This window comes from Bacteroides sp. AR20 (assembly GCF_964250605.1).
Classification (GTDB): Bacteria; Bacteroidota; Bacteroidia; order Bacteroidales; family Bacteroidaceae; genus Bacteroides; species Bacteroides uniformis.
In genome coordinates, this window is sequence record NZ_CAXUGK010000037.1 from 1 (window position 1) to 49,622 (window position 49,622).

At 46.2% G+C, this 49,622-nt stretch carries 46 protein-coding genes and 3 pseudogenes; 4 read left to right on the forward strand and 45 right to left on the reverse strand.

All coding sequences use genetic code 11. The features are described from left to right. Window positions 1-157: 157 nt before the first annotated feature. The gene (locus ACESTD_RS16050) at window positions 158-448 is read right to left on the reverse strand and encodes a helix-turn-helix domain-containing protein (protein WP_009039935.1); all 291 of its coding nucleotides are present in this window, start codon (window positions 446-448) and stop codon (window positions 158-160) included. Between the two features lie 232 nt (window positions 449-680). Next, window positions 681-926: pseudogene (locus ACESTD_RS16055) on the reverse strand (DDE transposase); the annotation flags it as partial. A gap of 454 nt (window positions 927-1,380) precedes the next feature. Between ACESTD_RS16055 and ACESTD_RS16060 the strand changes: the two are divergent. Together ACESTD_RS16060 and ACESTD_RS16065 are read left to right on the forward strand one after the other, a co-directional pair. Continuing rightward, complete coding sequence (locus tag ACESTD_RS16060) at window positions 1,381-1,872, forward strand: S24/S26 family peptidase (RefSeq protein WP_011107087.1); 492 nt, start codon at window positions 1,381-1,383, stop codon at window positions 1,870-1,872. Continuing rightward, window positions 1,863-3,530, forward strand: a complete 1,668-nt coding sequence (locus ACESTD_RS16065) for an ABC transporter ATP-binding protein (RefSeq protein WP_032851328.1) — start codon at window positions 1,863-1,865, stop codon at window positions 3,528-3,530. The genes ACESTD_RS16060 and ACESTD_RS16065 overlap by 10 nt, the downstream gene beginning before the upstream one ends. Before the next feature lie 499 nt (window positions 3,531-4,029). Here ACESTD_RS16065 and ACESTD_RS16070 read toward each other — a convergent pair whose 3' ends face one another. The 12 genes from ACESTD_RS16070 to ACESTD_RS16125 form a co-directional block, all read right to left on the reverse strand. Then, window positions 4,030-4,614 carry a RagB/SusD family nutrient uptake outer membrane protein gene (locus ACESTD_RS16070; RefSeq protein WP_055235376.1) on the reverse strand — a complete coding sequence of 195 codons (585 nt, stop codon included), beginning with the start codon at window positions 4,612-4,614 and terminating at the stop codon, window positions 4,030-4,032. A gap of 5 nt (window positions 4,615-4,619) precedes the next feature. Beyond that, window positions 4,620-4,880 carry a hypothetical protein gene (locus tag ACESTD_RS16075; protein ID WP_192912722.1) on the reverse strand — a complete coding sequence of 87 codons (261 nt, stop codon included), beginning with the start codon at window positions 4,878-4,880 and terminating at the stop codon, window positions 4,620-4,622. Further along, window positions 4,834-5,100, reverse strand: coding sequence for a hypothetical protein (locus ACESTD_RS16080; RefSeq protein ID WP_015532628.1), 267 nt, complete (start codon window positions 5,098-5,100; stop codon window positions 4,834-4,836). The genes ACESTD_RS16075 and ACESTD_RS16080 overlap by 47 nt, the downstream gene beginning before the upstream one ends. 27 nt (window positions 5,101-5,127) lie before the next feature. Beyond that, window positions 5,128-5,379, reverse strand: a complete 252-nt coding sequence (locus ACESTD_RS16085) for a hypothetical protein (RefSeq protein ID WP_373159008.1) — start codon at window positions 5,377-5,379, stop codon at window positions 5,128-5,130. A 430-nt stretch (window positions 5,380-5,809) separates the two neighbouring features. Then, window positions 5,810-7,012, reverse strand: a complete 1,203-nt coding sequence (locus ACESTD_RS16090; protein WP_015532630.1) for an OmpA family protein — start codon at window positions 7,010-7,012, stop codon at window positions 5,810-5,812. A gap of 117 nt (window positions 7,013-7,129) precedes the next feature. Next, on the reverse strand, window positions 7,130-9,664 hold the full coding sequence (locus ACESTD_RS16095) for a fimbrillin family protein (RefSeq protein WP_373159007.1): 2,535 nt from the start codon (window positions 9,662-9,664) through the stop codon (window positions 7,130-7,132). Window positions 9,665-9,733: 69 nt separating this feature from the next. Next, window positions 9,734-11,893, reverse strand: a complete 2,160-nt coding sequence (locus ACESTD_RS16100) for a hypothetical protein (RefSeq protein ID WP_373159006.1) — start codon at window positions 11,891-11,893, stop codon at window positions 9,734-9,736. Window positions 11,894-11,919: 26 nt separating this feature from the next. After that, the gene (locus ACESTD_RS16105) at window positions 11,920-12,120 is read right to left on the reverse strand and encodes a hypothetical protein (RefSeq protein WP_015532633.1); all 201 of its coding nucleotides are present in this window, start codon (window positions 12,118-12,120) and stop codon (window positions 11,920-11,922) included. Window positions 12,121-12,172: 52 nt separating this feature from the next. Further along, window positions 12,173-12,331, reverse strand: coding sequence for a hypothetical protein (locus ACESTD_RS16110; RefSeq protein WP_225011880.1), 159 nt, complete (start codon window positions 12,329-12,331; stop codon window positions 12,173-12,175). Window positions 12,332-12,381: 50 nt separating this feature from the next. After that, a complete protein-coding gene (locus ACESTD_RS16115; RefSeq protein WP_015532634.1) occupies window positions 12,382-14,727 on the reverse strand; it encodes a polysaccharide biosynthesis tyrosine autokinase in 2,346 nt (781 codons plus the stop codon). Window positions 14,728-14,742: 15 nt separating this feature from the next. After that, window positions 14,743-15,528, reverse strand: a complete 786-nt coding sequence (locus ACESTD_RS16120; protein ID WP_055235379.1) for a polysaccharide biosynthesis/export family protein — start codon at window positions 15,526-15,528, stop codon at window positions 14,743-14,745. A gap of 38 nt (window positions 15,529-15,566) precedes the next feature. After that, a complete protein-coding gene (locus ACESTD_RS16125) occupies window positions 15,567-15,944 on the reverse strand; it encodes a hypothetical protein (protein WP_259028219.1) in 378 nt (125 codons plus the stop codon). Between the two features lie 57 nt (window positions 15,945-16,001). Between ACESTD_RS16125 and ACESTD_RS16130 the strand changes: the two genes are divergently transcribed. Then, a complete protein-coding gene (locus tag ACESTD_RS16130; protein ID WP_373159005.1) occupies window positions 16,002-16,565 on the forward strand; it encodes a hypothetical protein in 564 nt (187 codons plus the stop codon). On the opposite strand, the gene ACESTD_RS16135 is transcribed toward ACESTD_RS16130, so the two are convergent. From ACESTD_RS16135 to ACESTD_RS16160, 6 genes are all read right to left on the reverse strand, one after another. Continuing rightward, window positions 16,505-17,635 (reverse strand): nucleotidyltransferase family protein, encoded by a 1,131-nt coding sequence (locus ACESTD_RS16135; RefSeq protein ID WP_149921993.1) that lies wholly within the window; start codon window positions 17,633-17,635, stop codon window positions 16,505-16,507. The genes ACESTD_RS16130 and ACESTD_RS16135 overlap by 61 nt on opposite strands. Window positions 17,636-17,706: 71 nt before the next feature. Next, window positions 17,707-18,012: a PqqD family protein gene (locus ACESTD_RS16140; RefSeq protein ID WP_149921994.1), complete on the reverse strand. Its 306-nt coding sequence runs from the start codon at window positions 18,010-18,012 to the stop codon at window positions 17,707-17,709. Between the two features lie 6 nt (window positions 18,013-18,018). After that, the gene (locus ACESTD_RS16145) at window positions 18,019-18,687 is read right to left on the reverse strand and encodes a sugar transferase (protein ID WP_151879351.1); all 669 of its coding nucleotides are present in this window, start codon (window positions 18,685-18,687) and stop codon (window positions 18,019-18,021) included. Next, window positions 18,684-19,799, reverse strand: coding sequence for a glycosyltransferase (locus ACESTD_RS16150; RefSeq protein WP_015532639.1), 1,116 nt, complete (start codon window positions 19,797-19,799; stop codon window positions 18,684-18,686). Before ACESTD_RS16150 ends, ACESTD_RS16145 begins: the two co-directional genes overlap by 4 nt. Before the next feature lie 20 nt (window positions 19,800-19,819). Further along, entirely contained in the window at window positions 19,820-20,818 is a 999-nt protein-coding gene (locus ACESTD_RS16155; protein WP_373170131.1) for an acyltransferase family protein, read from the reverse strand. A 56-nt stretch (window positions 20,819-20,874) separates the two neighbouring features. Beyond that, a complete protein-coding gene (locus ACESTD_RS16160; protein WP_373170135.1) occupies window positions 20,875-21,387 on the reverse strand; it encodes a glycosyltransferase family 4 protein in 513 nt (170 codons plus the stop codon). Between ACESTD_RS16160 and ACESTD_RS16165 the strand changes: the two genes are divergently transcribed. Then, a complete protein-coding gene (locus ACESTD_RS16165) occupies window positions 21,347-21,469 on the forward strand; it encodes a hypothetical protein (protein ID WP_373170137.1) in 123 nt (40 codons plus the stop codon). The genes ACESTD_RS16160 and ACESTD_RS16165 overlap by 41 nt on opposite strands. Before the next feature lie 44 nt (window positions 21,470-21,513). On the opposite strand, the pseudogene ACESTD_RS16170 reads toward ACESTD_RS16165, so the two are convergent. The 25 genes and pseudogenes from ACESTD_RS16170 to ACESTD_RS16290 form a co-directional block, all read right to left on the reverse strand. Further along, window positions 21,514-21,948, reverse strand: a pseudogene (locus tag ACESTD_RS16170) (glycosyltransferase); the annotation flags it as partial. A gap of 4 nt (window positions 21,949-21,952) precedes the next feature. Then, a complete protein-coding gene (locus ACESTD_RS16175) occupies window positions 21,953-22,726 on the reverse strand; it encodes a glycosyltransferase family 32 protein (RefSeq protein ID WP_015532642.1) in 774 nt (257 codons plus the stop codon). Further along, a complete protein-coding gene (locus ACESTD_RS16180) occupies window positions 22,716-23,993 on the reverse strand; it encodes a hypothetical protein (protein WP_015532643.1) in 1,278 nt (425 codons plus the stop codon). The genes ACESTD_RS16175 and ACESTD_RS16180 overlap by 11 nt, the downstream gene beginning before the upstream one ends. After that, window positions 23,990-24,976, reverse strand: a complete 987-nt coding sequence (locus ACESTD_RS16185) for a glycosyltransferase (protein ID WP_149921996.1) — start codon at window positions 24,974-24,976, stop codon at window positions 23,990-23,992. Before ACESTD_RS16185 ends, ACESTD_RS16180 begins: the two co-directional genes overlap by 4 nt. 3 nt (window positions 24,977-24,979) lie before the next feature. Further along, window positions 24,980-25,999 (reverse strand): glycosyltransferase family 2 protein, encoded by a 1,020-nt coding sequence (locus ACESTD_RS16190; protein WP_015532645.1) that lies wholly within the window; start codon window positions 25,997-25,999, stop codon window positions 24,980-24,982. 8 nt (window positions 26,000-26,007) lie between these two features. Continuing rightward, entirely contained in the window at window positions 26,008-27,078 is a 1,071-nt protein-coding gene (locus ACESTD_RS16195) for an acyltransferase (protein WP_015532646.1), read from the reverse strand. Then, window positions 27,078-28,211 carry a glycosyltransferase gene (locus ACESTD_RS16200; RefSeq protein WP_015532647.1) on the reverse strand — a complete coding sequence of 378 codons (1,134 nt, stop codon included), beginning with the start codon at window positions 28,209-28,211 and terminating at the stop codon, window positions 27,078-27,080. Before ACESTD_RS16200 ends, ACESTD_RS16195 begins: the two co-directional genes overlap by 1 nt. Further along, window positions 28,208-29,227, reverse strand: coding sequence for a glycosyltransferase family 2 protein (locus tag ACESTD_RS16205; RefSeq protein ID WP_015532648.1), 1,020 nt, complete (start codon window positions 29,225-29,227; stop codon window positions 28,208-28,210). The genes ACESTD_RS16200 and ACESTD_RS16205 overlap by 4 nt, the downstream gene beginning before the upstream one ends. Continuing rightward, window positions 29,190-30,176, reverse strand: coding sequence for a glycosyltransferase family 2 protein (locus ACESTD_RS16210; protein ID WP_149921997.1), 987 nt, complete (start codon window positions 30,174-30,176; stop codon window positions 29,190-29,192). Before ACESTD_RS16210 ends, ACESTD_RS16205 begins: the two co-directional genes overlap by 38 nt. Before the next feature lie 277 nt (window positions 30,177-30,453). Next, a complete protein-coding gene (locus tag ACESTD_RS16215; protein ID WP_205128045.1) occupies window positions 30,454-30,984 on the reverse strand; it encodes a beta-1,6-N-acetylglucosaminyltransferase in 531 nt (176 codons plus the stop codon). Then, window positions 30,941-31,324, reverse strand: a complete 384-nt coding sequence (locus ACESTD_RS16220) for a core-2/I-Branching enzyme (RefSeq protein ID WP_015532651.1) — start codon at window positions 31,322-31,324, stop codon at window positions 30,941-30,943. Before ACESTD_RS16220 ends, ACESTD_RS16215 begins: the two co-directional genes overlap by 44 nt. A 64-nt stretch (window positions 31,325-31,388) precedes the next feature. Further along, window positions 31,389-32,507 (reverse strand): polysaccharide pyruvyl transferase family protein, encoded by a 1,119-nt coding sequence (locus ACESTD_RS16225; protein ID WP_015532652.1) that lies wholly within the window; start codon window positions 32,505-32,507, stop codon window positions 31,389-31,391. 4 nt (window positions 32,508-32,511) lie between these two features. Beyond that, window positions 32,512-33,978, reverse strand: coding sequence for a lipopolysaccharide biosynthesis protein (locus ACESTD_RS16230; protein WP_015532653.1), 1,467 nt, complete (start codon window positions 33,976-33,978; stop codon window positions 32,512-32,514). Between the two features lie 52 nt (window positions 33,979-34,030). Continuing rightward, the gene (locus ACESTD_RS16235; protein WP_015532654.1) at window positions 34,031-35,107 is read right to left on the reverse strand and encodes a Coenzyme F420 hydrogenase/dehydrogenase, beta subunit C-terminal domain; all 1,077 of its coding nucleotides are present in this window, start codon (window positions 35,105-35,107) and stop codon (window positions 34,031-34,033) included. A gap of 169 nt (window positions 35,108-35,276) precedes the next feature. Next, on the reverse strand, window positions 35,277-35,921 hold the full coding sequence (locus ACESTD_RS16240) for a hypothetical protein (protein WP_015532655.1): 645 nt from the start codon (window positions 35,919-35,921) through the stop codon (window positions 35,277-35,279). Continuing rightward, window positions 35,908-36,369: a BT0820 family HAD-type phosphatase gene (locus ACESTD_RS16245; RefSeq protein WP_015532656.1), complete on the reverse strand. Its 462-nt coding sequence runs from the start codon at window positions 36,367-36,369 to the stop codon at window positions 35,908-35,910. The genes ACESTD_RS16240 and ACESTD_RS16245 overlap by 14 nt, the downstream gene beginning before the upstream one ends. 12 nt (window positions 36,370-36,381) lie before the next feature. Next, window positions 36,382-37,434 carry a transcriptional regulator gene (locus tag ACESTD_RS16250; RefSeq protein WP_149921999.1) on the reverse strand — a complete coding sequence of 351 codons (1,053 nt, stop codon included), beginning with the start codon at window positions 37,432-37,434 and terminating at the stop codon, window positions 36,382-36,384. Between the two features lie 560 nt (window positions 37,435-37,994). Further along, window positions 37,995-39,206 carry a site-specific integrase gene (locus tag ACESTD_RS16255; RefSeq protein WP_015532658.1) on the reverse strand — a complete coding sequence of 404 codons (1,212 nt, stop codon included), beginning with the start codon at window positions 39,204-39,206 and terminating at the stop codon, window positions 37,995-37,997. A gap of 822 nt (window positions 39,207-40,028) precedes the next feature. Further along, a pseudogene (locus tag ACESTD_RS16260) lies at window positions 40,029-41,385 on the reverse strand (transposase). A gap of 164 nt (window positions 41,386-41,549) precedes the next feature. Continuing rightward, entirely contained in the window at window positions 41,550-41,921 is a 372-nt protein-coding gene (locus ACESTD_RS16265) for a hypothetical protein (protein ID WP_235333238.1), read from the reverse strand. Between the two features lie 192 nt (window positions 41,922-42,113). Beyond that, the gene (locus ACESTD_RS16270; RefSeq protein WP_009039972.1) at window positions 42,114-42,311 is read right to left on the reverse strand and encodes a hypothetical protein; all 198 of its coding nucleotides are present in this window, start codon (window positions 42,309-42,311) and stop codon (window positions 42,114-42,116) included. A gap of 13 nt (window positions 42,312-42,324) precedes the next feature. After that, the gene (locus ACESTD_RS16275; RefSeq protein WP_009039973.1) at window positions 42,325-43,482 is read right to left on the reverse strand and encodes a PHP domain-containing protein; all 1,158 of its coding nucleotides are present in this window, start codon (window positions 43,480-43,482) and stop codon (window positions 42,325-42,327) included. A gap of 26 nt (window positions 43,483-43,508) precedes the next feature. Next, a complete protein-coding gene (locus ACESTD_RS16280; protein WP_015532659.1) occupies window positions 43,509-45,338 on the reverse strand; it encodes a RagB/SusD family nutrient uptake outer membrane protein in 1,830 nt (609 codons plus the stop codon). A 12-nt stretch (window positions 45,339-45,350) separates the two neighbouring features. Beyond that, window positions 45,351-48,614, reverse strand: a complete 3,264-nt coding sequence (locus ACESTD_RS16285; protein ID WP_015532660.1) for a TonB-dependent receptor — start codon at window positions 48,612-48,614, stop codon at window positions 45,351-45,353. Between the two features lie 75 nt (window positions 48,615-48,689). After that, on the reverse strand, window positions 48,690-48,968 hold the full coding sequence (locus ACESTD_RS16290; RefSeq protein WP_009039976.1) for an alkaline phosphatase: 279 nt from the start codon (window positions 48,966-48,968) through the stop codon (window positions 48,690-48,692). Window positions 48,969-49,622: the final 654 nt, after the last annotated feature.

Genomic DNA, 49,622 nt, shown 5'->3' on the forward strand with positions numbered 1-49,622 from the left:
CTTGGCGCGGGCCGTTCCCCGACCGATGAGTTTTCTAGAGATAAATAATGCGTGACACAGTTTATTTTACACTACCCTCACAAAGATAGTCGCGGTCTTGCTTTTCATAGAGGAAATATACGAAAAAAGCAGTATAAATACAAATTCATCACTTGATTTAACGAAGATAACTTCTATAATTTTTTTCCAATACCGATTGCAATTTGGAAAGAGGATAAAGGAACTTGCCACCTATAACAGTATAAGCTATCCCCTTTTCATCCTGCAACTTTTGCAAAGTCCTGCTTGATATATGTAACATACTACATACCTGCTCACCAGTCATATAAACCTCATTAGCTACAGGAACCTGCAAATTCTGAAATTCAAGAATTTCCTTTGAGCATTTTCTAAGCATCCTCATTATCATAATATATTCTTCTGATTGTTTTGTAATTACCCCATCCATACTCTAACTCTATTTATGGATATTCAGTAAATGTTCCTCTTTCTTCTAAATTAAGAAAAAAGTTTTACTTTACGTGAGCTTTTCTCTTGATTTTTTCGTTCAATTCTCCCAGTCTTCTATCTTTTTCATAGAACATTATTTACATATTCTTATTTTTTCTTCCCACCCATGCATTATGTACATATATTTTTTAGGGGAAGTTAAAACCTCTCCTCTTTTCCTCTTATTTTAGTCAGATTATGCTGCCTTTCTTTTTTTTCTTTTCGACCTTTTCTATCATACATACCGCATTGGCTGTATGTATCCCAAAGAAAACTCAAAGTACTTCCGTTTTCCTGTTTCTGGCTTTTATCCTGGCCAGTGAATAATGTTGTTTCTGCGTTTCAAAACTTCCTTCCAGGCGGGTAGCTCTTTCACGGCTGAATTCCGACCGTAAGATTCTCCGAAATCGCTCATCTTTGGCGGCTCTGCCCTTACGCTTGGACAATAGGGCATTAAAGGGCAGATTTCCCGTATATGCGCCTCCTTATTCTCGAATTATGGGCGTAAGTCACATGGTTATGAAGAGATATCTACCCTTTAATGGGGAGAACAGCCGGCTAATATCTGATGGAAATGCCCAACAAATCACAGGAAAATAGCCACGCAATAGTCTGATACACAATAATTATTGGAGATACGTGGTCCGCTCCTGCGGACAGCAAGTTGTCTTTTGGGTAAACGAAAACCAGACGGTTTAACAGCGCGTTACGCCGTTAAACCGTTACCCATTCCATGCTCCAGAGTCGCTTCATCATATAATTTGATAGCTTCACCTATATTATCACTTGGGACGTTTACCAACAGACTCCCTTTCCTTTTTTCTGTTCGATGCCCTACAAAAAGGCTGTTTGCGGCCGCTTATTTCCGTTTATTTTCACTATTTTTGCAGTATGAAAATGAAGACAGACGATACATTCAATCATGCCCATGCCGACAGGCTTCTGCTCCCCAACGCCTCATTGCTTGGGGAGGTGGAGAACATGCTGGCCGACGGACGGTCGGTCATGCTGAAGGCTACGGGAAACAGCATGCTCCCCTTCATTGTCGGAGGGCGTGACAGTGTGCTTGTACGGCGTCCCTCCGGGATACAGGCGTTACAGGTCTGGCAAATCGCCCTGGCACACCTGCCCGACAGCCGGTATGTGCTGCACCGTATCGTCCGCATCCATGGCGCGGAGATTGTCCTAATGGGCGACGGGAATCTAAAGGAAACGGAAAGTTGTCGGTTTCCCGATATAACGGGAGTTGTCACAAGAATTATCCGTAACGGCCGTTATGTGGACTGCGACGCAGGGGGTGAACGGTGCAAGGCGAAGATATGGGGCAGGCTGCTCCCTATCCGCCGGTATTTGCTGTACATATACAGACGGGTATGGATATGAAGGCGGGAATGAGTATGAAAGAAGGAGCGGAATGGCTGTGGAACGCCTCACGGGGATATCGCTCCCCCATTCTGGCGGGTATTCTTGCCGGGACAGTTCGCATCGGCGTGTCCCTCACGTTCGTCTGGTTCTGCAAGCACCTGATAGATACCGCCACCCATCAGGCGGACGGGAACATCATCCTGGGACTGGCGGCCATGGCGGGATGCATCGTCCTGCAACTGCTGCTGTCCGCACTTGTCAGCCGTCTCTATGCGCACACGGAGATCAGCCTGCGCAACAGACTGCGGCAGGATCTGCTCGAACATATCCTGAAAAGCCGGTGGAACGGTCGCGAGACATTCCATTCCGGCGATATGCTCAACCGCATGGAGGAGGATGTCCGTACCGTGACGGACCTGCTGGCGGGTTCCATCCCCTTGGTCGGAACCACGCTGTTCCAACTGGCCGGCGCCGCGCTGTTCCTGTTCTGTCTCGACCGGCGGATGGCTGTCGTCATCCTGCTTATCATGCCGTTGGCGTTGCTGTGCAGCAAGCTCTACATGAAGCGGATGCGGCGTCTGACACGTGAGATACGGGCGACGGACAGCCGTGTGCAAAGCCATCTGCAGGAGAACCTGCAGCACCGCACCCTGATTTCCGTCCTGGAATGCACCCCGGTGGCAGCGGACACGATGTCCTCACTCCAGTCGGGGCTGAAACGGCTGGTGATGCGGCGCAACTCATTTTCCATCTTTTCAAGTATCATGGTGCAGGCGGGGTTCGCCCTCGGCTATGTGACCGCTTTCGCATGGGGAATATACGGGCTGGACACCGGTACGGTAACATTCGGCACGCTGGCCGCCTTCCTGCAACTGGTGGCGCAGGTACAACGCCCTGTCGTGGAGCTGGCCCGGCAGGTTCCGGTGTTTATCGGCGCACTGACTTCCGTGGAGAGGATAGACGAGCTCAACTCCATGCCGCTGGAGGAACAGGGCGAGCCTGTCATCCTGGGTGGCAAGGCTGGTGTCCGTGTGGAGAATGTTACTTTTACCTATCCCGGCGGCAGACGTAAGGTGCTGGAACATTTCACATACGATTTCAAGCCGGGGAGCCTGACCGCCGTGCTCGGGGAGACCGGCAGCGGGAAGAGTACGCTGGTACGGCTGATACTGGCCTTGTTGCAGCCCGACGGGGGAAACATCACGCTGTATGACAAGACCCGGCCCGTGCCCGTTTCTCCACTCACACGGGGGAATTTCGTGTATGTCCCGCAGGGGAATACGCTCGTCAGCGGCACATTGCGCGACAACCTGCTGTTGGGCAATCCCGAAGCTACCGACGGGCAGATGCGGGAAGCGTTGCATACGGCGGCGGCCGATTTTGTACGGGAACTGCCGCAAGGACTGGACACCCCCTGCGGCGAGATGGGAACGGGCATAAGTGAGGGGCAGGCGCAACGCATAGCCATCGCGCGCGGACTGCTCCGCCCCGGTAACATCGTCCTGCTGGACGAGCCCACCTCCTCGCTGGATTCCGATACCGAACGGACGCTGCTGGAACGGCTTTCACATACCATTCAAGGCAAGACCCTCATCATTATCACCCACCAGGAACAGACGGCACGGCTCTGTAACGCCGTTATCAGGATGCATCCGGTGGGCTCCCCCGGCAAGTGACGCCTACGTGAGACTGCGGGATGGCCGGGAACGGGGCCGATCGCGCAGGTATAAAACAAAAGCAGGGAAGTCCGGGGCTTATCCCGGCTTCCCTGCCGACGGGGAGGCGGCATCATTGCTATGCGTGCAGTCCGACTGCCATATCAAACTGGTTGGATGTTGAGATGAAATTATGGCACGCATGCCCGCTTCCCTTCGTATATAATTCCTTATCCGGATGATACGCCGCCTCCCGATGACGGACAGCCGCGGTATGAATTCCGATAAATACGGTATTCCAAATATCCATATCCGAACCACGCCTGGCCCGGATATGGATAAGCAAACAAAACAAACAAATGATAGCGGATTTAATTCGTACAGCCGGAAATACCACATTCCACGGCTGTGGTATGAACCCGCCAGGGGTATATATTGTTCTGACAGTGTGTCGTATTCATGGTTCATACAGTTCCTACAGGGCGGAATTGTCCATGTCTTGTGCCGCACTTCCCTGTTGTCAATATCCCGGATTTTGCGTAAGCGCGGGCAAAAGGTTTATTTCGGATTGCGGAAAAGGCATGAGAAGCTCGTAGGCTTCGCATCCGGCCACGGCCTGTGCCTGCCCGGTCCGTTTCAACATGATCCAATAGCCCCAGTCTTGCTTCCGCGTTTTCCATTCGTCCGGCAGGGCCGACTTGTCCGCAGTGTCCTCCATACCGGCCTCTTTGAGCAGCAGGGCGGTTTTCGCGGGTGTATAGTTCGCAAGGCTTTCACCGAAAACGCGGTACATTTCGGGCTCGGACGATTCCTCGACCGCAATGCTGAAATCGGACTGACAGTCGCGAAGCAGGTATCCCGCCTCGTCATTGTAGCCCAGGCTCAAAGCGATTTCGGCACGGAGGGCCTTGACGGTCTCCATAGTGATGCGCCACCCGCCTTCGGGCAAACGGGTGATGTCTTGCAGTTCATTGAGCAGTCCCCAACAAAGGTCTTGCGGTGACCGTACGGGGGAATGCAGGATTTCATCGTAATTGTTGGAAGTGGCGGGCACCGTAATGTAAGGCACACTGCCCCACAGTTGTGACAGGTTGTAATAGACCATGCATCTCAAGGCTTTCGCCTCGTTGATGTAAGCGGTACGCTCATAGGAGCCGTCAAAGGCTTCAAGGCATTTATCACCATATTGGCGTTGCTGATGACAAGGTAGGCCGCACTCCACACATCGGCCACATGACTGTCATACGGAGTAATGACGGACGCAGGGTGTTCATCAAAGTCTTTCCCCGTAAGCCTTATCTTCTCCAGCAGCAACTGCCTGTACTCATAACTCCGTAAGTTGCTGTAAATGCCAAGGATTGCATTTTGCACAGCTTTCCTCTTCCCAGAAACTTTCTTCCTCGTTGGGATAGATCGGAGCCGGTTCTAATACATCACAATTGTTTTCCACCTCCTTTCTCAGCTCGTTGATTTTTTCCTCGCCTCCATCGTACCGGGTAAGCATGACGGCGGAATCACCATCGGTGAGCGACATGCTGTTGCCCGTAATGCCTGCCACCGCGACAAGCACTTCCCCTACTGCGAGTTTCATGGTAAGCAGATTCTCTACGAGCGTGTATTAGAACGACATGCCTTCCACCGTCCATCCCGTATGATATCCGGTCACATCTGGTATTGACGAGTAGGTGTAAGTCACCAACTCCCCTGTCCCTTCCTTGTGAAATTCAACGGTATAAATCGTTCCGTTCTCGGTGCTGTACCAGTTTCCGGTCAAACCGCCCTGCACGATAACATCCTCGTCGGAGTCGGAGCAGGCAGCGAGTACAAAGGCGAACGCCATGAAACATAAAAAAGTGCATATATTCATCATAATTGTATAACAGATGGTTTGTATTCAGATCATAATTCATAATACCATGTCAAGAAATCCTTCCGGAATGACAATTGACAGGTTAATAATTTTTTTTCTGACAAATAGAAATGTAAGGAAGACAGAGTCTTCCGCCTTCCTTACAATCCCCGCGCTTTTCACAAAGGACGGGGAAGGTCTCTTCTAACATTTTTAGGTCCATTCCGCCGGACTCCTCCGGAAAATGAACATGGGGTAACCCATGTGCTTTTCACAAAGGACATAGGCTTTAACATCTTTTTACTTCCCCGGCTATATTTGTTTTCCGGCCGGGAAACGGAAATATGCGGCCTGTCTGAAATCCGGTCTTGTGTATGGAAATCCGCGTCAGGGCTTTCGCCCTGCCTGACGGCTGACCGGAATCGGACAAGTTCCTATATGAACAAATGTTTTATTCCCCACGTGTGATAACCGCACGGCTCAAACGCGGGTCGTTGTAGAACATGTTGTCCACACCGCCCTTGTAGTCGATACGGAGCTGTTTCTCGCTGACGCCGAACTCTTTCACCAGGCAGTTGTAAACGTTCTCAGCGCGTTCCTTGCTCAGGCGTTCGTTGCCCTTGCTGCTGCCCGTTCCCGCATCGGCATAACCGGTGATGGTATATACGGTTTCCGGATCGCCCGACTTGATGATTTCGGCCAGCAGACCCAAGTCGGCGCGCGCCTCGTTGCTCAGCTTTGTCTTGTTGATCTTGAAGGTGACGAGGTTGGCGGCGGCAATCTTCTTCACGATGGTCTGTGCCTTCTGCCTGTCGCCATCGGCAAGGGCTTTCTTCAAGCGGTCGTTCTCCACGCTCATGTCGTTCAGTTTCCGGCGCATGCTTTCCAGGTCACCGTAATTGTAACGGTAAACGGTCTTGCTGCGGTCCCAGCCGCGTTGCTTGAACTTGTACGTCAGGCCGATGGTGGCGGAAAGGTTCCCCTCACCGAAACGGCCGCCGCCCTCACCGTCGAAACGGTCGTTGACGAACATGCCGCGCACATCAAGGTTCAGGGCCAGCGCATCGCAGAAGTGCCAGGAAGTCAGGATACCGAGGTTGGCGCTCACCTCCTTGGAAGATGGAGAGTCATAGACACGTGCCCAGCCGAGGCCGGCATAAGGACTGAGATCCCATTTGCGGTTCTCATTATATCCGCCAAAGAGGTTCAGGACATTGAAGAGCACATCGGCGTGGAGGTTGCCCATCTTGTATTTGGAATACTGGAGGTCGTCGCCCGGCACGCCGGCCCATCCGGGCACATGTTTGCCTGTCCCGTGGGTGATGTCGCATTCCCAGTCATCACGTGTGGCACCCTTGCTTTTCAGTCCGCTGTACATGAAGCGGACACCGATTCCCGGAGTGAACCACTTGCCGATGGCAATATCCAGTGCCGGGGCAATGCGGTCGCCGAAGTCTATTTGCTTGTCATGGTCGCCAAAATATACCTGCCCACCGGCACCCACGCTGATGAACCAGTTGTCCCAGAAACGGTTGGTTTCCACCTTGTACTTGTCCGTGCTGTACTCCACCTTTTCTTCCGTATCGGAAGTCTGTGCGAAGGCCGGACAAAGAGCCACTGCGCACAAGGCGGTCAAAAAGATTTTCTTAGTCATATTCAATCAACTGTTAATGATTTGTTTCTTTATATTACTCTTGGCACTGATAGCCTCTGAAAAGTATTGATGCCAAGAATAAGAAAGTTTTTTGCTTGAAAGCAAGAGACAGGCTTACTACTTTTTCAGCCTTACGACAAAGGTGCCGTGTGCCGCAAGTGAGCCGGTCAATGATGACGAAGCAGAAAGGGTTCCTGCGTCTTTCTGTCCGATAAGGTCTCTTACCGAATAGGATGTGCTTGGGTCAAGAGCATCGTAGTCGGTCATAGAAATGGTATAAGTCGCAGAGTTATCGCTGAGGTTGACAACGGCAATCGCTACATCGCCATTGGCAAGGTCCTTCTGATAGTAATCGATGCCATTGGCACTCTTGATATACTCAGCACCCTGTCCCAGGGCATCTTGGTTGATGGCGATAAGCTCTTCGTTCTTGACAAGCGCGAGGTCGTGCGCCAAGTCGGCCGAACTCATATCCTTGGTCATGTCGAAGCCCAGAAGGATAGGAGAACTCCACATGCACCACATGGCAAACGAGGTCTCGGCTTCGGTTGAAGTGAGTCCACCCGCCTGATTGTAAACGCAGTCGCTCGACGACTGGCCGCTACCGCGGATACCGACGCAAATCATGTCGGCATCGTTGTAACGGTTGATTCCGACATACGGCCAAAGGTGGCGCATCAGTACGATGGTGTTGTGCACACCCACGCCGTTAGCATTCTCATCGCCGTCATTCTTTTTACCAAATAGGCCGCTGCTGATTTTGCCCCACCAGCCGTCGCGGTGATCATAAGTCATGCGCCAGCAGGTCGCACCGGTCTCGGCACCCCACTTCCATGGGTCGTGGATACCCCATTCGCACATGTACAGCATCAGACCGCGGTCTTTGAGCGCCTTGCCCATCTTGGTGTAGAGTTCCTGCGCCTTACCGGACGTGTTCCAGTAACTGCCCAGGCCGTCATATCCATCAACAAAGCTCGATGAAGTTGCACCGGTAGGAGCCATGTCAAGGTCATAATACCAGTCTTCTTTCACGAAGTCATAGCCCCAGTCCTTATAGTCCTGTGCATGGAGTTCCTCGTAGCCGTACGATGCGAAGTACTTCTCGCAGGTCTTGGTTCCGCAATCGGTATAGATACCGGCTTTCAGACCGTAGTCGTGAATCAGGTTCGCCATGCGCGCCATGCCGTTTACGCCATTCGTCGTGGGAAACTTGCTTTCATCGGGAATCTGGTGGCCGTTGTCGTTCTCACTTTTCACCTGCCAGCAGTCATCTACGCCGAAGTATCTGTAACCGGCGTCAATAAGGCCTTTTTCCTTCATTCCTACAAGCTGGCTCGCGAGGATGTCGTAGCCAATCTTGTCTTTAAAGACATTCCAGGTCTGCCAGCCCATCATGGAGGTGGGCGACTGGAGATCGGCGGCCCGGGCGGCCACGTGGAACTTGATGCCTTCTTTATAGGTAGTGCCCCCTACGGTGAATTCCACCGAATAGACATAGTCGCCGGCGGTGGGAGCCTTACCTTCCACAAGGCAGCGGCCGGCGTTCCAGGTCAGTCCCTCCGGCAGGTTGTAGACACGCTTGACGCCATCCTTTACGGGCACAACCGCATGATATTGCTGCGAGGTGCTTTGCGGCACGCGGATTTTGTGCATGAAGGGTTGCCCCGCAATGGCAAAAACGGTGTTGGCGCATGCCAGACGGCTCTGCAGGCCGGTCACCCAAGCGGCGTTCTCCTCCTTGGCATCGGGATTCTCCTCCATCGTCCACTTGTCTTTGAAGCGCGACAGGGTGAGAGGTACCGTGTAATAGGTATTGGACTTGAACGCATCGGCTTTCATCGTCTCGGTGAAGGTGATGATGTGCAGGTTGGTCTTGATCTGAATGCTGATTTCCGTCCCCGCAATGCCCGTGACGGGAGCCACGTTCATGTAGCCGTGGAAGGTGGAGGCGGACAGTTCCGGCGTATCCGTCCATTCCATTGTCACGGTGGAGGCATCGGTGGCCGGCGTGAAGGTGACGGCACGGGTGGAAAGGTCACAAGTGAAGCCGCCGCCGAGCTGCTTGCCGGGGACGGTGAGCGACACGCTCAGCAGCCTTTCACCCGCCACGTCGGTGCCACCGGCGTTGATGTCGAACTTCAAGAAGGCGAAGATGTGCTCGAAAGTGAATCTTGAGGCGGAGCTGCCTTGGGGGGTGCCCACCTTCCAGTCGCCTTCCAGTTCGCGGGTGGCGGTGGAATAGTGCTGGGTCAGCGGCAGCATGCCCTTGAAAGCCGTGGGAGTGGTGCCCGCCGTCTCCGTATAGGGATAGTAGGCATACAGGGGAGTCTCACCGTTCTGGAGATTACCTGCGAAGGAGGTCTTGTCGGTCTCCTGCTCACTTTGGTTGGTGAAGCAGGCATTGGCAGTCGTGGCGCTGTACACGCCGATCCGGTCGGCTGGCAGCCAGTTGATGCCAATCTCTCCGGATGTATACGCTGTGGGATCGACAGCCGTACGTGTCGCTGGCTCTTCAAGTGTAGGAGCTGGGCAAACAGCCTCGATTATGGTGTTGCCTCCCGGTGATAAATCTTGGTCGTAGGCATTACAAGCTATCAGGAATGCCGATGCGGCCAGCACGGTTATTGCGTTTGCAATTGATATCTTTTTCATCTATTTTCTTTTCTATAGAATTAGTTTGCAAGGCTGCACGGCCCGTGTAGCCTTGCAGGTAAAAAGGAATCAGAATACAGTACCACCGTTGGCAATACCCTTCGTGTCACCCGAAGGCTTTGCCTTGGCAGCGGAACGGCGGGCGAGCTTGAACTCCGGATCCGCGTTGTGCTCAATCACGGCCTGGATGCCTTGAGTGGTAGTCGCCTCAGTGCCTACGCAGTTGAACATTACCCAACCCCATGGCTTCAGTGTCGGTTTGTTGATGTTAAGCCAAAGTGCGTTAAGGGTAGAAGCGACTGTTGAAGTAGTGTAAGGGCTTCTATCATTACCACCGCCGCAACCTCCCAAATAGGTCATCGAGAAGTTACGATGTTCGGTTGATTCGTAATTCTGCGCGTATGCGGTAAGAACGGCTGTCGCGTTTGCTTGAACGCCGTCTCGCCAATTATAAGAATAGAAAATTATACCAGTTCGTTCTATCGGATTGGCACAATCAGAGTAGATGAGATTCATGCCACTGCCGTCCAGAGCCCAAGCCGATATGCCACCGGCATTCTTATCAGGTTGAGCGCCATAAGGCATGGGCGAATAATACGGGGCGGTTTCAGCAGCTTGCTCATAGGTATTCATCCATACATTGGCTTTGGACAGTTGGTTCCACGCATCGGTGTATTCACCGTTAAGCTGCACCTTGATAATCACTTTCCCCTTGACGTCACCGATGGTGGTGTTGGGATTGATACCGGTTGCAATCAGTCCCATCTCTCCGGCTTTGTCAAGCACGACTTTCAGGCGGCTGTACAAAGTGGACAACTGTGCCGTAGTTATGCCGCTAATCCAGTCGGAGATGGCGAGCACGCAGAACTCATCCTTGTGGGTTCCGGACATCTCCTTTTGCAGTGCTATCAGTACGTCGCTGAGGGTCCAGAAACCACTGTTGTCAGATTTCAATACGCTATTACCATCAGAATCAGCGATACCCACCGACGTGGATCCGCCATCTATCGAAGAGGTCTGAACGATGGTATTGACATGGCACTGGAACACACGCACACCGGCATTGAACTGGTCTTTCAATTCCATTGTCTGGGTCTTCTTGTATGTGTCCGACATCAGATAGTTGAACGACAGCGCGGAACCCGGCAACGAAATCTCGGAAAGGTAGATGTTCGGATCGAGCTGCGACAGCCAAATCGTGTAATCGAACTTCAAATCTTTAACGTTAATCTTCGGAAGTTTCACGAAATGAATCTGCTTCGGCTTGAAGCTGTTCATATTCAAATTCTTGGTCATGGTCTTTGACTCTGCAGTCACGACCTTTACCTTAAGCGACGTGACATCCGGATTCGGAATCATGAAGGCGCGCACCTTGAGCAGGCTCCCATCGCCCATCATGACACCCACCTTGTCGCCACTGGCATCGGCAAACTTAGTGTCGACTGTTATGCTGTTCGAGGCATCGGCATCGAAGACAAATTTATCGTTTTTGTAATCATACATAAAGCTACCGGCAATAGGAGCGTTTGCCTCGATGATGACCGAGGTGATGCGCACCTTACTCTGTGTATTGCTCCCGGTGGTGCCGTTCACGGTGATGTCAACCATCGATGCGAAGGGTTCGAACTCCAGATTCACGGTCTTCTCGGTAGCGGGATTATAACCCGTTTTCTTCGCGATCATCAGCGCGCAGTCCATGTCAGCGGTAGTCTGGAACTCACCAACCGCTTCGTCCGTCATCACTTCCGTGGTGGAAGCCGTCTGTCTGTCGGGCATTGTGGCAGAAAGCGATGTGTCCTTGCCGCTACCCGACTTTACAGCCTTTGCCGGATACATGGCATAGAAATCGTAATTCGAAACGCCATTTGTCTGCACGCCAACATCGCCGTCTTTGGCAACCGGAGCCGGCTCTACCATGTCCTTCGTGGCCTGGACGGTGTACGAAGCCTGATTGGCGCTTGCCAACGCCTGGGGGGAATAGATGTAGATGTGGTCATACAAAGAAGACTCATAGTTCCAGAAAATCTTCCAGGAGGTAGCGTCCGGATTCGCCACATCCGCGGGATCGTAATAGGTGCGCGTCCGGTTAGACTCAACCGTGGTGCCGAAATCGAATTCCGTACCTTCCGGCAGGGGATCGCTACCCGACATATTGTCATCTGTACAACCGGCAAAGCTTAAAGCCAGCAAAGACCAAGCAAGAGCCGGAATCAAAAATCTCTTATTCATATTCATTCAGATTATGTTCTTATTCATTAGTTATTATCCCAAGAATCATTAGTAAAGTCATTCGCTGTTCCAAAAGATTGGTTGACTTCCTGAGCCGTAGTTGTTGTACCGGGCGACTGAGCCGTGTGATTAGTAGAGCCGCACAGGTTTCCTTCCAATTCCACCTGAGTTTTCTTCGTGGAAGGAGACTCGTAAGTTTTTAAGCCTTTGTTTTCATTTTCGTCCATATACTTTAATGTTTTAAAAAGTTAATGTATCCTTATTTAGTGATAAGCTGCCTTATACGGCTTCCGTATAGGGCAGCATACGCCCCCGTATCTGTAAGGGAGGTTCCGTCATCGCCTCCGGACTTGTCCCGGGACCTCTTGACGGGGCTGTGCCGGCATGGATTGTCTTTTCCGGCCACCCGTTAATCTGATACCTGATTTCTTGTGTCATAATGTAATTATATTTAAAAAGATTAAACGTAAATGCTTGAAGTATATCGGTCATTTCCTTCTCCCGTGTTTCCCGTATCCGTAACCATAGCCATACCCGTATCCATATCCATATCCGTAACCGTAGCCACGGCGGTGCGGGCCCACCCCGTTGAGGATAATTGCCATGTTGCGGAGCTTGTTATCGCGGTAAAGCTCCTCCATGTCGGGCAGCAGGCGGCGGTCCAGGCGGCCGGCGCGCACCACGAAGATGGTGAGGTCGCTGATGCGGTTGGTGATAGTGGCGTCCGCCACGATGCCCACGGGGACATTGTCCACGATGATGTAGTCGTAGCGTTGGCGCAGTTCCTCCACCATCGTGTCAAGCCGTTCGTCCATGAGCAGCTCCGCAGGGTTGGGTGCCACCGTACCAGATGAGATGATGTCAAGGTTGTCGAATTTCCCATCGGTGTGGATGATGTCGTCCAGGCGGATGGAGTCGTCGGCCAGATAGTTGGTCACGCCCACCGGGTGTTTATGGAAGTGGCGGCTCAGGGTGCCCTTGCGGATATCGAGGTCCACCAGCACCACACGTTTCCGGGTGAGCACGAGGCTCATGGCAAGGTTGCGGGAAATGAACGTCTTTCCCGCACCTTCATTAAACGAAGTGAAGGTGACGACTTGCATCGGTTTGTCTTTTTTCACCATGAATGTCATGTTGGTGCGCAGGATGCGGAAACTCTCGGCCAGCATGCCGTCTTCCTCGCCGACGGCAACACCCGCTTTCGCCGCCTCCTTGTCCTGCGGCACTTCGCCGAGGAAAGGAATGCTCACCGCGCCCTTCAGGTCCTTGCGGCTGTGTACCCGGGTGTCCATGAAGAGGATCATGAGGAACACCACGCCGGGGACGGCCAGGCCGACGAGCACCCCGAGCAGCAGGATGCGGTTGCGCACGGGTGAGATGGGTCCCGCGGGTCCGTCCACGCTGTCGATGGTGCGCGCGTTGTTGTCGGCCATCGCCTGCGAGAGGGCGTTCTCCTCCCGCCGGTTGAGAAGGAACATGTAGAGCGCCTCCTTGATTTTCTGCTGCCGCTCGATAGAGAGCATCTGCCGTTCCTTGGTGGGCACGGTGGTAAACCGCGCCTGTGCCTGCTCCTGGCGGCTGCGCGCGTCGTTGCGCTTCATGTTGATCCCCACAATCATGTTGTCCACCGCACGGATGATACTCTGCCTCAGGGCGTGTATGCTGTTGTTAAGCTCCTCCACCACGGGGTTGCTCTCGCTGCTGTCGGCTATCAGCTTGTCGCGCTTCAGCTTCAGGGCGTTGTACTGGTTTATCTGCCCCTCCACGGCGGCGTCGCTGATGCCCGTCCCCGAGGGGATGAGGTCACGGCTTTTCGTGGGGTCGGTGAGGTACTCCTTGATGAACCGCGCCAGTTTCAGCTGGGTCTCCTGCTCCAGCGCGTCGGCGCTGTAGGCCTGTGCCTCGCCCATGTAGCGGCCGGCCAGCGAGCCGATGTCCATCACCTGGTTGTGCTGCTTGAACGATTCCAGCTCGGTCTCCACGCCGCCAAGCTCCCGCTCGATGATGAGCAGGCGCTCGTTGATGAACTCGGAGGTGTTCACCGCCACCTGGTTCTTGTCGTTGACGGCTTCCTCGTTATACACGTTCACCAGCGTGTTCAGCACGTCCTCGGCACGCAGGGGCGAGCCGTCCTTCAGCGAGAGCACGAGGATGGACGACTCGTCCTCCTCCTGCCGGATTCCCATGCTGCCCTGGAGGCGTCCCGCCACGGCGTTCAGCGGGTTCTTGACGACGTGGATCTCGCGGCCCGTCCACGACTTGCCCCAGTGGTCGGTACCCGTCACCAATATCCGCTCGCCGCCGACGGCCAGCGTGTCGTTCAGCCGCACCTCATAGCTCTCCCCGGCGGCGGGCAGCCCCCCGAATCCGGAAAGCGTCACCGTCGCATCGTCCTTGGGCGTCACCACGAACGAGATGTGCCGTTCGGGCAGCAGGTTGATGAAGGAGACGTTCACCGGAGACAGCGTATAGAGCTCGTTCATGCGCAGCCCGCTCTCCACACGGTAGTCCACGTCGGCGTGCAGGCGCTGCACCACCTCGCGCATCAGCCGTTTGGAACGGAACTGGAGAATCTCGTTGGCCACGTTCACCTTGTTGATATAGTTGTCGTAGCGGTCGAGCCCCGCCGTGGAGGTCTTGTTGGACGGGTCCTTGATGATGACCGTGACGGAGCGGAAGAACACCAGCGGGGATTTGGCGTAGTGGTACCACGCCATCCCCCCGAAAAGCAGCACGGACAGCACGAACCACTTCCACTTCGACAGCAGATAGACGGACAGGTCCACTAAGTTGACGCCCTGTTCGTTCTTGTTGGATAAACTGTTGTTTTGCATAATTCAGAGATGTGTTTACTTGATGGCCCAGATGACGGAGCAGACGGCCGTGATGAACGAGAGGATTCCGGTGGTGTACTTCCAGCCCTTGTCCTCGCGGTCCTGCTTGCGGTATTTCGGTTCGACATAGACGATGTCGTTCTGTTGCAGGTAGAAGCAGGGCGACTCGAACAGGTCCTTGCTGCGCAGGTCGTGCTGGTACATCACCCGCTGCCCGTCCTCCTCACGGATGACCGCCACACGGTTCACCCGGCCCCTTTGGGTGACGTCGCCCGCCTTGGCGATGGCCTCCAGCAGGGTGATGCGGTCGCCCTCCACCGAGAAGGTGCCGGTGTTGCCCACCGCGCCCAGGACGGAATACTTGAAATTGAGGAACTCCAGCGACACCAGCGGGTCCTTGATATACTTCCCGTCGATGATGCGGTTGCGTATCAGGGCGGTCACCTCGCTCACCTTCAGCCCCTCCACATGCAGCTTGCCCAGGATGGGGAAACTAATGTTCCCGTCCACGTCCACACGGTAGCCTTTCTTCACGGCAGCGGACTCCGTCACCGCGCCGTTGGCACCCACCGAGAAGGCCCCGCCGCCCGCGTTGAACGGGATGGACAGCTCGGGGTTCTTGCTGCTCACGGTGATGTCCAGGCGGTCGTTGGCATGCACCACCGCCTCATACCTGGTGTCATACGGATAGCCGAGCCCCATCTCCATGTCCTGCAGGTAGACGAATTTCTTCGACGAACTGCAGGAGGAGAGCAGGAGCACTGCCACCGCCACAATCCAAAAACAGTCTTTTCTTTTCATTGCTTTCTTTGCTTTATTTAGGGTTTATCAATCATCGTTCATAGTCCGCCGTTCTCCGGCAGGCCGTCCCGTACTTCCCGGGTTTTCGCATCCCGCACGTACAGGCTCTCGAAACAGAGCCGTGCGGCCTCCCGGTCGGGCAGGCATTCCAACCGTCCGACGGGCACCTGTTCGGTTACCCCTATCAGGATACGGCAAAGTTCGTCATGCAGGCGGATGTCCTGACGGATGGCGGAGCAGGAGGGCAGCAATGCGGCGAAAGCTTCCGGCCCCTCAAGCGGGGTGAACCGGTTCGTGCCGGACTGTTGCAGGCGGACGATTCCGGCCACGGGACTGCGCTCGTTCCTGTAGCAGGGTGTCTTCCCGCTCCACGGCGTGCCGTAGACCGCCACCATGCCGTCCTCTATCCGCAGCACGGGATTGTCGTCATTCAGCAGGCGGCAGTCCGGAAAGGCCTCCAGCCATTGCCGGGAGTGCGTGCTCTTGCCCGTGCCGCTCTTGCCGAGGAAAAGGTAGCCCCTGCCTTTCAGGCTGGCGCAGGAGGCATGGACGGAAACGGCGTCCCGCCCGAGTGCCGCCTGGGCGTAGAGGATGCGGAGCATGGACGACAGTACCTCCCCCACGGACGGGTCCTCCACCCGGAGGAAGGCCGTGGCATCGTCAAAAGCGGTGTCCACAGTCATGAGATGTGCGCCACCATCCATAGGACCGTAACTTATCTCCGTCCGGTAACCGCCGGGAATGCGCAGAAGGCATACATGCCCCATGTCGTTGGACGACTCGTCCAGCAGCTCCGCGCGTTTCCCGTCATCCGCAAAGGGACGGGTGTCGGCAAGCAGCCGGAAAATCCGTTCCCCTTCCGGGCATTCCCCGCACCGGAACGGACGGAAGGAGGGCAGCAGCGTCTCCGCGTCCAGCCCACCGGGAAGGATGACGGAGAACGTCAGCCCCGCCACCCTGAAAAAATATTCGTTTCTCATCTGAGGTTTCCTATTATCAGTCTTACCGAAATCCAGAACGCCTCCTTGCGGGCGTAGGTGTTGGAGAAGCCGCGGTGTTTCCAGAAGGAGAGGAAGGTACGCAGTTTCCTTTCCCACCTTGCCTGGGAAGCCTTGCCCTTGGTGCCGCCGTACTGTCCGAAGTTCCCTCCCTCCAGCACGATGCGCAGCAGTTCGGGAGAGGAGTATGCATCCGTATCCGCATAAGGAAGTTCGGCGCGATGCAGCCCGAGGTATTCCGTCAGGAATGTATGGAGCTGCGCGCTCCACCTGAGCAGGCCGGTCCGCCTGTGAACGGCTTCCAGATCCCCGGGGGAGTAGCTTCCGTGCAGGGTGTGGTAGGCCCGCGCCATGTCGCAGAACTGCCGAAGGCCGACACCGTGCCCCAGCAGGTGTTTCAGGAGGTGGGCGTTCAGCAACAGCAGGTTCGGCAGGGGGGACGGCACGGAGATTGTCGCCGGGAACTCCCCGGGCTGGTTGCCCTCCGGCAGCCCGTCCCTTCCGCCCGGACGGAACTCCGTGAACCCGTGTTCCCTGACCAGTGCGGAAAGGTAGCCTTTCAGCAACGGGTTATGAAGGTCGAACAGCCGGGTATGGTGTTCCACCTCCACTCCCTGCCAGCTGTAACAGTTGCTTCCGTCCGGCTGTTTCTCCGTCCGGCACCCGGCCCGGCGCATCAGCTCCGCGGCTTCCCGTTCCTCCTCTTCCGAAAGGAAACAGAGGTCGATGTCCCCGCATTCGCGCGTCAGCGGATGTTCATAGAAGGCGGCCACGCCCTGGCCTTTCAGCAGTACGGGATGCAGGCCGTTACGGCCCATCCGTTGCGTCAGCAGGCATACCACCGCGTCCATCCTCCTGTTCTTCCGCTCGATGCGGTCGGTCTCCGCCACCCAGCGTATCATCAGGGCGTCGCCGGGCAGCAGCGCTTCCGGCAGGTGGTGCAGGCCGCGGCAGACAATGCCCGTCACGGTCTGGCGCACCGCCATCCGGTACACGTCCCACCACTGCGCGTCCGTAAGCGGGAAGGGTGACAGGTCGTCCGGCTCCCTCTCCCACAGCCCCGCACGCAGCAGGCTGAACAACGCCTTATGTTCCGAAGAAAGCTCCATGGAATCCGTTTTCTAAAGCAGGCACTCCGGTAAGGGATCACAAGATGCCTTTGTCCTTTCAGTGTAAGCATTCAATCGCCGGTGCCCCGCCGGGACAGCAGCCCCATCTTCTCCCATTCCTCTATCTGGCGTTCCACATCGCGCAGGGCGCGCCCGTATTCCACATCATACGTCTTGCAGAGTCCCTCCGCCAGTTCCCCCGCTGTACGGCCTTCCCCGTTGCAGACCATCTCCCAGAGCCGGGCGGCGGTCCCGTTCAGGCTGTACACGTTCGTCAGGTTCACGCAACTGTCGGAGACTTCCACAATCATGTGGCGGTTGCCTATCCTGCGGAGTTTCAGGCCGGATTTCGGTATAAGCTTGTCCTTGTTTTCCATTTCGTTTCAGAATTTCTTTCCCGTCAGGATGGAGAACACCGTCAGGAAGATGATTTTCGTGTCAAGCCACAGCGAGCGGTTGTAGAGGTAGTCCAGGTCCATCCGCAGCCTCTCCAGCATTTTCTCCATCGTGTCCGTGTAGCCGTTATAGAGCGTGGCGGCCGAGAAAAGGCCGGGGCGCAGCTGGTACAGCAGCTCGTAGTCGGGGTTGACGGCCCTGATCTTGTCCACGAAGAACTTGCGCTCCGGGCGCGGACCGACAAAGCTCATCTCGCCCTTGAGCACGTTCCACAGCTGCGGGAGCTCGTCCAGATGGTGCTCGCGCAGGAAACGCCCCACACGGGTCAGACGTTTGTCGCCCTTCCCGCTGCACAATGCCGGCCTGCCGTCCGACTCCGACGTGGTGACCATGGAACGGAACTTGTAGAGCGTGAAAATCTCCCCGTGATAGCCCACACGTTCCTGCCTGAAGATGGCTTTCCCGCCGTCCTCGCACTTTACGGCGATGTAGATGATCAGGAACACCGGCGAGAAGACGAGCATCCCGATGACGCTCGCCACGAGGTCCAGGCCCCTCTTTACCCTGCGGGCGGCCGGGGACACGACGCCCCGGCGGCAGGCACTGCCGTCAAATGCGGCTTCCGCCGCCCTTGACATAACTTTTGTCTCATTCATAGTTTGGTATAAATATCTATTACGTTATCAATCATTCTCTCCTTGGTGAACAGCTCCCGGTAACGCTCCCCCGCACCCGCAGCGAACCTCCCGTATACCTGCCCGTCACCGGCTATCTCCATGACGGCCTCCGCCAGTGCTTTCGCATCCTCCGGCGCCACGTTCAGCCCCGACATCCCGTGCCCGTTCACCCACGAGGTGCCCGAATGGGGGATGCGGGTGGCCACCACGGGCTTGCCGCACGACATGGCCTCTATCTGCACAATGCCGAAAGCCTCCGTCCTCTGCACGCTGCTCAGGCAGAAGACATCGCAGGCCCCGTAATAGGCCGGCAGATCCCCGTCGGGAATCCTGCCTAACAGCTTCACCCTGTCCTCCACGCCCCAGGTCTCGATTTCCGCCTGGAGATCGCACATCAGCGGGCCGGAGCCGCCTATCAGCACCACATAGTCGTCAGTCAGGTAGCGGGCCGACTCTATCAGGTACCGGTAGCCCTTGTATGCCACCAGACGTCCCAGGGAGAAGACGATCTTCCTGCCGGGATACCTCCTCCTCAGCGCGTCCGCCTTTTCCGGCTCGGAAACGACAGGGGCAACGCCGATGGGCAGGCATACTGTCTTATGCTGCACACGGGCAAGGCAGGGGGATTCCGCCGTATAGACAGGGGTTGTCCCCACAATCAGGTCCGCGCGTCCCAGCAGCCATTCCTGCAGGGGACGGTATAATTCCAGCAACATTTTCTGCTTCTCTATGTCGGCGTGCCAATGCAGCACCACCTTGCCCCTGTAGCCGGAAAGGAACAATGCCAGGCACGCCATCGGGTCGGGATGGTGTACGTGGATGATGTCATACTCCCCGCACCTTTTCCTCAGGGAGAAAATCATGGCGGGCGAGATCATCGTGGCGGCCACCTTCATCCAGGTGCGGCAGCCAATGAGACAGGCGTGGGCGTTGATGGCTATGGTACGCGAGCCGCCCTGCGACAGGGCGCACAGCATGTCGCAGTCCACGCCACGCTCCGAAAGGCCCGTCATCAGGTCGTACATCACTTTCTCCACACCGCCGCGCACCGGGTAGAATTTACCGAGTTGGAGGATTTTCAAAATTTCCATCTTTTAAGACTCCTGTAATATCATGTCTTTTGACCTTCCATATTAATGCCTATTAATAAATAATGCACAATCTTTTTTATGCTATAAGCCATAAAGAAAGTCAGCACGAAAGTTGCAATGATATACAATAAATCAGATTTGATAAACAGATAATTTCCCCTAAACAATGTCATACTGATACCTTGACATAAATAAATTTCATACGAGACATTGCTTATCCATTGCATATTTCTATTATAGATTTGTATTTTGGCACAAAGACACACAATAATGATTGGTATAAGCATATAGGCGAACAAATAGCAGAATTCATTTTTACTAATTACGCATACCGCCGTCAATAGCAAACATAAAGGGACCGTCACATAATATCTTACCGGTACATTCCATAATGCGCATATTCTTTTTTCATATTTACAATAAAATATTCCTAATGGGAATGCTAACGCACTGATATACCAACAGCGTTCATAACTCAATGAAACGGTAAGAACTATATATGTAAAGACACAAAGGAATGAAATGATTACAACATTCCGCTTGGCAGCTATCATATAAAAGAGAATGTAAAAAAGAAGAATACTGAAAACATACCATGAATAGGGCAATGTGGTCTCTCCGTGCATCAATAATTCAATGAGTTCATCCAATAAACTCATTGAAATGTTTCCGCTTACGATTCTATTGACAATCCATACCAGCAGGAAGGGAAGAATAAGGTTCCCCAAAATTCTATGTTTAAAGAAATGTGACAGATATTCATTTCCTCTGGCTCTATAATTGAACGCCAGTCCATATCCTGATATAAAATAGAATATGGAAACGACAGGAGCTCCCCAAGAACTGAACATGAATAACCAGTCATCAGTTTGATAAGACAAATGGAAAGCGACTATAGACATTGCCATTACCCCTTTCAATATAGAAACATGCTCTTTATTGAAAGGACTGACTCTCTCATTAAAGGAACGAAAAGAAAGAATATATAATAGAACGATAATTATCAAGAAAAAAATCATTACTCTTTATTTTGTACAACCTACAAAACGGCTGCTGTTTTTTCCTACTTTTTGACCTATAAACTGCACAAAAGATCATAGACGGCATTTGCACTATTCTTCCATGTGAATCGCTTATACTGATTATAGCCTGCTATACGAAGTCTTTCTCGCAATTCTATATCTGAGACCAATAACATTATTTTTCTTGCAATATCTTCCGTATCCAATGGGCAGATATATAAAGAGGCATTACTGCAAACTTCCCGTAAAGGAGGAATATCCGACACAATGGTCGGAGTGCCGCACGCCATGGCTTCCAATGGAGGGATACCAAATCCTTCATAAAGAGACGGATAGATAAAGCAACATGCGTTCATATAATATTCTTTCAATTCACTGTCTGTTATCCGTCCTAACCATTTGATTCTGTCGGTAGGGATATTATCACATAATTCCTTAATGGAGGTAGAATAAATATGAGCCTGTCCTCCAACTATATATAATTTGATATTTTTATCTTCTATTAGAGAAAATGCTTTCAATAGCATGGAGAAGTTCTTTCGAGGGTCAATGGAAGATACTGCCAATATGTATTTCTCTCCGGTAACTTCCCCTGCATTCCTACGGCTGCTCTCTGAAGCATGGAACCGGGAAGAAACAGCATTGTAAATGACACGAATTTTTTCATCATCCATTGAAAGCCTGCGCATGATTTCTGATTTGGAAAACTCGCTTACAGTCAATATCTTCATGGATGTGGAGGCACAAAGGGGAGTCATCATTCGATACCATGTTCTATATGGACGGGAATACCAATCCGGATTGGCCATAAATGCCAAATCGTGGATCGTCATAATTTTCTTCCGTACCAGCAAAGGTCCTAAGCCTGTAAAACAGACTAACACTTTCTCTCCCTTAATCCTGCTGAACCATAAAGGTAGCGACAGCTGTTCCCAGACATGAGATTTGCCCCAACCATACACTACAATGTTAAAATGGGAAACGTCGTAACATCCCTTGATGGGACCGGGTGGACAGCACAATGTGAAAGGTATCCCCATTTGCGCCCATGCCCTGCAAAGTTCGTATGCAAAACGGTTAACCCCTGTCAAGTTCTGCAATAAGAACCTTCCGTTAACGTAAATCATAAACTTAGCTACTTATTTTTGATTTAAATAGATATAGGAGAAATCTCCAATAGTGTCGGATTTTATCCAATAGAGCCCGTTCATTCCAACTGTTTTCACAATAATGAATGGCGTATGATGCAGGCGTGACCTCACGCCTGTTCCCGGCAAAGATCTCAGAGCGGTAAATCATCAGACCATCGGTCAATGGTTGATCAATATCCTTATATCTGAAACCATAATTTTCTGCGATGCGGGCATATATCTGTGGGGCTATCACATCCAGCCCCATACTACCATCCGGTCGAATGAAGTGCTTGTCTTGATACCAATCCAATATCTCTTTGATAAACGGGCATCCTTTTTCCGCTCCCATTATGGCTGCCTGCAATTCAATGCCGGATATATAATTATCAGCAATTCGGTATCCGTCAATATCAATATCCGCTAAGGAGTTATCCCGTTCAACCATGAACGGATGGTATTCCATACTTGTGAAAAAATTGTGATGCAGAAAATCATCGAAACGTTTCAGCACTTTCACATCGGAATCCAAATAGATACCACCTTCCGTATAAAGTGCATATAGGCGAATATAATCCGCGACAAATGCCCATTTACGATTGGCAAATGCCTCTCTTACGTATGGGACACTGTTCTCTATATCAAAAGTTTGTGTATTCCACAACTTCAATTCATAGTCAGGCATTACCTTTTTCCATGATTCTATACACATTTGTATCTTTTCCGGAAATGGGTCGTCGCTTAGCCAGCAATAATGAATAATTTTAGGTACCATAAGGCGTTTTTTCAGTCGGTCTGACACTATCTTCTGAGGACTCGTAGCTGTCAAGTAACAGAAGCATGGCATACACGAGAAATATATTGGTAGAGATCTTTATCCAAACTATCAATTGCAACAAAAGCAGCAACAAAAAGAAAAAGGTATCCTCCCTACCTTTTTGGCAAAGGAGGTAAGTACTGTGGACAAACAGAGATATAAAGATAGCCACTCCAATAGTGCCGCAATAAAAAATGAAATTCAAATAACCTATATCTACATATTTATAGAATCCATTGGAATCATCAGGATTTAAGAACCATCCGTCTCCGATAAGCCATGTCTTTAAATTGTCAGGAAATACAACCATCCGTTGTAATCTGTCCGTGGAATTAGTCGTCCATTCACCATTCTCAAACCAGTTGAAGAAACCTTCAAAACCGTATCGCAGATAATTTCCGAACACTGGCGAATAGTTGTACAGATAGTAGCCGCCTCCCACTAACAATCCGGTAAGAACAATGCCACATCCGATAAATTTTACCCGCGAACGGGTTATCTGGCCATTTAGTGAAAAGTTCGACAAAGCCATATATACAATGGAAATAACCAAACCGACCGTCGTTGTACGCGACACTATATTACCCACGATACCGATAATGAGAAAAAGACTCCAATACCATATTTTCCGTTTATTTGAAATTTCATGTACGATTAAATATCCTAAGCCTAACATCGCACATGAAAACCGGATTCCGGCTGTATCAAAGCTGGCACCTATACCATACAACCGGTCAACGCGATGCAAATATTCAACATTCTGCAATATCAAGCCGTCAACCCACTCCTGAAGTAATGGCATATTGTCTATCAAAATGGCTAAAATGGATTGTATGGCACAGACATACGCCATATACCGGAAAACCCATTGAATCGAAATGGAACCATGTACATTTCTTATCAAAAACATTACCGAATAGGCGCCGGCAATCCAAACCCACAGCCCGACTATAAAAGACACATACGTGTAATCCGTTGTGTTGTTGATTACAACGGACAGAAAAGATGACAAGGAAAATAAGGCCGCCCACACAGAAACCACCAAAAATGTTCTGTTGAGTCGAAGAGTATCCTCTTTAAGCCATTGCATGACAAACAATGCCGCACCAATTACAGCCAACATCATCTTTGTATTGATTCCCGGCAGGGAGACAAACTCAAACGGGAAATAATAGCAACTGAACACAATACCGGTTAAAACGGCTTTCAACAAATCAGTCATCATCTATATAGTATTCCGTACACGAATTTGAACAGCAGGCGATAGTAGCCTCTTACTATCCAATAATGGCGGTGCAAGGCAGACCATTGCAGCAGTTTGTTTCGGAACGGTTGTTTGGCGTTTTTCCAGATGGAACGGTTGGCTTCGGGAAAACAGGCGTTCCACACTTCGTAATTGGCGGTATTGTCCGAAATCAGCAGGGGGAACTTCACGTTCAGTTTCAGAAAGTCCAGTTCCCGTTCCAAGCTGTTCTGATACCTGCTATGGATAAAGCCGGTCGTGACATCCACGTTCCGTTTCACCATCTCTATCTGCCTTTTGGAATCGAGGGCGGTCATCGAAGCCGTGTTGGATCTTACATAGTGGTAAAGGGCTTCCGGGACATGGCGGTATGACCGGGCAAAGCTGAAACACCGGATAAGTACGGACATGTCCTCGCCGATATTGGCTCCGTCAAGGAAACGGATATTGTTTTTTACATAGAGGTCGCGGCGTACAAGGAAAGCCCATAAGAACCAGCGCATTTCTCCGGTCAGCAGGGCAATCAGGCAGTCCGAAGCCTTTTCATAGACGGGTTGCCGCATATAGCGTCTGGATGCTTCAAACTCCAGATACCAGTCGCAACCCGTAATATCAAGATGTCCGGCTTCGGCTTTTTGGTATAGCTTTTCAAACATGTCTTTCTCTATCCAGTCGTCCGCATCGACAAATGCGATGTATTCGCCGGTAGCCGCTTCGAGTCCGGTATTACGGGCGCAGGCAACCCCCATGTTCTTTTGGTGTGTAAGTAATCTCACTTGCGCCTTCCTATGAGGATATTCGTTCAAGACGCTTTCGATAACGGCAATACTCCCGTCAGGAGTCGCATCGTCCACGAACAGGTATTCCACATCTTGAAACCGCATCCCGAACAGCGACCTGCAACAGCGTGATATATAGTTCTCCACCCTATAGACCGGGATAATGATGGAAATCTTATAGCTCATGGTTTACCAGAGTGCACCTTCTATCGGCTTGCCTCTCCATTTGTAATACAGGTTGTAGAATAATCGCTTGTATTGTCTTCCCCATAGCACTGGCAACAGGTAATGCAAATCGCGCAACAGGTATTTTACCCCTATCGTCTTGTTTTTAAATGCAATCCAAGGGGAGATGGGCGACATTTCGTGCAGGTACGGGTAATAACGGTTGTATAACCCATATTCGTTTCTTTGCAACAAGGAGAATAACAAGGCGCTTTTCCGCCCCTCTAAAAGTGTGTATTCATCCTGCGCTTGTTGCCTGCCTTCGTTTATGACAAACCGGGTTAACACCTTAAATACCTTTATGTATTGGTTGACATCTCGCTCTATATCCGTTCCGGTCATGATAGAGGCCGCACGTATGGTATATCGGTAGGTCGGCTCTTGGATTACATACATGGAGCAGGCTTTACAAGCCAGTTTGAAACTCCATATCACATCCTCATGCAACAGCCCTTCTTCAAAAAATAACTTGTTGTCCAGCAGGAATTTCCGGTTGCACAATTTGTTCCATGCCATCATATACCATCGTCCTTCAGCGTATGAGTGTAGAATCTCCTTGTTGCTACGGAGTGCTCCCGAAGGCAGGGTTAAGGCCGGATATTCCTTGTTACTTCCTTTAACTTCATAGTTGCCGATGACAAAATCATAAGGCTGTGCTTCCACGGGGGCGACCAATATGAAAATGCAGTCTTCCATAAGCGCATCATCGCTGTCTAAGAAATATACATAATCTCCCGTTGCAGCCTCCAAACCAGTGTTGCGGGCAGCTGACAAGCCCCGGTTATGCGTGTGGTGTATTATTTTTACTTCAACAAAGTTGTGGTATTCCAAATATTCCTGTACGATTTCCATACTGTTGTCCGTGCCACAATCATCGACAAGAATCACTTCCAAATCCTGATAGATTTGCTTCCGTACCGATTCCAAACAGTTTTCAATATAAGCGGAAACGTTGTATATAGGTATGACTATTGAAACTTTCATAGACAATCTTATCTTCCTCCAACCAATATGGACAAAACTTTCGGTGTTACACGTTTCATGCACCTATACATCCCGATTGAAATGGCAATCGTAAGAATCGGTACGAGAAAATATATGGCAAGAAATTCAACTTCGGTTATAGGACGCATGATTTTCAGAACAGCCTTTTGAAGGAAAGCAATGAATAATCCGTGAGATGCGTAAATGAAAAAGACCTCTTCTTTAAACAGACATCCGTTTTTTCCTTTTTTAACCGAGATAAACACATAATTGAATACAGTCAAAATTCCAGAGAAAATAACGAACAAATGTATATAATAATTAACTGGCAAACCCAATGTCACTGTATATAAATCGGCTGCGATCAGCAGAAAATACAAATACTTGATAAAATTCAACCGTTCTACATATTCTATCACATGAGAAAACAACCTCGTATATAATCCCAATGAAAAGAAAAAACAAGCGTTTAATGTAAATCCAAATTCCTTCGGGCATAATGAGAAGAACATACAGATGACTATGGGAATGAAAAAACAAACTTTCATTTTCTTTACTACAACATATAGAAGCGGAGAAATTATAACCATAAGAATGAGTTCACGAACATACCATAAAGGGAAATCAAAAGGAAAACCGTTTCCCTCGCACGCCCAATATCCCGATAAAACTTTGGGCAGGGTAACCTCTTCCAAAGAAACATTAGGGAACAAACCATGTAAGGCCGGAATTCTTACGAATATAAAAATAAGAAGGCATAAAGTATTCCATAAAACATACGGAATTAACAAAGACCAAAATCGTTTCTTTATCTTTGTGAGATATAGCTTTTCATTAAAAGTTCCTTCTTTAAAGAATAGATATCCGGAGACAATGAAAAAAATTGGAACGGCTATACATGGAATAACGTAGGAGAACAAATTGATGACGGCCTCGTACCACGACGCATCCGGTATAGAGAGCGATTGTCCCGAGATAGAAATATCACCCTTTAACTGATTGTGGATGAAGACCACACCACAGATTAAAGGGAATTTTAATCTGTCTATGGCTAAACTTATGATTTCCTTATTACTCATTACAGTATCTTATAAATTTGTGCCATAGTGGTAGGTACATCAAACATTTCTGCCCGTTGTAAGGCTTTCGCACGGTATTTCTCACGCAAGGAGGCATCATCCATCAATCGTTTTACACCTTTGTAGATGTCCTCATCTTTTTCTGAAACTAACAATCCGTATTCCGAACCGGCTAATATTTCACTCGCCCCACTGATATCTGTAGCTACGATTGCCAGCCCTAAACATAAGGCCTCACAAACAACCAAAGGATAACCTTCCGCTTCCGATGTGTTTAGATATATATCTGCTTCTTTCATATAAGGATAGGAAGGTTTCCGGAAACCTAAGAAGTGTACGCGGTCATCCATTCCGTATCCATGGCTCATTGCTTTCAAGGGCTTTTCAAGGCTTCCTTCACCGATAATCCATAAATCAAAATCATAGCCATCACTCTTCAACCACTTGGCTGCCTTTAATGCCCTATCATATCTTTTTTGTCTATTAAGCCGTCCGACCATACAAATTGTGAATTTCCTTTTTATGGCATTGTTCGATACAGCCAATCGTTGGATAACATTCTTGTCAATCAGATTATAGATAACCTTACATTTATCATTTTCTATTGCATATAGTTCCAAGAACATCCTTTTTACATCTTCCGATACAAAAACGATTTTATCCATCTTTCTATAGACTCTAAATTCATCCTTTTCGTTTCGGAAGAAATCTAAAGACCAATGTTTCTGTTTTAAGTCGATATGCACCCAAGAAAGATTGTTATTCGCTTTGTGTATGATATAAGAATGAAACTTTACCGCAGCTCCCTCCATGAACGAAACAATCGTATCGAATTGTTCTCCTTTCAGAAGTTTCATAAACATATATTTATATACAAGCGTATGAAAGAGGACATAGCTATGAAAAATTCTTAAAACACGGTGAAATCGCTCAAACCATATTGTATTTTGCGAATGTAAAGCCAATATTCTCACTTCTTCAGGAACATCATTCAAATAAACACCTTCCTTATATTCCAAGAACAATGTCACCTCATAAGATGCGTAATCAAAGTTCTTTAAAATATCAATAAGAACTTTTTCCGCTCCTCCTCCCGGCAAGGCAGGCATCATAAACATGATATTCTTTTTCATTGACACGATTTGATTTTGGGAAGTTTCTTATATCCCTCACTTCTTAAAAATGAAAATCCGTCCACCACTCCATTTATATAAGCCACTGACATATCCTTATTACCGAACAAACATTTCACGCCATATTTCATGCCCTGAATGCCGTAAACGTAAAAAATGGCAATCACCGACCAAAATTTTAATAATAAGTTCTTTTCCGGCAGGAAAATAAACCGGTGCCAAAATATTAGTTTGTTTCGGTATTCGGAATAGATCAGTTTCTCTGTTTTCTCTTTGGATTTTTCTACGGTCGAACTTGCATCTAAATGTATGACACCGGAATCAAAAGAGGTCAGTATTTTTAGACCGGTTTTATACATTTTGTAATACATGACTTGATCGTCAGGAAAAGCATAGTAAGTTTTATCTAACCACAATTCTTCCTCATAATGAATTTTCAGGAAATCTTCTTTCCGGCAAAAAAAACAGGGTCCGGCATTAGATTGTGATTCATACACCGGTTTTACAGGATGATTATTATAGGAAAAACCTGCGGTTCTTAAAACTTTGTAGCCCCACTTCCGACTCCATAGACGACAGACTTCTCTGCCCAATATGCTTGAACGTATCTTATCCTTTATGGCTACTTCATGATTGGCAAATACACATGGAGAAATCACTTGTGCATCCTGTCCAACTAATTCATTATAAAAGGTTTCCACTGCGTGGTGTGGTAAATAAACATCATCATCAAGAAACAGACAATATTCAGTTGATACCTCATCATACGCTAAAGCCCTTTGTGCAACCATACCTTTTTTTACGTATACACATTGCTCTATACCGACCGTTTCTTTAGGCAAAGGATAACCCTCAGCGATATACACGAGAATGCTTGTCGGTCTGATGGTCTGTTCAAGTAAGGAATCAAGCAATCTTTGATAATTTTTTCCGCCCTTGCCTAATGTTCGTATCACAGCCGTGTATTTCATTTGCATATCATTCTTTAGAAAGGGAATTGATATATTCTTTCCCATTGACAATCCAATTTATTCCGATAAAGCAACTCATGTGTAGGCTATGAAGCAACATGCGGTCTTTCCAATGTAATTGATAATCGGAAATTTTCAGCTTTCTTATATAAGACTGTTTCAGCCATTCACCTATAATTTCCTTTTTTCTTATATAGGGAACATTCTTGTTTTTATACCACATTCTTGTCAAATGCAACGCATCCTTCACATATTTATCGTAAATTCGTGGGTTGATTTTATTCTTATCGTCTGCAAAATCTAAAATGGCCTTTTGAATATCCTCCAAATTGGAGAAACGTGCAGGGGAAAAAGAATGTGTCAATGAAACTGAATTATACACTTCATGTTGGTAAAGTGGTTCTTGAGTAAATGATATTCGATTGCAATGTTTCAGATAATTCAATACAAAGACCAAATCTTCACCGAAAGACATATTTTCAGGGTATAACTCTGTTATAAGTCCACGCTTATATATCTTATTCACCGATGAACTTAATAGTTCCGTGTTTATCCAATAAATAAAGTCACACTTGAATGAAGCCAAATCTGAATAGTCTTTGTCAAATGCAGGAGCCCATATATTGCCACTTGTCTGTTTGAGCCCACAAACTATGCAGTCGGCATTTTTCCCTTTTATTAGTGCCAATAGTTTTTCGCATGCATCAGCAGCCAGCCAATCATCACTATCAAGCAGCATGATAAGATCGCCTGTTGATTTTCTTATCCCTTCATTTCTAGCCGAAGACACACCAAGATTGGGTTGGGATATAACCTGTATACGACTGTCACGTTGTTCCCATTTCCGGCAAATCCGCAAACTGCCATCTTTAGAGCCATCATCCACTAGGATGATTTCCAAGTCGGCATACGACTGGCAGAACAAGCTCTTGATGCAACGGTCCAAGTAAGCTTCCGTATTGTAAACTGGGACTATGACTGAAATTGTCTTCATTCCTATAGTTCGTTAAACATTTTATTGGCAACTTTGAGCAAATACCCCGAACAAGGACGGGACAGGAATTTTTTACCGCCCCCTTTTTCACTTATTTTATCTTTCCACGACAATGATATGCCGTACCCGCTCAGAATAAAGAAGAAAAGAACAATGGTACTGCCAAAATCGTAATGATATGGAGATACTTCTGTTAGTGTCAAATGATGCCAAACTATCAACAAGTCAAAAATACCTCTTAGTGAATCAATGGGTGTGATTGTTGGGTGTAACATGTTCAATTCTGGGTATTTAGGAATGTTGTCAACCTATTGATTAATTCTGCATTTTCTGAAGAGAACTTTCTTGCGAATAAGTACTCTGAAGCAATCAATTCGTTGTAATCTTTTTCTTGCCAAGTGTACGGCCAGCCGCGTTCCCAATCGATCAGCCTTTGACAACCATTATATTCATCATTCAAATCATATACACTATTCCGAAACCGTGAATTCCAACATAAGGTCTGGATGAAAAACTCATCTGCTCCGAACGTATGCTTATACAATTCCAACACCATGGTTTTATTCGCTAGCATATACCTTACAAAATCGTTTGTAACACTTACCCAAGTGGAACCCTTCCTGAAATATATTTCTTTATTTCTTAAACAGTCAAAAACGACCAAACATTTTGCGATAATCCTGTCTAACAACCTATAAAATCGGTTGTTCCGCATTTTACTGACAAAAAAATGATACGTTCTGACACGAATATCCGAAAGTGTATCATTGTAAGGGCAAAAACCAATGAATTCTTTGCCAGACTGCATAAAAAAAAGAATATATATACTCTTTTGATTTTAACGGTAAGTCCACGCCTGACAATAAATGATAATAACCATAATGGCTATTATTATAAGCTATTTCAAAAAGCAGATACTCTGCTTCGACTACACTTATATCACCCCATGCGACAGAAATGCGGTGTTCCAACATATATAAATTGCTTTTGCTGCAAATTATGTCCGGAATAGCTTTTGCCGGAACTTTAGCATCAATATGGATGTAGATGTCATTCAATTCATAATCCAATAATGATACCAATGTTTTTAACAAGCTCCAATCTGTGTGGGCAATTATCAAAAAAGCATGTTTTTCCATTGCTCCCATTTTATTTTTCTAAAACCCTCGATTCCTGAATAAAGAATTGTAACTGCATTGATAGAATCTTATTCTAACAAACATCAAGATGCTCTTTCAACCACTCCAAACTTTTCCGGCGTTCTATTTCCAGAGCCCCAAGAGGTTGGGTGAAATCCATTTGTAATGGAGCGTTAAAATACTCATTTGGTGATGAAAAATTCCTATTCTGTAGATGTGTTATTTGCAACAGGTTGGATATGCGGTTATCTTTCATTCCGTCAAGAACGAAAAAACATTTCTTGAAGAGAATGGAGAATGCTACAGCATGAAATGAATCACAACAAATGATGGAAGCATTCTTGCACAAATTAAGAAATTCTTTGGGACCTGTAGCCGTATATATATTAAATTTCCTACCCCATTTCAGCATGGCATTCTTACTTATCAGCCCTTGTGAGATGACAACCTGTTTGTTGTATTTGTCACCTAATGCTTCAGCCATTTCATTGACTTTCTCAGTGAAATTAGGAGAGTAGATAAATACATATTCGCCTTTTATCAAAGGCTTGTCATCTATCAAATTGTCGTATTCTTGGGGATTCAGCAGCAAAGTTGGGTCAAGAACAGAAGCAGTAGGCATCTTGGTTATTTCTCCTATATACCGGGCTCCAACAGCTTCTCTTACACTGATTGCATCATATTGGTTTAATAAATCAATGACTTTCTTTCTATCCTTGTATGTTTTTATGCTTAATTGGGCACCCATACTGGGAGCATAAGCAATACGTTTGCCTGATTTTACAAAAGGCAGGAAGTAAGCATAGTTGAAGTCATTGCAATATACATTCCAGATTTGATCGCTTCCTGATATGTAATAGTCATAATTGAATCCTGCATTTTCCAAGTCTTCCAATGTTCCATATTCATTATAAGACAACTTCAATTCACTATTTAAGAATTGTTCAAACAATCGCTGTTTTTTCAATATTCCCCATACGTATGCCGCTTGTATGATAAAGCGTACACATCTGCCATAAAACGATCCTACCACAAAGATGGGCTTATATTGCCGCTTTTGGGCAGGACTCCGGAAATTAATGATTTCACAGTCATACCCCATGCTCAGAATTACTTGCTGTAAAGCGTATGCCTGAAGCATAGAACCGTAATTATATGCGGCATGGAAAGTGATGATTCCTACTTTTTTCATACAATTAATCTATATGGAAAAACTTTTTTGCTTTGGGTGTCACATAAGATATAATGAATGTACGTTCGGATGCTGTCAGGCCAATGGTATAAGTCAAAATTCCCATAGCTGTGCATGATACGAAAGTGGTAATCAGAAGCCTGCTCCAACCCTCGGTCATATAAACATGAATGCCTAACGGAAAAATAATGGCTAAAGCACTTACGCCCGCAATAGGAAAGACTACGTTCCAAGTATATTGCCTGAATGCGAGACCAAGCTGTTTCTTGCAGAACATAAGCCTGACAATATTCCCAATCATTATGAATATGACCGAAACTATCAATGGAGTTTCAATGGAATAACCACTTTTCAACAACAAATAAGCCACAGGAATAATGAATAGCAATGATGAACTGACTACAATTTGATACCATTTTATATTTCCTGTTGCCATGAGCGAAGTTATCATGGGACCTCCAAAGGCATTTAATAAGGCTTCGATAATAATGATGCGCGTAAACGAAGCAGTCATGGGGGGGACTTCTACTAACCACAAATCCAAAATGAAGTCTGTCTCCATCATGACTGGCAATGCAATGGTAAAAAGCAAAAAATAAGAGATTTTTGAGCTTTTACACATGAGGTCGCAAGTTTCCTCTGATTCATGGGCTGCATATCTTTTGGTCAGTTGTGGATTTACGGCACTCTGAAACCCACCGGTAAGATTTTGTATGGCTCCCGAAACCTGGCAAGATACACCCCGTGCTGCGTTTGCAACAGGACCACCAAACAAATTCATCAATATGTTTATGCCTTGATCTTTTAATAACCATGCAATAGTTCCGAACATATTCCAACCCGTAAATTGGACCATAGAGTTAAAGATTGCCTTATTCCATCTCAAATGAAGCCTGCATTCGGGAAATTGTCGGCTGCAATACATACGGTAAATCATGGCTATTAAAAATTGAAGGAGAAATATGGCGAATCCCCAAATAGAAAGCCTGTCGTATGGATAATAAAAAAGTCCCCAAACAATAAACAGCTTGGCTAAAGTTTCCCCTAATCCTACGTATGCATAAATGTGCATGTGCTCATGCGAAATAATAGCAGCATTGTAAGGTGTCTGTAGTATTCCTAAAATTGTTGTTAGTATTGTGGCCTGAAACACCCAATTGGCTGCTTCCATTCGCACTTCAGGAATATTCAACTGTGTGTTCACAAACCAAACGCCCATCGTTTCCGCCGCAATCAGAACAATGACAGCAATTATGGCATGAATATATACCGCCATATTAAATACTTTGTTAAATTGCCCTTCCGTACCTCTACCTAACTCATAGGTAAGATAGCGTTGTGTAGCCACCGACATTGAACCGTTGATAAAAGACATTAACGAGATGATACCACCCACCACATTGAATATGCCAAAATCATCTACGCCAAGAGCTTCAAGAATCTTGCGTGAAGTATAAAGAGCCACAATCATCGACACGAATGTCCTTATATAAAGGTATATCGTGTTCTTAGCTATGCGTTTGTTATCGGCGTATGACATTGATTATAGGCATAAGCACAGGTTTGAATGATCTGAGTATATTCTTCAAAGACTCAAGAATCAAATCCTTGACTATTACTATTCTTACCGCTTTGTCAAATGGGAAATACGGATATAGCATAGATAAAAGTCTGGCAGATAAACCATTGTGAACCGGGCGATACAATTGTGTATTTCCTTCTACAGCTTCCTCGACACTACGTTCATAAATCCACATATCTGATTTTGCTGCGGCAATCAGCGATTTCCCTTTTTCTGAAGATGGTAACAATACGCTGATACCTTCTGAAATCTCTAAAGGAAGTGATGCCGCATCTTGCAATCCCCAAAAGTCACCAATCGTGACATCGCTTACTCTTTCCTTGCGTGCAAACGGGCAGTGATAGCAACTTTTCCTATAAGATATTCCGTCCAGAAACGCCCTGAAATACGTATCTCCGTAAGGTTCGGAGGAATACACTGTACCGCATCGAGATGTTATCTCGATGCGGAATAGCTGTCCTTTTCTGAAGGACAGCTGTTCCGCGGACGTTTTTAGTATATGATGGATATGCTCATTCAACATCTGTTGCGACGGGACACCATGACAAATCAGGTCCACCAAATACAAATGTTCCGGGATCCATTTTATATAATTTTTCAGTCCAGCTACTTGACAAGGGGTACCGACGAACAGTACTGGTTTCCCGGATTTTAAATCGGCTTTTACCTGACTGAATAATCCCCTGACATCACTTTGCACATATTTCGATCCTTGCAGTTTGAATAAGTTCGACAAAGAGTCTACCCGAATATGGCGGATATGCATTCCTTCAGATGTACAGCCGTAAACAACGCCTCCTTGTCTTATAATATAAGATGAAAACACATGGGCGGCTCCACCGGACGAGCTTGCAAGATATTCCTCCCTATCCTTGTTCCATGCCGCATAAGCTGTGAGAGGGATATTCAACTTTATATTTTCCTCCTCAAACGGACATACCTTCTTACAAGCTCCGCAGTCAACGCAAGCGGTTGTATCTACTTTCGGATAATGAAAGCCTTTTGCATCAGCAATCATGGTAATGCAACACCTCGGACAAATCTCCATACAAGCATTACACCCACAACAATCCTTTTTTTTTCTATTTACTACTGATGATGACATCTATATTTACCTCATAATTCGAGTAAGTACATATTTACCACTAATTTGGTCAGAATCCACTTACGTCTATCCAACCCTATATTTAGGGAAAATATTGGTCTAAACGATTTTGAAAGTGATTATACATTTCATGAATGAGATATTCGAATCTTTGTTGTACTTCTTTCTCATTCCAGCCTGAAACCAAAACATACTTTATTCGTTTATCTTTTGCGGGGATTGGATGTTTCTCTAATAAATCAAACAATTGGACAGCAATTTCGTATGTTTCTGGTTCAAGTTCATTCAAGTTGTCTCTGATATAGTGCAGATTTTCAATAAATATATCGTAAACTGAATCTTGAAATATAAATGTCGGAGCAACAATCGTTATTGTATCTTGTTTTACAACCGAATCCAGAATTTCCTTTTTACCTTTCTCATTTTTAAATTGGTCCACGTATATGGAAATCTTATTTTCCCGTACATTGAACTTCCCTTTATAAGTAATTATCTGGTAATGTTCTTTTAAAGACTTTACCTTATTATATATATGATATTGTTCCAATACCAAATCTTTTGCAACTTCCATCTTTATTTGTGACGTAATATTCTGTTTGTAAAATATTTGTGTTGCAAGCGTTGTACAAATGGCTGTTAATACAATAAGGATTATTTCCCGAAACCAACCGCTTTGAAATTTCTCCCCTTTTTCACGATTGGTTGTTCCTGCCTCATTCCCTTTCATATTTTGAATGTGTATTCTTTTTATTTATCAATTTTTTCCACCATGATGCTTTCTGAAAACGCTTAAAATCATGTGTTTCATTCAAATAGCATTCATAGCTCCATCGGTTATGTATCATCTCATAGATAGCTCCCCAATCGGGTAATTTCCCGATATTCAAGTCATCGATATACAAGTCAGCCTTAACTTTCCTGCAAGGGCTGGTCATATCCGGTTTTACCTGTTCATCCGGATGGTTGGCATTGACGGCATAAAACTCCACGCCCCGGGTGCGGCAATATTCCACCGCTTCTTCCAGCAGTTTCCCTTCACGCACGCTCCATAAAATAAGCAAATGCCGTTCGGCCTGCAACTGTTTCAGGGTGGCAATGGCAAAAGGAATCTCTTTCCCTATCCGCGGGTATCTGTGTTCCACAATCGTTCCGTCAAAATCAACAGCAATAATCATGACATCCGTTTATTATTCTATTGGCAAAAAAGGATAACGAACTGCCAGCGACTCCCGTCCGGTTTCTACAATTTCCTTCAAATCCACAGATATATCCATGCAGTTTATAACAGACACCAGAATTTGATCCGCTTTTTCACATATTATCATCATGTCTTTCATGTCTCCGATATGGGAATCGTAATATATACTCCGGAAATAGCTTCCTGTTTCTTCAAGCAGGAAGAACGCTATTTCCACCGCTTCATCAAAGTTCTTTTTTACCATATCGGATTTCATCCTTGTAACCCACGGCGTGAGATTTTCCGCCATGCCCATTATATCCAATTGATTTTGGGGTGTAAAAAAACAGCCGTCTATTTCCTTTTGAAGCGGTGTGAATGTGACATACGATGATTGCCTGATTTTTTCCAGCTGCTTCCTCCGCAGACGGACATATTCGTCCAGATTCTCGAAACTCTCCTTATATATGCCTCCAATGGCCACTGTCATTCCTCCAATGGAAGTGACCAGGCACTTGTCACGGGAGATTCTGATGCGATATCCTTCAAGGCCGGAAAGGATACCGGAAGTAATCCGGACTAAAGGATTCCCCACAGAATAATAATCAAAGGAGTGGGGCATGAAACGGATACGGGTGGGAATAACTTCCGACACCCGCATGAAAGGTTGCATCACACTGTCAGGTATGGCGGCTATTTCTCCGGTACTGCAATCCTTCACTAAATATAAATTGAAAAAGTTCTCTTTTAAGAATTTTTGAATCCTGTTAGCGTCACCTTGGATAAAGACAAGGCCGGAAATGGTTGCCTGTTCCTCTTTCTTTATCCGCTTGTTCCCACGTTTATAGACGATACTCTTATGAACAAAGATACGGTATTGTTCTGTTTGCAATTTCTTGCTCACAGTTTCTACTTTGGCATGATGGATAAACAAATAGCACCAGGATGTTATCTCCTTGTTTCCGGTATATTTCTTTACCTCCGGATCAGAAATCGTCTCTGGTCCGTTCTCCGCTTTGCCCCCCATGGCGTTAGGTTGAGTTTCTGTACTATACAGTGACATCGTCGCTCAAACTAATTTATGTCTTTGATCCGTGTTGTGCCATCTGGCAGCTGTCGCCCGATCAGTTTTAATTTATAAACAAAACTTAATATTCCGTCCATAAATGTATCCGTTTAAGTGTAAAAAATGTGCTACAGAACCGTCCCATTCTTTTTTGAGCAAGTGTTCTATAGCTCCCTCTCTTCATAAGAGATGTATAATGTGATACATGTGAATAAAACAATCTGATAATAAGCACTTTGCTTTCTTCTAGGAAACTCTTTGCTCAACAGCCTGTTTGGCAGTTTCAAGGATCAGTCCATATTTTATTCCCATTATTTGTTCATTTTTGTGGTTATTCTCAATATTTTGTGTATTTTTGCATTCAATTATACATCTCTTATGAAGAGACGACAATTTTTACTCAACATTATTGTAAAGGTCTCCGCGATGACGCATAGTATACCAGATTAGAAGTTCCTAATTTTGCGGCATATACATTAATAATGATATGACAAAGTCTATGGTTTTAACGGAGTCAACTCCAATTCCTCCTGAATATCCTTTTGTTCAATATTCTATTATATCTGCAAGGATTTCAAAATCAACTTGTTTGCCCTGTCAATGGTGGCGGTATCCAGCGAGGCCAGGTAGATCCTCGTTGTTGTCTCCGAATCGTGTCCCATACCCTCGCTGATCACCGAAATCGGGATGTTCTTGCTCCGGGCCGCGCTGGCCCAGGAATGGCGCGCCACGTAATGGGTCAGGGGGACGGACATCCCCAGTTCCTTCCCAAGAACTTTCAAATGCCTGTTGATACGGTGGGAGGCGTTGATATATTGTTTCCTCTCATCTGTTCCCGGTCTGTCGATAACGGAAAGAAGGTACGGGGATCCGGGGATGTTGTAACGGTCCACGATTTCCTGCATGCACGGCTCCCATTTTATAAGGAGCTGCTGGCCGGTTTTCTTCCGCCGGTATGAGAGGATGCCGTTGTTAAGATCCTTCTTTTTCAGGAACGCCATATCGACCATGGACATTCCTCTTGTATAAAAGCTGAAGAGTAGCATGTCCCTCGCATAAGCCTTTGCGGGCTCAAATGACAGGTCCAATGACTTGAGCCGCTTTATCACATGCAGGGGTACCGCCCGTTTCGTAGTCTTCTCAACTCCGGTATAGACATGTTTGAAAGGGAAACGCTGGACAGTAAGCCCCTTCTCCACGGCACGGTTATATACCGCCCGCAAGTTACGCATGTAAAAGGAAATGGTATTCATGGAAACCCCGCCCGATTCCAGCCATGCCTCGTATGCGACCATCAGATCGGAATCCATATCGTCGGGCAACACATCTCTCCCTTCCATGAACCGTATGAAGCTGTTGAGGGTGGAGGTGTAGGTCTCACTGGTCCGTATCTTGCCCAGGCGTTTCAGGCCGTTTATGACCTCCCGCATGAAGACGGGGAAAGACAGGCTGTAATGTCCGCCGTTAAAGGCGGAAACCACGTCGTCGGCCGTAAAAGCCCCCCTTCTCCGTTCCAGGGTTGTGATGATACCCTCCAGCCTCTCGGTATCCTCCATTATCTTACCCTCCAGCAGTGACAGGTGTTGCCGTCTTCCCTCATCGGACGGAGCGGCGACGATACGGGCCCGCCTTTTGTCCCACTCGGCGGGGAACAGCCTGTATGAGGTGCTAATCTGTCTTGCCACACGTACATGAATCACTTGGTAATAAACTGTACCCTCTTTACCATCCACCGAGGATGGTCTGAACTTAATTTTTACTGTAGCCATAAATTCTTCAATTTTAAATTTTATAGGGTACAAAATTACCAGATACAACAAATTATTGATTTATGCAAAATATTGTATTCTAGTGAATAAAAATCTTCTTATTGACTATAAGGAAGGGGATCGGAAAACACTACATCCTTTTCTGAACGTCAGGAGTAGAATTATGTTGTCATGGAATGGAATCGATGATGACAAATAATAAAAAAACGAATGTACGACATACAAATATCCTCAGTGCCGTACATTCGTTTTTATATTTTTGTCTTGAAAAAAGGTTCTTTGAGTTGATGCAGAATAAAACAGAATATTGTAATTCGATCGTTTCTAAAGTGTTACCTATGATCTATAAAGTGAGTGATAACTATTTTATTTTCAGTTAGACAAAGAATTGATTGTGTTTACTTGTGTAAGTAATATTTGAAAATACAGTAAAAAACAGAATGGTGATAATTAAACGTAAATCGTTTATAATTAAGTATTTTACAAAAATTGCAGAATAGCCTGACCTGCCTTTATCCTCAATAATAACGGGGATTATGAATGAAACTGACGAAGTATGACCCGCATAGTAACCGGTAACTCTGATAAGGTGTCCATTTAGGGATATTCAGTAAATGTTCCTCTTTCTTCTAAATTAAGAGAAAAGTTTTACTTTACGTGAGCTTTTCTCTTGATTTTTTCGTTCAATTCTCCCAGTCTTCTATCTTTTTCATAGAACATTATTTACATATTCTTATTTTTTCTTCCCACCCATGCATTATGTATATATCTTTTTTTAGTGGAAGTTAAAACCTCTCCTCTTTTCCTCTTATTTTAGTCAGATTATGCTGCCTTTCTTTTTTTCTTTTCGACCTTTTCTATCATGCATACCGCATTGGCCGTATGTATCCCAAAGAAAATCCAAAGCATTTCCGTTTTCCTGTTTCTGGCTTTTATCCTGGCCAGTGAGTAATATTGTTTCTGCGTTCCAAAGCTTCCTTCCAGCCGGGTAACTCTTTCACGGCTGAGTTCCGACCGTAAGATCTTCCGAAGCGGCTCATCTTTGGCGGCTCTACCCTTACGCTTGAAGGAAGTACTTATATGATATTTAGTACAAAATTTCCGGTTGGCATTATTGGCATAGATTGAATCCGCTGCAAGCGCCTTAACCCTAACCTTGGTCAGTTGTTGTTGCAGATGAATACAGTCTTTCAAACGTACTCCTTCGTTAAAAGCCTTAAAGGAGATATGTTCTATAAAGGAGATTCCATCTATCTGTATATTGTTGACCTTGGCTCCGAATTCAACGGATTTGGTTTCCTTGCCTCTGATAATGGGGCGAAGGTAATGCCGGTCGATACTCACGATACGGTCGGACACTTTTTGGCCTGCAAATAAATTCTTCCCTTGCTCAAGAACCGTCTGTATGACCGAGAATCGTCTTTGGTAATCAGAGGATAGTGTAAGCCTGTTCCCGTAGGATGAATGAATCCGCTCCAGCTGGTCAAGCAACTTTTCCAACAACTGAAGTAGCCCGCGTGTAATCATACGGGTCTGTGATTTCCTGCGTTTACGCAGTTTACTGTAAACAAGGTAGGCACGGCTTACATCAAGATACTTGTTACGGGGACGTTGTATGTGCAATCTCCGGCAATGTTTGCACAGATGACGATGAAGCCATACGATACCTTCCCATAAGAGTTTGGTATCAGTAGGGAAACGCAGACGGCTTTCATAACAGGTGGCATCCGTCATACAGACATGAAGGTTCTCAAGATAAGGTTTCCAATGCCCGGCAAGAATAAGCTGGAGGGACTCAACATCAAGGCGATTCGTCAGGAACTGGCGGATCGCACTGACGATTTTAGGATTGGTCAGCGGATGAAGCGGATCAATCTGAACACCACAAAACAACTGGTAATGAATATTACCGTTTAAATGTTCAATCAGTTGTGCATCGGAAAAGTTGGCATAGGACTTCAGGACCATCAAGGCTATTTTACCTTCGGGAGAAAATAACTTTTACGCCCCAAAGGAGAAGACTTCAAATGCATTTGTCGGACCTGTTCCGAAAAAGGGAAGAGAGCATGGAGTCGACCTAATTCACTCGTTGCAAAACTTTGACGATATTTTTTAGCATATCGAACTCAGTAAAACCTAAACAAGGTTCGATTCCGGAGATTTTTTGTATCTTTACCATGTGTTTTTAGTTTAGATTCCCCCCGTTTTGGCCGTCAAACCGTTTTTGGGGGCAATGCTTAAAGATACAAAAAAGCAACTAACTCGCAATAAATTAGTTGCCTTAATTTTTCTTATTTTGGGAATATCCCCATTTAAATTAGATTCCAATAAGATGGTCTTAACCTAAAATGTTGACTTATCATTCAATTCAATGGTGTTACCGTTAACTACTCCTTCAACTATTATGAATGACCATTCATCTATTTTATTGTCAAAGTCGTAAATATCTGTCGAATTGGGATATTTTATGAAATTTCCTGATGAGATTATATCTACTCGGTCTGTCTTTATCGTCACACAGGAGTTTTCATCAGTAAGTTTTTGCCCATACAAAATGATTTCATCTCCGGCTTTGACATCAGTAATAGTAGTCGCACACATTGCTTCAAGACTGAACTTATCAGAAATAATCATACTGTTTCCACTTACTATGTTGACGACAGCGTCTTTCACTATAATAAATGAATGATCGTCAGTAGAGAATATATCTTTCACTGAAATTTCAGAGATTCCTCGATAACAGTCGCCTTCTTGAGAGACGATAACATAGGCATAGCTGGAGAGTTTTGACTCATGAAAGACTATTTTGTCTGTGCGTGGACTGTCAACTTCTCCATCACTATAATTATCCTTAACGCAAACGGTCACGTCTGTGAGTCCGACACCATTTGAAGGAGTAACAGTAATCTAGTCAGGCGTATCGACTCTCCATTCAGCATCAGCATATATGGTGATTATCAGGCTCTCAGCATCAGTTGACTCGAAAGAAAGATTTTCTGTACTTGAGAGTACAGCTTTTGCCATTATCGGCTCATTATCGTTGATGCAAGCAGAAAAAACCGCAAGCATCAACGTAAAAAATAGGATATTTATTGACTTTTTCATTATCTCAGTTTGATTATAATGATATTCTTAAAAATGAATCAGCTCCTGTCCATGCATTATCTACAGAGAACCCGCGGTCCTTGTCAGACAAAATTATTGAGCTAAATTCAGGGAGTACAATAGGATTTTTTCCATCCGGATGAATGATAAAACGCAAAGAAGTAGGATTCTTGAGTTGGATATTATGACCATTTACGGGAGAGATGGAAACACAACTCATAAAAAGTTGACGTAAAAGGTATTCCTGTCCCATTAATGTCCCTCCTGCACCATATCCGATGGTACGTCTATTTTCAAGAGCATCTCTCATTGCATCAAGTGAACGGTCCTTAGCTAAGATTATCGTCATGTCCCGACGTAGTCCTCTACCAATATATTCCTCAAACGATGTATCGTGAAGGTCGGTCGTCGATGCTACGAATAAGTTGTCTTCTTTTGCTCGGTCTATAGTTCCGGGACAAAATGCTGTGCCATTGTTGGCTTCTATTCCGTCAATAAGCCCTTCGCCGTATGCTTTTAGTTCAAAATCTGGGTGTTGAATCGATTCACGGCGCCAACCGGGATGATTATGCATCACCAAAGCTCCCTGAGCTTTGGCGTTGCGAATTGCGGTGAGAGGATCCGGGTCATATATGCCATTGTTATCTGTTGTGAACAGAGCGTTATAGTGCCCGATACCTTTTGGCTCACGTGTGATTTCTATACCGGGAATAATAAGCAGACCATAGCTGACGGCAGCTTTCTTGGTAAGTTCAACAGATTTGTTCAGATCTTGCTTTGGTTTAACATTAGTTTTTTTATTCACATTATGAGCCTCGATACCATCAGGGAGTGTAGCTCCTAGATAACCTATCATATCAGTATCGGCGGGATGATATTCAATGTGATCAGTCACTGAAATAGCATCAAGACCATCGAGCCAAGCTTCTCGGACACGAGCAGACGGCGACAGATGTCCGTCAGAAAAGTATGTATGAAGATGAAGATCCGCCTTCAGTGGGATATATCCTTCGATGGAATCGGGAAGTATGAACTCGACGCGAGTGGAGGCTCCTGTACGATTTGCCTGATGTAACATATCACTATTTGTAGCCTCGGTGTAATATGTTTGCCCTGATGCTTTTACTTGACCAACAAGAAAGATGAGGGTAATAATTATAAGTTGTTTCATTGTTTTATATGAAGAATTTAAGATTATCAAAAACCTAAACCATCATCCCATCCAGGATTCTGTGTCAAGCTATTATTCAGCGAGCGTTCATGGATAGGAATTGGGTAAAGATAATCTCTTTGTTCATTGAAGTTAACTCTTGGAACACTCCTGTGGTAATATATGTAGCCATGATCATTATTTGACAACAATATATCCTTTCCGAGAGCATATACCTGAACTCCAACTCCGGCATTGGGTTTAGGAGTACCCTGATTATAAAAAATCACGTCAACTTTCCCATCACCGGATAAGTCATATTCTCCAGCTCCTGCAATATACATTCCCATAAATGGAGAAAATGATTTATCATCAGAGTCATTTATTGCATATCCTGCTTTCCATCGCATAAGGTCAGACCAACGGAAGCCTTCCTGTACGAGTTCAACGGTACGCTCACGACGTATTTCAAGTATGACACCCTTGTTGGCACCATTCACATTTGGGAAACCGGTTTTAGGGTCGCAAAGATATGGATCAGGGATAGCGTTCGACATCCCCATGTCAATCCCGAGCATACCGACACGACCACGTAGCAGATTTACGGAGCGGTCAAGATCCGACTGCGTCAATGTCCCCAGTTCGGCCTTTGCCTCTGCATAATTCAGAAGGACTTCAGCATATCTGATGACAGGTAAATCATTTACTGAATAGCTTGCCCTGTCGGTATTGCCTCCGGCAGCCGTGGGATCTTGTACGAATTTGATAGGTTGATATCCCGTGATTGCAACGCCGAGATCCGGAGCGAGAATCTCTTTCTTTCCGATTCGTGTATAACCGGGAGTACGTATAGACTGAGCCAAACGGGGGTCACGGTTTACAGTCTCTTCATTAAATCCCATCGTCTCCCAACCGGGACGGTCAGTAAATCGGGTTCCATCTGAATTAAGATACATACAAACCATCTTGCGGGTATAGCCGGGACGTCCTTGATTACTCAACAACATGTGTGCGTTTGATCCATGTGAATTGTTAAAGATTGCATAGCGGTAGCTAATGGCCAGGATATATTCGTTCGGATTGGCATCATCCTCTGCAAAGAGAATATTGTAGTCGGTAGAAGGAGAGCCGGTAGAATAAAGCGAATATTCACCACTGTCAATCAGCTTGCCTGCTGCATCAGCCGATTGGGCCAAGTAATAGTCTGCGTCATGTCCTTCAATCCGTAAGTTGTGATACTTACGATAAGTACCTTCAAACAGACATACTCTGCTTTTGAAAGCGAGAGCAGCACCTTTGGTTACTTTATAGGGGGCTTCAGCCTCATTGTTGCGGGAGGGAAGATGTTCGATTGCGAAATCGAGATCCTCCAGCATTTTCTGCATCACTAACTCGCGGGAATCGCGAGGCTTGTAGAGTTCAGGATCAGTATCGCTTAGTTCGGTATCGTACCAAGGCACATCGCCAAATCGTTCGATTTTGTCAGCATAGAAGTACGCACGGAAGAATCTGGCGACAGCCGAATATTTTTCGGCGGCATCGGAATCTTCGCATTTGTCAATGTTGCCAAGCAAAGTGTTGATACGTCTGAGGTCTGTCCATGACCATCCACCGCCTGAAGCGGGGACGGTACGATAGGAGCCCCCCATCAGCTCATTGGAGAGCGACTGACATACATAAATGTCGCTCTGATCCTTGTATTGAACTTTGGGAAGGATGTTATTATATAAAGGATTCGTGAAGAGCTCCAGGTCTGAAGCTGTACGGAAATATTCTTCCGATGACATTCTGTCCTTCGGCAGAAGGTCAAGTTCATCGTTGCACCCACACATCAGAGTGACAGCTACGGTGAAAACCAGATATTTTATTATTTTCATATTCTCTGTTAATTATAATGTTATATCAATTCCGAACATATAGGTTTTTGTCCAAGGATAATACATCGCATTAAGTTGATTGCTGCTGCGACTGAAGGCGGCTTCCGGATCAATATATTTGGAATGTTTCTTTATGGGAGACCAGTAACACAGATTCTCGGCTGTGAAATATACGCGCAATTGTTGGATTGATACTTTTGAAAGTATTTTTCCGGGGATAGAATATCCTATTGTCAGATTTTTGAAACGCATATAGCGGATATTCTGAAGATACCTGTCATTTACAAAGCTTAACTGACCATTTTTTGCTGACTGTCCGAGAGGGCGGGGGAAATATGCACCCGGGTTGTCCTTCGACCAACATTGGTCGATAAAGTTACGTGGTATATATCCTGCCACAGGATCCGAAAATGAACCCCAAAATTGGTAATTATAGCCATTTGGATACCAATAGTGGTTGCCGGTTCCTTGGAAGAAGGCATAAATATCAAATCCCATATAGTTTAGGGAGCCAGAGAATCCATACTGGAGGGTAGGAAGTTCGTTTCCGATGATTTTCATATCACCCGGATTCAAAGCAGAGTCCTCACCTACAGATATCTTACCATCCCCATCAAGATCAGCAAATTTAAGATCACCTGCCCTCCATGTTCCTTGAGGAAGATTCTTGGCAACAACTCCAAGATCTACCTGGGATGAATATTGGGCTGCCTCTTCATCAGAAGCAAACAGACCATCTACATGATAACCCCATATTTCACCAAGTTTCATGCCCGGATAGTAGCTCTTTGCAAATACTTTCTCAGGATTATCATAACGTGTTATCCGTGCATCATAATTACTGAGATTGGCAGAAACAGAATAAGAAAGGTTGTGACCGAATATCTTCAAATTATCATGCCATGTGGCAGAAAGTTCATATCCTTTTGTCCGCAAGTCCGCCGTGTTCATCTGCGGAGGAGTGGCACCATATACTCCGGGAAGCTCAATACCATCGGTAAGCATATTAACGGTATTTCGCACATAAATGTCTCCGGTAAAATTCAAACGATTGTTGAACATCGCTAGATCTGCACCAATATTCCACTGACGTGCCGTTTCCCAAGTAAGGTTTTGTGCTATGGGTGCTCCGATAGACGAATATTTCGCCTTTGTATCAGAACCAAAGTTGAATGTGTCAAAGTCACTGAGAGTAATCATACGAAGGAACGTATAAAAAGAAGATACGTTCTGGTTTCCCAGACTTCCGTATGAAACCCTGAATTTCAGATTGCTAAGTGACGGGCGTGCCCATTCCATGAATTTTTCTTCGGATATTCTCCAGCCTACGGAACCGGAAGGGAAGCATCCCCAACGGTTATTGGAAGCAAAACGGGAAGTACCATCATAACGTCCGCTAATCTCAGCAAAATAACGTCCGTCATAATCATAGTTGACACGTCCGAACCATCCTGCAAGCTTGTATTCGTTCTGACCACCTCCCATTGAAAACATGGTTGTTGCGAGATTCAAGTCATCGAGGTCATCTGATGATAACTCATAACCTACTGCACTGAGATTTTTTTTATGCCAATGTTCATAATTGAAACCAAATGTTGCGGCTAAATTATGTTTATCATTCCAGCTTTGATTATAATTTGCATAGGCATTTACAGATATATAGTTCGATGTATAAACCTGTTCAGTAAGTTTGTTTTGGCCGGCCCCAATACCGTAAAAGTCCATTTCGGAATCAGGATACATCCTGAAATTCAAATGATTTGAACGCCAATAATTACGGTCCTGATCAAATTTGTATGAAAAATCGCCTGTAATACTTAATTGCTTGATAGGGGTTACTATAAAACGGGAAGTATTTATAAAACTCATATTGCGTTCAAGATTACGATGTGAGCCCTCTCCAATCATAATATGACGGCCATTTGCCATTTTTGTACTCTGATAAGGTACTGAGTATATCCATGTTCCATCCGGATTCTTGTTGGGATAACATGCAAATGCACCATTTGCAGAATATCCGAATGTGTCTTCTATACTGCCGTTTCCCTGAGATTTATAGGAAGTAGAGTAAAGTGATGTGTTATTGGAAAATCGCGCCCATTTTGTAACAGGAAACTCTATTTTAGACCGAAGATTATATTTGTTATAGGTATCAGGATTAACTTTCAAGATGCCTTTACGGTATTCATACGCTCCGGATACGAAGTAATTTACATCGCCAATGCCGCCTGACAGTGATATATTATGCTGCATTTTAGGCCGGTTATCACTGAAATTCATGTGATAATGGTCATAATTTCCATAATATACCCACTGTTTTTTTCCATTACGTACATCTTCAACTATCCACGGACGATCCGGGTGTTCTGTACGGTCGTTGACACGTGCCAGTAACTCAGCCATATCCTTATCTGTGTAGTCTATGATATTTTTACCGTCTTTAGCTCTGGCAAATAAGTTGGCAGTATAGACAGCCCAATAACCACGGTCCTCATAATCTGTACTGTTGGTGTTTGCCTCCCAGCCGAATCTGCCACTGTATCGAACTGTAGTCCTGGCTCTTTTCCCTGTTGCATCATCGCTCTCTCCAGCCTTAGTGGTGACCAAAATAACACCAAATGCGGCACGAGCTCCATATATGGCTGCGGCTGAAGCATCTTTGATAACTGAAATACTCTTGACATCGCTTGGGTTGACTTGGCTAAGATCACTTTCAACACCATCTACCAGGACGAGAGGATTGGTGGCATTTACTGAAGTGGTACCACGTACATTGATTGATGGAGATTTGTTCGGAAGACCGGAACCCGTCGTGATGTTAAGTCCAGGAGTCGTACCTTGAAGCATTGAGGTAAGTGACTGGGACGGACGATCGGAAAGCTCCTTATCTGTAATTACCGAGACCGCTCCTGTGAGATTAACCTTTTTTTGTGTACCATAGCCCACCACTACGACCTCATCAAGAGCTTGAGCGTCTTCAGTCATTGTAACGGTTATTTTATTCTCGTCAGGCTTCAAATCTATTTCCAAAGGTTGAAAGCCTATATAGGAGAAAGTCAGTTTTTTTACGCCGGAGGGAAGTGTGATTTCAAACTTGCCATCTATGTCAGTCGTTGTCCCTATCTTGTATTCTCGATTGAATACACTGACACCCACTAACGGGTCTCCGCTTTTTTCGACAACTTCACCGCTAAGCGTTCTTGTCTGTGCTGCTGCTCCGATTGCAGTTATGCAAACCACGAGCAGCAAAATTAATTTTCTTGTTAATGCACTCATAAGATAATGATTAGTTATTGATTGATTTCATTATTTTTGTGTTCTATACATTTTTTCTTGTATATATTTCCAAACTCATCTATTGGCCTTATGCCCACATGCCAAAGCTGTTCCAGCTGCTGCTGAATCTGTTATAGGAGATGAAGCGGAGAATGTGGCCATTATTCCGACATTAGGAAATCCAAACATAAGGAGAAGTTCAAATTCATTGGTTCTAAGATATTCTTCCGTTGCCATAATATGGCCAAGCCCCATACTGTCTCCTATAAATAAGAAGATATATTTGGGAGTAGCTTTCGTTTCTGCCAGTGCGAAACAAGCAATGGTCAATGCAATAATTATTCGTTTAAGCATACTTACTATTTTTTCTCGCTGCAAAATTCCATATATTTTATTTCACATTTCTTTCGGGAATATTAAGGAATTATTAAATTCTTTAATTTGTTATTATTACATATATAGAAATAAAAATATGGATTGTTCGTAAATTTGCAGTCTGAAAACAGGAAATGGAAAATCTGTAGGTCGCAAAAACAAAATTCCTAGTTCGACAAAAAAGAAATACCACCTAAACGTGACAAATCGGGTCATATTTTAACATATTCAAACGCACATAATCTTTTTCTTTCTCTTTGGTCATAAAAGTATAAGAAAGTTGAAAAGAAAGAGATTGTGTCAAATGTGAAATGACCCCAAAAGTTTTTTATCTAACTTTTGAGGTGCACTTCAACGTTGGCACACCCTTTTTTATGCGCAAAGCCCAGACTTCGCAAGCCCGGGCTTTGTTATTATCCAAAGTTTCTATATCTTTAGACATAAAGTTTTTTGTTATGGCAAAGTTACATTTTCGTCCTTACATTCCCCCAACCAGACCGTTCTTTTTCCACAAAGAATTGATGAAAACATAGCATCGAACGATCCGGTTCGCATAGTTGTAGCTAACACTTGAAAAGGGACCCGGGTAGCATTTGAAACGTGTACCACCCGATAGGTTTTGCAAAGTTAATT

Bases quoted from the DNA above. Each gene is read 5' to 3' on its own strand.
- ACESTD_RS16050 (WP_009039935.1), bottom strand. From the start codon at position 448: ATGGATGGGGTAATTACAAAACAATCAGAAGAATATATTATGATAATG.
- ACESTD_RS16060 (WP_011107087.1), top strand. From the start codon at position 1,381: ATGAAAATGAAGACAGACGATACATTCAATCATGCCCATGCCGACAGG.
- ACESTD_RS16065 (WP_032851328.1), top strand. From the start codon at position 1,863: ATGGATATGAAGGCGGGAATGAGTATGAAAGAAGGAGCGGAATGGCTG.
- ACESTD_RS16070 (WP_055235376.1), bottom strand. From the start codon at position 4,614: ATGGTCTATTACAACCTGTCACAACTGTGGGGCAGTGTGCCTTACATT.
- ACESTD_RS16080 (WP_015532628.1), bottom strand. From the start codon at position 5,100: ATGAAACTCGCAGTAGGGGAAGTGCTTGTCGCGGTGGCAGGCATTACG.
- ACESTD_RS16085 (WP_373159008.1), bottom strand. From the start codon at position 5,379: ATGATGAATATATGCACTTTTTTATGTTTCATGGCGTTCGCCTTTGTA.
- ACESTD_RS16090 (WP_015532630.1), bottom strand. From the start codon at position 7,012: ATGACTAAGAAAATCTTTTTGACCGCCTTGTGCGCAGTGGCTCTTTGT.
- ACESTD_RS16095 (WP_373159007.1), bottom strand. From the start codon at position 9,664: ATGAAAAAGATATCAATTGCAAACGCAATAACCGTGCTGGCCGCATCG.
- ACESTD_RS16100 (WP_373159006.1), bottom strand. From the start codon at position 11,893: ATGAATAAGAGATTTTTGATTCCGGCTCTTGCTTGGTCTTTGCTGGCT.
- ACESTD_RS16105 (WP_015532633.1), bottom strand. From the start codon at position 12,120: ATGGACGAAAATGAAAACAAAGGCTTAAAAACTTACGAGTCTCCTTCC.
- ACESTD_RS16110 (WP_225011880.1), bottom strand. From the start codon at position 12,331: ATGACACAAGAAATCAGGTATCAGATTAACGGGTGGCCGGAAAAGACA.
- ACESTD_RS16115 (WP_015532634.1), bottom strand. From the start codon at position 14,727: ATGCAAAACAACAGTTTATCCAACAAGAACGAACAGGGCGTCAACTTA.
- ACESTD_RS16120 (WP_055235379.1), bottom strand. From the start codon at position 15,528: ATGAAAAGAAAAGACTGTTTTTGGATTGTGGCGGTGGCAGTGCTCCTG.
- ACESTD_RS16135 (WP_149921993.1), bottom strand. From the start codon at position 17,635: ATGGAGCTTTCTTCGGAACATAAGGCGTTGTTCAGCCTGCTGCGTGCG.
- ACESTD_RS16140 (WP_149921994.1), bottom strand. From the start codon at position 18,012: ATGGAAAACAAGGACAAGCTTATACCGAAATCCGGCCTGAAACTCCGC.
- ACESTD_RS16145 (WP_151879351.1), bottom strand. From the start codon at position 18,687: ATGAATGAGACAAAAGTTATGTCAAGGGCGGCGGAAGCCGCATTTGAC.
- ACESTD_RS16150 (WP_015532639.1), bottom strand. From the start codon at position 19,799: ATGGAAATTTTGAAAATCCTCCAACTCGGTAAATTCTACCCGGTGCGC.
- ACESTD_RS16155 (WP_373170131.1), bottom strand. From the start codon at position 20,818: ATGATTTTTTTCTTGATAATTATCGTTCTATTATATATTCTTTCTTTT.
- ACESTD_RS16165 (WP_373170137.1), top strand. From the start codon at position 21,347: ATGGAGAAGTTCTTTCGAGGGTCAATGGAAGATACTGCCAATATGTAT.
- ACESTD_RS16175 (WP_015532642.1), bottom strand. From the start codon at position 22,726: ATGGTACCTAAAATTATTCATTATTGCTGGCTAAGCGACGACCCATTT.
- ACESTD_RS16180 (WP_015532643.1), bottom strand. From the start codon at position 23,993: ATGATGACTGATTTGTTGAAAGCCGTTTTAACCGGTATTGTGTTCAGT.
- ACESTD_RS16185 (WP_149921996.1), bottom strand. From the start codon at position 24,976: ATGAGCTATAAGATTTCCATCATTATCCCGGTCTATAGGGTGGAGAAC.
- ACESTD_RS16190 (WP_015532645.1), bottom strand. From the start codon at position 25,999: ATGAAAGTTTCAATAGTCATACCTATATACAACGTTTCCGCTTATATT.
- ACESTD_RS16195 (WP_015532646.1), bottom strand. From the start codon at position 27,078: ATGAGTAATAAGGAAATCATAAGTTTAGCCATAGACAGATTAAAATTC.
- ACESTD_RS16200 (WP_015532647.1), bottom strand. From the start codon at position 28,211: ATGAAAAAGAATATCATGTTTATGATGCCTGCCTTGCCGGGAGGAGGA.
- ACESTD_RS16205 (WP_015532648.1), bottom strand. From the start codon at position 29,227: ATGGGAAAGAATATATCAATTCCCTTTCTAAAGAATGATATGCAAATG.
- ACESTD_RS16210 (WP_149921997.1), bottom strand. From the start codon at position 30,176: ATGAAGACAATTTCAGTCATAGTCCCAGTTTACAATACGGAAGCTTAC.
- ACESTD_RS16215 (WP_205128045.1), bottom strand. From the start codon at position 30,984: ATGCAGTCTGGCAAAGAATTCATTGGTTTTTGCCCTTACAATGATACA.
- ACESTD_RS16220 (WP_015532651.1), bottom strand. From the start codon at position 31,324: ATGGGAGCAATGGAAAAACATGCTTTTTTGATAATTGCCCACACAGAT.
- ACESTD_RS16225 (WP_015532652.1), bottom strand. From the start codon at position 32,507: ATGAAAAAAGTAGGAATCATCACTTTCCATGCCGCATATAATTACGGT.
- ACESTD_RS16230 (WP_015532653.1), bottom strand. From the start codon at position 33,978: ATGATTGTGGCTCTTTATACTTCACGCAAGATTCTTGAAGCTCTTGGC.
- ACESTD_RS16235 (WP_015532654.1), bottom strand. From the start codon at position 35,107: ATGATTGCTGATGCAAAAGGCTTTCATTATCCGAAAGTAGATACAACC.
- ACESTD_RS16240 (WP_015532655.1), bottom strand. From the start codon at position 35,921: ATGAAAGGGAATGAGGCAGGAACAACCAATCGTGAAAAAGGGGAGAAA.
- ACESTD_RS16245 (WP_015532656.1), bottom strand. From the start codon at position 36,369: ATGATTATTGCTGTTGATTTTGACGGAACGATTGTGGAACACAGATAC.
- ACESTD_RS16250 (WP_149921999.1), bottom strand. From the start codon at position 37,434: ATGTCACTGTATAGTACAGAAACTCAACCTAACGCCATGGGGGGCAAA.
- ACESTD_RS16255 (WP_015532658.1), bottom strand. From the start codon at position 39,206: ATGGCTACAGTAAAAATTAAGTTCAGACCATCCTCGGTGGATGGTAAA.
- ACESTD_RS16270 (WP_009039972.1), bottom strand. From the start codon at position 42,311: ATGAAAAAGTCAATAAATATCCTATTTTTTACGTTGATGCTTGCGGTT.
- ACESTD_RS16275 (WP_009039973.1), bottom strand. From the start codon at position 43,482: ATGAAACAACTTATAATTATTACCCTCATCTTTCTTGTTGGTCAAGTA.
- ACESTD_RS16280 (WP_015532659.1), bottom strand. From the start codon at position 45,338: ATGAAAATAATAAAATATCTGGTTTTCACCGTAGCTGTCACTCTGATG.
- ACESTD_RS16285 (WP_015532660.1), bottom strand. From the start codon at position 48,614: ATGAGTGCATTAACAAGAAAATTAATTTTGCTGCTCGTGGTTTGCATA.
- ACESTD_RS16290 (WP_009039976.1), bottom strand. From the start codon at position 48,968: ATGCTTAAACGAATAATTATTGCATTGACCATTGCTTGTTTCGCACTG.